This window comes from Moorena sp. SIO3A2 (assembly GCF_010672265.1).
GTDB classification, from domain to species: Bacteria; Cyanobacteriota; Cyanobacteriia; order Cyanobacteriales; family Coleofasciculaceae; genus Moorena; species Moorena producens.
Genome location: NZ_JAAHHC010000011.1, coordinates 198,631 through 256,301, shown reverse-complemented (window position 1 = coordinate 256,301; position 57,671 = coordinate 198,631). Strand labels below are relative to the sequence as shown.

Sequence of the window (57,671 nt, the reverse complement as noted above, 5' to 3'; positions counted from 1 at the left end):
GATGCCGTGCCGTGCGTCCCACATTCTCTATATCATTGTTGCGGATACATTTTTGGGCAGTGGTGGCGCGAGGGAATTCCGACTGACGTTGTCCTAGAAAAATCGGTTTAAACGGCAACATTCCCGCAATTGTCAGCAACACCGTCGGGTCTTCCGGTACTAGGGAAGCACTTGGCAATACCTGGTGTTGCCGTTGGGAGTAGAAATCGAGGAAAGTTTGCCGTATTTCGTTACCGCGCAAATAATTAGGGATATCGGGCATGGTTCTCTACAAGTCAGCTTTAGGGTATGGGCATATGGTAATTAAAACCCTATCGCTATATTTATTAATTTACCTATGATCCATTGTTACAGACCTTGGCTAGAAAGCCCACCCTTGAGAGCTGAGCATCCCATTTTGATGGTTGATGCTTGAAGGTTTGATGGTTGAAGGTTGGTAGGTTGAAGGTTGGTAGGTTGAAGGTTGGTAGGTTGGAGGTTGGTAGGTTGGAGGTTGGTAGGTTGAAGGTTGGTAGGTTGAAGGTTGGTAGGTTGGAGGTTGGTAGGTTGAAGGTTGGTAGGTTGGAGGTTGGTAGGTTGAAGGTTGGTAGGTTGGAGGTTGGTAGGTTGAAGGTTGGTAGGTTGAAGGTTGGTAGGTTGAAGGTTGGTAGGTTGGAGGTTTGATGGTTGAAGATTAGAGGCTTAACAACTGAAAGCCGGATGTATAACTAGCAATCTGTAACCTGTAACCTTCAACATCTAACCTGTAACCTTCAACATCTAACCTGTAACCTGTAACCTGTAACCTGTAACCTGTAACCTTCAACCTGTAACCTTCAACCTTTCAACCTTCCAACCTTCAACCTTCAATCTTCTTAATCTAATCGTTGCAGTTTGTAAAGACTCCTGAACTTTAACAACAAGTATTCGTAATCTCCAGAAAGTCGTGTTAGCTTTAAAGAGTGGAAGTCATCCTTCAGATAAAAACCTGAAGCCAAAAACCAAATGGGCATAGATAAGATGATTTCTAGCGGTCTATAGCCCAGCCACAGTAGGCACCAATCGAACATAGCAAAAAGTGGCGAGAAACCAACAGAAGTTGGAGGAAGCCAAACCAAAGTCCGGAAAGACACGACTGTGTGAGATTTAGTATTAGGTGTATCTGTGAAGTTTGCCAACCATAGTAGTGATTCAAAACTGGTAGTCAGAAAGTTAACTCGTTGAAAATTTGTCTTTTTCCACTCGAATGGGTCTAGTCAATCCTGGCTAGGCCCTTTGAGTATTGGGGAAATGTATTGGGGAAATCCCAGACACATTAGAAATGATTGCTGCACCCTACCATTAAAGTTAATAAAAAGTTTGCATCTAAAAAGCAATTAACACTTTACCCTGGACCCTTGGCCAATAGGCCAGGCTACGCGAACAACCTTCATACTTTTTCATCTAATCGTTGCAGTTTGTAAATACTGATTAACTTTAACAACAAGTATTCGGAATCTCCAGAAGGTCGTGTTAGCTTAAAAGAGTGGAAGTCATCCTTCAGATAAAAACCTGAAGCCAAAAACCAAATGGGCATAGATAAGATGATTTCTAGCGGTCTATAGCCCAGCCACAGTAGGCACCAATCGAACATAGCAAAAAGTGGCGAGAAACCAACAGAAGTTGGAGGAAGCCAAACCAAAGTCCGGAAAGACACGACTGTGTGAGATTTAGTATTAGGTGTATCTGTGAAGTTTGCCAACCATAGTAGTGATTCAAAACTGGTAGTCAGAAAGTTAACTCGTTGAAAATTTGTCTTTTTCCACTCGAATGGGTCTAGTCAATCCTGGCTAGGCCCTTTGAGTATTGGGGCAATGTATTGGGGAAATGTATTGGGGAAATCCCAGACACATTAGAAATGATTGCTGTACCGTACCATTAAAGTTAATCAAATGTAAGCATTCAGCCGTCAGCTATCAGCCATCAGCTTCATAGTTCGAGATTAATGATAATTTCAAGTCTGGGGAAAAGCCCTTGGCCAATGACTGATAGCTGATAAGCGACACGCTGATAGCTGACAAAGCAATTAACACTTCACCCTTGACCCTACATGCTTCATACTTTTTAATCTAATCGTTGCAGTTTGTAAAGACTGATTAACTTTAACAACAAGTATTCGGAATCTCCAGAAGGCCGTGTTAGATTTAAAGAGTGGAAGTCATCCTTCAGAGAAAAACCTGAAGCCAAAAACTAAATGGGCATAGATAAGATGATTTCTAGCGGTCTATGACCCAGCCACAGTAGGCACCAATCGAACATAGCAAAAAGTGGCGAGAAACCAACGGAGGTTGGAGTAAGCCAAACCAAAGTCCGGAAAGACACGACTGTGTGAGATTTAGTATTAGGTGTATCTGTGTAGTTTGCCAACCATAGTAGTGATTCAAAACTGGTAGTCAGAAAGTTAACTCGTTGAAAATTTGTCTTTTTCCACTCGAATGGGTCTAGTCAATCCTGGCTAGGCCCATTGAGTATTGTCGTCAATCGATCTAAGTTATTGGTAAGGATTAACATTGCTACCTTGGGCTGCGAGCTTTAAGGGCAAGCTGATTAACCGGTGTCAGAAAAACTGATGGAGTATTGACTATGGCAGTAGTACAGTTAAAAGTTCCCAGTATTGCGTGTGATGTCTGTGCCAAGACCATTACCGAAGGTATACTCCAACAGGAGCCAGATTCTAAAGTCGCAGTGGATGTAACATCAAAGACGGTTAGAGTTGAAACCGAAGCATCTGAAGAGTCAATTAGACAGATCATAACGACTGTCGGTCACAGCGTGGAGTAAGCTACCAATTGACACTCCCCGCCCTGGAAGGACGGGGATTCTTGCTTGGCCTATGGCCACGCGATCGCGTTCAACGGGGTGACTTGTAAAACCCTTGCCGGAGCCAGGAAAAATAGAGGTGGATTCGACCCAAGCGTATTTGGTCTATGACCTAGGTTTCGGTGTGCCGGAAACGAAACCTGATCAGAGGGTCGCCTTAATAAAAAAGGTTAAAACTTTTTACACAAGCGCCGACTAACTATAAAGGCGACCCTCTGATTAAGGTAACTTCTAACCCCACCGTACCTAATCTAGTTAACAAGTTAGATAAACTTTTTCTTGATCTTATGTTTTCGGAGATCTCCAAATCTAAGAATTTGATGATGCAATAAGCTGATATCTTAGCTGATTTTTTACATCATCTACTTATTTTAATATCATGTTTATCTAGAACATTAATTGTTTTTTTCGTTAGGTTTTTATCTTAACACGATGCGAAAAAACCGTCAAGTCTTAATTTAACAAAAAGCCTACCGTAAGAGTTAAGAAGCCTTAATTAATAAGTTTTAACCCTTTTGCTCATAGCCTGCTCCCAATAAATGCTTCTTAACTCTGAGGCGCGCGTCTCCTATAAGGACGGGGCGCGATTACCCAAATTTTTTGGTAAGCTAGTGTGATTTCAATGGCCCTTTATTTTCTAAAGGCTCCTAGTTGGAACGAGCCGCACTTCGACAATACATCATTAATTTATATGTAAGTATTCAGCTATCAGCGTGTCGCGTATCAGCTATCAGCGTGTCGCGTATCAGCGTGTCGCGTATCAGCTAATGCGCACGCTACTTGAGGTGCTACAGATGGTGCTTTTGAATAAGCGATGCAGAGGTGCGACCCGTGGCGAATTTAATTACGGGTCAAACGCACCATTACGGTCTTGGGGAGGCAGCGCCGCCAAAGGGGGTTCCCCCCATGACCGCGCTGCCGTGGTTTCCCCCGGAGACAAAACCTTAGATAGGGTCGCCTTTATAGTTAGCAGGTTATGCAGAAAAGGGTTAAATATTTTTTAATAAGGCGACCCTATCTTACGGTAAATTCAAACCACTCGCGCTTGGGATCAAGACAACAGGTAAGCATTGGAATAATGCTGAGTTACTTTAGCTGACGGCTGACGGCTGACGGCTGACGGCTGACGGCTGACGGCTGAATGCTTACATTTATATTGTTTTGGTTAAATAGTGCTAGTTTACTAAGTATTAGTTAACTAGGTGTTGCGCATTTAAATTGGATATTATTCAGTTATAAAAAAAGGCGTTGCTGAATTAAGAAATGAATAGGAGTAGAGTGGGCATCCTGCCCGCGCGAAAATAAGGAGGAAACTGGCAAGATGCCAGTTCTAGCCAAGATGCCAGTTCTAGCCAAGATGCCAGTTCTAGCCAAGATGCCAGTTCTAGCCAAGATGCCAGTTCTAGCCAAGATGCCAGTTCCACAAAACTCTTGAAATCATTTGATTATTAAGCAACGCCCCTTAATCAATGGAGGCGCGCTTTCCGCGTGAAGAATTAAATTACGGGGTCGCGCCTCAAGTTTTAACCATGCATCTGCATAGCCTACCAACCATAAAGGCTCCCCTGTCTAAGGCGCGCGTCTCCGGGGGAAACCCCCAGTTCCGAAGCTGCATCCCTTCTTCAGGTGCGACCCGTGGCGAATTTAATAATTAGATGCGGAAAGCGCACCTAAGTTGTTTTCCTTTTCCTCTCCCTCTGGGTCGCCCCATGTTTGACCCTAATGTAAAAAACCTACCCCTGTGAGGGGGTTAGGGGACCGGTCCCCATTACCGATTAGCCATTACCGATTAGCCATTACCCATTACCGATTACCTATCTCCAAAGTAAAAAACCTACCCTTGTCAGTCTCCCCACCCTCCCTCTAATTATGGGTATTCAACCTGACTTGATATAGAGGTTAGTGGGAATAATAATGCTCTCACTTAGTTGAACAGTTAGGTGTTTTCACCATGTTCGATAAAGATTTAGAAAAATTACCCGGATACCAGGAAATTGCTACTGCCACTTGTGATAAAAACAAGAGAGTATTAGAGGAAAGTATAAATAGAATAATCCCTGTGCTCAGCTTCTGCTGAGTAACCCCTAATTAACTATGTGCCTAAGATGTGCCTAAGATGTGCCTAAGTTGGCTTTGGATTCATCGGGGATTAAACTAATTTTTGTTGTTATTCAGGTTTATATTCAACAAAACTCGTTAAGCTAAAAACGATATAACAATTATAAACGAGTTGTGAAAATCTAGAAACCCAAAATCATGGTATTATTGGCATCCTGGCCTCTTGATAGTTCACAACCTATTTATAATTGCTATATACAGTAATCTAGTTTAGAAATGATTGTTATAAGATCACCTAATTTATCAAAAGTTCCACAGCTCGTGATTCACAATCCATATCGGGGAGGGGAATCGGCAATGGGGAATTGGTAACTGATCCAACTGTACTTGAGCTCCTAAACGATAGTCAGCAATAGGATCAATTTATCTAGTTATCTAGCATCAATCTATTCCATAGCCAATCCCATATACTAGACATCTCCAAAAATTAACCTCAAACCCTTGCACTGCCTGGGTCAAAACCGAGTTTCTGGAGATGTCTACTGGTGAATTTAGAGCAAAACGTATTAGCTAATACTTTCTTGAAGAAGTAGCAGTGTTAAGATTATTAATTCCGGGTGAATGTATTAGCTCTGTAGAGCTAACTATAAATAAAAACGATGCTTCTATAAATGCTTCTATATTAGTGGTAGGAAATAAACAGTTTATCACTACATTTGTGAAGCGGACTTGCTATATAAGGTCTAGCACTTTCGAGGTATCTTTGGAACTTGATGATGTCATACAACACATCAAGACTAGACAACCCGCTATTTTAATTTTGCAGGCAACCCAGGTGGCTAGTTTACAACTATGTCGTCAAATTAAAGAACAAAAGCTGCTCGGTTGGATATACTGCATTTTGATCAATGACTTGCCCGAAATAGCGATTACAGCAATGGGACTAGACCCAAACTGGGAGTTAAGAGAATGTGCTCAAGCCCTAGAAAACGGTGCAGATGCCTACTTACGGATCAGTTCAATCAGTAATCAAGACTCAGCCATAGCTGTAGCAGAAAATCGGTTGCTTAAGGCACAAATTCAGGCAGGGTTACGAGGAGTGCGACTATACCGGGAAGCAATGCACACTAATGATTTCCTATCAAGGATAGCATTGGTTGATCCCTTGACAGAATTGAGCAATCGTCGGGCAATGGAATCGGAGTTACCCCGACAAGTCAAAAATGCGTTTAGTCAATCAAGGCCCCTGAGTCTGATTATCCTAGATGTAGACTATTTCAAGTCCATCAACGACAACTACGGACATCCGGTAGGCGATCGCGCTCTCAAGCTACTGGCAAGTCGTCTCAAACATAACCTACGTATTCAAGATTCCCTCTTTCGTTATGGTGGAGAAGAGTTTGTGATCATTCTTAGTCACACTGACTGTGAAGAAGCCCGAGCAGTGGCTAACCGAGTGCGACATATTATTAGCGATCAACCGTTTCAGATTGATAGAAGATTGGTGCTCCCAATTACCATTAGCTTGGGTGTTGCTGCCCTTAACAATACGGACGACCATAGAGGGGAAAGCCTACTGCGATCTGCTGACCAGAACCTACGGATCGCTAAATCTAATGGTCGCAATCAGGTGTATTGTTGTTGCAATCGCTAATTTTCACGTAAATTGCTGACTCAAAACCACTGGCTTGTGGACAGTAATTTTTTTCTTGTGAATCGAAATCATGTCTTTTTCCCGTAGGTCTCCCAGTAGACGGGTGACAGTAACCCGAGTCGAACCGATAGCTTCTGCGATCGCTTGATGGGACAACTTCAGTTCAATGGTAATCCCATCCCCACAGGGTATGCCAAAGTCACGGCAGAGAATTAATAGAAAACTAACCAATCGAGACTCCATATCCCGATGAGCTAGGGTTTCGATCATCATTTCCGTCTGTAATATCCGAGACGATAGCCCCCGTAACATCAACATTGATAATTCCGGGTTTTCCTTCAGTGCTTTTTCGACCTGGTCAATCGGGGAAGAGAGTAACTCTACAGTTGTAAAGGCAACTGCATGGTAGAACCGATCAGATTGGTGACCAGTAATCAGAGACAGAACACCGAAAACCGTATTTTCTCGCAGCAGTGCTACAGTAATTTCTTCCCCTACTTCGTATACTCTAGAAAGTTTTACAGCACCTTTTAGCAAAAAGTAAACCCGTTCAGCTGGATCTCCTGGGAAGAAAATCGTCTTACCTCGCTCATAGGTTTCTACGACTGGTGGAAACGCTCCTCTACCAATCTGACGAAACACAGCCGCTAGTGGTGTATCCTGCGTCACAACCCTATCCATATCTATTTCTTTGTACAAATGCCCCTATCTATTTACATTTAAGAGACTTCCGGGGATTTTAAGCCACGGATTACCTCATTAATCTGGTATATTTAGGCTATTTTAGCGGATTTTAAACAGTTTTCTTGAGTTTGTTGTGAACTGCTACAACCGTTTCCAATTCCCCTTGCCCATCAATTTCGGCGGTGGGACCGGTGGCCAATTTAATTTGCCTAGGTCAAGGGCACCGGGCAAGTTTTGAGCTAATTTGCCAACAGGCCAACAGTATTAACTGCTAGTCTATATCTTAGCAAGCTCTTGACTTGATTTTCCCTTAACCCCGTCAGGTAGAAGCGGCAATTCGTAGCAATCATCGTGGCATAGACAAATTTATTTCCCACTACTTAATATCAATCTGAGCTAATTTTTTGTAAAAATTGCTACCAAAAACCAAAAATCTCAGGAGGTAAGCCTGAAGGTCAAAAGCAATGCAACGCTGACCTGTGGGGTTTCCCCCACAGGTCAGCGTTGCATCAAGACATGGAGCTGAAAAACTCAATGTTGCTGCATTCAGGGATATAATAGCTGGGCTGTCATACACGGCTAAGTAACCTTCAACCCTGACTCATAGCGCGACTCAACCTAAAAACCATGCTCGATCTCAACGGAAAAAATGCTTTTGTCACTGGCATCGCCAACAACCGCTCCATTGCTTGGGGGATCGCCCAACAGTTGCACAACGCGGGGGCAAATTTAGGTGTGAACTTTTTGCCTGACGAAAAAGGTCGCTATGAGAAAAAAGTTCGAGACCTGGTAGAGCCCCTCGAACCTAGCATTATCATGCCCTGTGATGTCCGAAACGATGCCCAAATTGAAGCGATTGCAGATGCGATCGCAAAACAATGGGGCAGACTGGACATCCTGATTCACTGTTTAGCCTTTGCCAATAAAGAAGATCTATCGGGAGAGTTTAGTCAGACATCCCGTGAGGGGTTTTCCCTAGCCTTAGACATTAGCACTTACTCCCTCAATCGACTAACAGCGGCTTGGAAGCACTTGATGACTGATGGCGGTAGCATTGTCACCCTCAGCTATCTGGGGGGTGTTAAAGTAATTCCCAATTATAATGTGATGGGTGTTGCTAAAGCAGCACTGGAAATGAGTGTTCGTTACCTGGCAGCAGAACTCGGACCTCAAACGATTCGGGTCAATGCTATCTCCGCAGGGCCAATCCGGACCTTAGCCTCTTCAGCAGTTGGGGGGATAATGGATATGATTCATCATGTAGAGAAAGTAGCACCACTGCGCCGCACGGTTACTCAGGAAGAAGTGGGTAAAGCAGCTGCTTTCTTGTGTAGTGATTTAGCCAGTGGCATCACTGGTCAGGTTTTATATGTAGACGCTGGTTACGAAATAATGGGCATGTAGGTGACATACTCCCACACTGACCTATCGGTTCAGTGTGGGCTTCTTACCAACTCCAGCTATTGCTTAGGATACACGGGTTACTTTATTAACGACACGGGATGCCCCGACCCGCCGGAACAATACAATAAGTTCTATTTTTAAGCACGTAGGTGGCGGTTAGCTCTTAATTTGTCTTCCCTACTATATCTAGTATAAACGATATAAACCCTGTCCGCAATTGATCTCACACTCATGCTGCCCATGTTCGTTGTGAGGCAATTGAGCGGATGAAGTTAAGTTAGACAGGAGCAAAGATGTAATGCAAGTAAGCAATAACCGGACGCAGATCGAGAGCGGACCGATAATTCTCAACACTCAAGAGTCTACGTTAAAGGCGCGAACAGCTTCAGTCAGGCGTACTACTGGGGAAACTGATGTACAAGTGTCACTGAATTTAGATGGTACAGGTATCTGCACCGCTAATACAGGCATCCCATTTTTAGACCATATGCTGCATCAAATCTCTTCCCATGGACTGATTGACTTGGAGGTGCAGGCAAAGGGAGACCTAGAAATTGATGATCACCACACTAACGAAGATGTTGGGATTACCCTAGGGCAAGCCTTGGCAAAAGCATTAAGCGATCGCAAAGGAATTTTCCGCTTCGGTAATTTCCTGGCTCCCCTCGATGAGGCATTGATTCTGGTATCTCTAGATTTTTCTGGACGTCCTCACTTAAGCTATGGCTTGGAAATTCCTACCCAGCGTGTCGGAACCTATGATACCCAACTGGTGCGAGAGTTTTTTGTTGCACTGGTTAACCATAGTCAGCTCACCCTACATATCCGCCAACTAGATGGCATCAATTCACATCATATTATTGAAGCGACATTCAAGGCATTGGCCAGAGCAATGCGCATGGCTGTGGAAATTGATCCTCGTCGTGCAGGGATGATTCCAAGCTCTAAGGGGGTTTTGTAAAAGCTATCCGGAAATCCTAAAAGTTGATAACAAACAAAAAGCCATGGGACTAAGAGTTCCACAGCTTTTAGACTGGTCTAAGGAGCATTAACTACATTTGATCTTAGAGTAAGCTAACCGTGGGCATAGTCCTCGTAACAGTTTTGGTAACGAATTGACTACTCTCGTCGCTAAATCAAATATTATAGCGAGAGATTTCTAAGAACATAAATCCTTACTGGCGCGCGCCAAATAGCCTCTACACTCTGAGATCAAATCATTGATTTTACTTGTCTTTTGGCTTACGCTTCTAGCAGCGGTGCGCTTGACCCGTAATTAAATTACGGGTCAAGGGCACCGTGAGGCTTTTCAGCTGGCGCGCAAATCGGCACTTTATAGTTGATTAATTATCTCTATCTACTAGTAAAAATTATCAATAATCGCAAGAGTTTCCGTCTCCAATTCCCCGGAGACGCGCGCCTTAGATCGGGTCGCCTGATTACAAAAGACTTAACCCTTTTATTTTATGCAAGACCTTTCGCGGAGCGGCTATGGGCGAGCATCACCCATAAAGGCGACCCGATCTTACGGTAACTTCTAACCCGCTAACCCTTACTGGCAGTGCCAGACGCTGCTTAACACGGGTATAACGGGAGTCCCCAAGGAGATTGAATGATGGTTTTGACTCAGCTATATTCCAAACGAGGATTTACCAAAGGGCACCAGGATTGTGCTAATCCTCATAGATTCAAACGACTAGTGCCCTAGTGCTGACGCTAACCAACCAATTCTAGGCAGCCAGCCCCCCAAGGTGCATCATTCAGACCTAGCCAAAGTCCAAGATTGCACCCTTGAGTTTTAGAAAAATCTGGGATTATGTGGTCTAATTTTGGTTGATTTAATTTCATTATGATTCTGGTGTTTCAGCTCAGTGGCAATGATTAGCTGATCAAGGGTGCAGTTGAGCTTTTCCATCATTAACTTAGTCTGCCAAAAGGAGAGCTTAGGCTGCATTTTACCCCTTTCCCAAATGGAAATGGTTTTTTGGGTTACTCCAAGAGCCTCAGCAAGTTCTCGCTGAGTTAAGCCAACTTGCTGGCGCAACTTTAGTAGTGTTATGTCATGATGTTCACGTAGCATTATAGTTTACTATATAATATTGTCCAACGCCATATCATCAACGGTATAAACAAACAAAAACACATAATGGCAGGTAGCCAAAAGCTGCTTTTGCTTTTTGAAACCTAATCATAACGGTTCCAAGTTATTTACCCCAGCCATCCTTAAATCTACAAATAACAGCTCAATCCGTTATACGTCATCCACATCCAGTCAAATATGGTTCCTGCTTGGCTGATGGATCGGTTGCTTTAATCCCAAAAAGCCATCACTCAACTAAAATACTTAGAGACAAAACTTAGTTGACATTTTACGGCACAACACGCTACTATAAGTATGTTGTCAAAGTTAGTCAGGTGACCAAGTATCTTAAACCTAAAGAAGCTTCTGAGTTACTAGGCGTTAACGTCAGGACTTTAGCTAGATGGGAAAAGGCCGGAATTATCCAAGCAATTAAAACACCATCAGGACAACGGAGATATGATGTAGAATCCTATACTCACTCCTTCAGTGTCAAAAAAGAAACAGTGCTTTATTGTCGAGTTTATAGTCATGCTCAGAAGCCAGATTTAAACAGGCAAGTGGCCCAATTGCAAGCTTTATACCCAGAAGCCAGAACTATTAAAGAAGTTGGTGGAGGATTAAACTTTAAGCGAAAAAAACTACTAGCACTTCTCAGTCAAATTCTTAAAGGTGAAGTCAGTCGAGTAGTTGTTGCTCATAAAGATAGGCTGGCTCGATTTGGTTTTGATTTGTTTAACTGGCTTTGTGAACAAAATAAGTGTGAGTTGATTGTTCTCAATGAAAAAGAACTTTCACCACAAGCAGAAATGGTAGAAGATATCCTGGCAATTCTTCACTGTTTTTCAAGTCGATTGTATGGACTAAGAAAATACAAGACTCTGTTGAATAATGATCCCGAATTATGCAAAGAGCCTTCAAAACCAAGTTAAAACTGAATAACAAACAGAAAACCTTAATGGCTCAACACGCCGGTTATTCAAGATGGATTTGGAATTGGGCACTTCGGATGTGGAACTCCGCTTATAAAGAGGGACTAAAACTGTCAACTAACAAGCTCAAAAAGTTTTATACCAATCACATCAAGCCTGATTATCCCTGGCAGTCTACCCTAAGTTCAAGAGTTTATCAGTTTGCTTTTCTGCACTTAGGTGAAGCATTCAAGCGCTTTTTTAAAGGTACGGCTCAACATCCTAAATTTAAGAAAAAAGGACGAAATGATCGCTTTACCATTGATAACTGCGGTAAGGTTATGGTTTTTGAAGGGAGAAGGTTAAAGCTTCCCTTTATTGGATGGGTTAGGACTTATGAAGCTTTACCTGAAATACAGACTAAACGAATAACCATCAGTCGAGTGGCGGACTCTTGGTATTTGTCTGTAGCTTATGAGTTTGACCCCGAACCTACAGTTAAAACCCGAGACTATTTAGGTGTTGATGTTGGGGTAAAAGTTCTCGCGACTTGCTCAGATGGAACTGTATTTCCTAATCCTAGAGCGTACAAAAAGGCTCAAAAGAAGATAGCATTACTTCAGCGACAATTGGCTAGAAAAGAAAAAGGCTCTAAGAATAGGGATAAGGCCAGATTGAAACTAGCCAAAACGTACCAACGAGTCACTAACATCCGGAAAGATGCCATCGATAAATTAACCTCCTGGCTTAGCAAGAACCACGCTGTCATAGGGTTAGAAGACTTGAATGTGTCCGGTATGTTGAAAAATCATAAACTAGCAGGTGCTATTGCTGATTCTGCCTTCTATGAGATTCGTCGCCAACTGGAATATAAATCCGAATGGTACGGCTGTGAATTAGTGTTTGCCGATCGGTTTTTTCCATCCTCTAAAACCTGTTCTAGTTGTGGAAACAATCAAGAAATGCCACTAACACAACGAGTTTTTAGCTGCTTCGCTTGCGGTGCCGTCAAGGACAGAGATTACAACGCAAGTGTGAATTTACAGCATTTAGCCGAGGGCTTCTTGGTGATAGCCTGTGTAAGTGAGTAGGGCCGACCCCTCACGCAACCCAAGTTTTTGGAAGAAGCAGGAAGTAAACGTTAACGTGCTGATTATACCGCGTTATATCAGTTTTACAAAGCAGCAGAATAGAGAAGACTTAGGTCAGCGGCGGTTGGATTAAACGGCGCTCACCTAAGCGCGAATTTAATTCAACGACTGTAAGCGCACCGGGTAGGTATCAGCTGACCTGCTCTGCTGATAGAATGCCACCAAAGCTATTGATTTGATTTATCTTGGCGCGTGATTAATAACAGTCGAAGTAAAGCTTAAGACATATTTCTGCTCCGAACGCGCCCCGCGTGGCCTACGGCCTTAGTCCCTACTCCCTGCTCCCTTTCAACCAAAATACTCTGTCCTCAACTATACTTCGGTTGCTGCTATATGTGAGAGTCACCAAGCTGAAAACCACGCCTCTTCAGAGCGTGGATGAAAGCTCGAGAGCGACTTTAGTCGCCGTGAAAAAAAAAGATTGTAAGCTTCCCTAATCTTCTCCTTGCCTGTGTAGAATAAAGTATTATAGAGTACAGGCTGAAAAACCGCTAGGACAGCTGGAATAGGGAACCAAGTTTGACCGCCTAGAAAGTAGTAATGCTCAGAGGGTAGGGAAAATCCTCTCTAAAAACCCAATCGTCAACCAACAATTGACGTGTGAACCTAGAACAGAAAACTTTCCAAGAAAAACCGGTGCGCTTTCCGTTGGCGAATTGAATTTGCCACAGATTGCACCGTAGTGTACGGTGGGGCACACCGAAACATGGGGAAAAGAGTCGGCACTCTCAAGAAAGTACCTGAACGCCTAAGGAGAACTGCCCTCTAGGTCTGCCGTGAATTAACTGGGTATTTGGTAGTTTTCTACCGATATTTGGTTAAGTATTGCTTCTCCCGAAGACACGACGGTTTAAGGTGGTTCGCTGATCTAGGAATCCCCACGTCTTTAGACGGGGGAGTGTCAACTTGGTTTCAAATCCTGTACTGAAATAGTCTTATGACCGCTGCAACTCCCTTAGCTAATGCTCCCGATTTATCTACCGATAACTACCTGGTGGTGGGCTTAGCCACCTGCTTTATCAAAGAAGAGGGGGAAGTTCATCAAGTTCAAATTATTGAACCCATCCCCTCAGCCTCCCTAGAAGCACTGCTTAAAAGCGTTCCTACATCTTACTCAGTGGCTTTTGGTACAACTCTAGGTCAAGTAATCTCAGGGGATAGCCTTGTCAAACCCGCTGAGTTTCCAGAGGATGCTCAGTTTTGCGATGATTTTACTAACCGAGCCCTCGCGGCTGCACGCACTTACAAGAGTTGTCCAGAAGCGATCGCTCATATTCCCCTCGGCACAACGTTTGATAACTTCAACTTTTCCACAGAACGCAAGCGGTTGCTAAATATGCAGCGAGTTGTTACTAAGGAAGATAATGTAAAACAGCATGAGTACACTCACAAGGTTCTCTAATCGTTAATCCATTAGTCCTTAGTTAATTGAAACAAGACTTAGGCTTGCACCCGTTGCTCAAGCCTAGTGTATGGGATATGGGCATTGTTGTATGGGCGCTATGGTCTTAACAATTATCCTTTGACCAATCACTAAGGACTAACGACTATTTCTCTAACAACTTCCAGCCACCATCCCAGTCATCGTTAGGAGGTTCTTGAAGAAAACGCTGACAACGGCTCAGGTGCAATACAGACGCTTGGTCATGTTTGTCATATTTTTGTAGAATGGTGCCAAACTCACCCATGGCGAGGGCGAACTGTCGCTGGAGGTAATACTGACGGCCTTTGTAGTAATGTTCAATGATTCGTGCTTTGTCCTCCGAAATCGGTTCAGATTTTAGGCCCACCAGTTCATAAATGGATACTGGCTTGGTCTTGCCCTTAACAATTACCTTGTCCAATTCCCTAGCCCAGATCTGGTCAGCACAGGCTCTGTAAGTATTTTCACTAATTAGGATGTCACAACCGTATTGCTTGCTAGCCGTTTCCAAGCGAGCACCTAAATTGACTCCATCACCAATAGAGGTAAACTCCATTCGTTTAGTCGAACCCATATTACCACTAATGACGCTATCGGAGTTGATGCCAATGCCGATCTTTAAAGGTTTTCGATTAGCTTTAACACGTTGCTGATTAAACTCTTTGAGACGTTGGCGCATCTCTAAGGCTGTTTGCACTGCTCTCCAAGCATGATCCTCTTGGGGCAAGGGCGAACCAAAAACAGCCATAATCGCATCCCCAATGTATTTGTCGAGGGTACCTTTATATTCAAAAATTGCATCCACCATCGACTCAAAATAGTCGTTTAGCATACCCACGACCTCTTCTGCCTTTAAACTTTCGCTCAAAGCAGTATAGCCACGAATATCCGAGAACAGAACTGATACCTCTTTGCGATCGCCTCCTAATTTATGGTCATCGAGCTTAAGTAATTCCTCTGCTAACTCCTGGGTCATGTAGCGATACATGGTAGTCTTGAGGCGTTTTTCATCACTAATGTCATCCATGACTACCAACGCACCATAGACATGGGTTTGATCACTGGCATCAGCAATAGAGTTAATCGAGAGATTCACACAATGCTTGGTTGATTCTAACCCCTGTGAGATCAGGGTTTGGTCGGGGTAGTACTGACGGCTGTCTTTTTCTGTCTTGGCAGTTAAAGCGTTCTGGAGCCATTGAGCAAAATTTCCCCCTTTGATGTTAATCAACTGACTAACCGATAACCCCTCCAATCTGTCTCCAGGGTAATACCCCAGCAATTTCTTGGCACTTTCATTGGTAGCGATAATCTTACCGGTTTTATCGGTGGAAATAACCCCATTACTGAGACTGCGCAGCATATCCCGCTGAATTTGTTCCTGCTGTTTGATGGTGGCAAAAAGTTTCGCTCGCTGTATGGCTACCCCAGCTTGAATATTGAAGGCTTTCATGTATTCTTCATCAATGCGATTAAAACTTGCTTGCCAGCATTCGGGAGCTTTAGGCCAATCATTCGGATTGTAGGGCTCAAAGTCACCGGTCTTTTTCTTGTTGACTAGTTGGGTGACACCTATTAACTCTTGATTGGAGTTATACACTGGCATACACAAGAGGCTACAGGTGCGATAACCAGATTCCTGATCAACTTTTTTGGAATTGTATGAATTGGGATGATCATATAGGTCAAAAGGAATATTTAGAGCTTCACCTGTTTGAGCTACCTTGCCGGCAAAGCCAACCCCCATTAGGATCCGGATTTCTTGGGAGGAACCATCCGCTTGGGGAATTTGCGCCCACAGTTCATTACGTTCTCGGTCAATGAGCCACAGGGTACTACGGTCGGCTTTCATCAGCGTTTTCGCCTCATCCATCACCCGCTTGAGGGTTTCGTCTAGATCCAAACTGCTGAGATTGAGGGATTCTGTAGCTTTGATCAGTGCTGTTGCTGCTCTTTGTCTCTGGGTAGCTCGGTACAACGACTTCGAAGATTCTAGAACCAGCCGCATCGAAGGGGCAAAATCCTTAAACAGTTTTTGATCTTCGTCAGTAAAGCCCTGTTGATCAATTTTTTCCTTTAAGGAAGCGTTCTGTCTATAGGAATTTTTGACCTTATTCAGTAATTGGACTACGGCAACTAAATCTCCCTGTCGATTCAACAGGGGCAATGCTAGCAGGGTATAGGTGCGATATCCAGTTTTTTTGTCAGACTTTTTGGCAGTGTTAGAACGAGAGTCATCATAAAAATCGTAGGGAACGTTAACCACCCGTTTGAAAGTAGCTACTTCACCAACAATGCCCTGATCAGCTGGAAATCGCAGTTCTCCTAAGGTGTTGTTTCCCTCTCCCTTTGCCACTACCGACCAAAGTTCCTTCTTGTCTTCATCCAGAAAAAATATTGTTACTCGGTCGGCATTCATTAACTCTGCCGTCTTGATAGTAATCGCAGTCAAAATCTCCTGGAGAACCTTCTCAAAATCTTGGTTTTCCAGTAGAGCTTCCAGCATCGACAGGGTTTGATTGACGATCTGGAGTGCCTTCTCTACACTTGGGACTACTTGTTTTAAACTTTTCCGGTTTAAAGGTGCCAGAAAGTTAGATATCCCTTGTCCCGCCGCAACTAGCGAACCGGCTGCTGAGGAATTTGCCTCAGATATGCTCCCCTTTTCCACCTGATTTGAATTGTGTTGATCAACAGATGCAGCTACCATAGAATTATCCTGCGCTAAAGCTTTGGTTTTGCTGAAGCGGTCTAATGATGGCGTGTTTTTGATACTTATTTACTCTTACATTGATACTTATTGACTCGTCAGAGCCAGTTAACCGAATTGATCTGAGTTTAAGGCTAATCTGTTGATTACCTAGAGAGCACCTTCTATGCTGGCCGCTGAGTAGATTTTTTCTGATTGAGAGTTAAATATGGCCTGACTGGATTATAGTGCATTCTAGATTAATTTGTCAGTAGCTTAATTAATCAATTGCGATCCAACTATTAAACTAATGCATCACAACCTCACAATTTTTAACATTTAGCTGTTTGGCCTGGCGTTGCTTAATAATGGAATGATTTTAAGAGTTTTGTAGAATAGGCATCTTGCCTGTTCGGCGATCTTTTGGGGCGGGCAGGATGCCCACTAATCTCCTATTCATTCAAAGACTGACGCAACGCCTTTGGCCTTAGTCCTGTCTTCCCACTGTGCATGTCTTACGCCAGCTAGCAGCTTGGGACAACAAGGAAGCCGCAAAATTCATAGCGTCTTGAGCCGACTGTCCACCAGCTAACTGAGCGATTTCTTCCTGCCGCTTTTGGGGATGATTCAGGAGACTAATCCTTACTACAGTTCGAAGCTCGGGCATTCCAGATTCCGGGATTTGGGTAACTACTTGAGTCCTGCCAGAGCGGTTAACTTGAGGGGAAGATGGTTGTTTCAAAATGCTAGAAATCGGTTGAGCAATCACCTGTTTATCCACCCTAAAATGTTGGTCTGCCATCGCAGCAATTAACGGTTGGTGAGTCACACAAAGAACTTGGTGGCGTTGACTGAGTTGGTAGAGTCGTTCTGCGATCGCTCCTGCTACCCGACCAGACACCCCAGCATCAATTTCATCAAAAATTAAGGTTGTTCCTGGCTGGTTACTGCTGGAAAAACAGGCTTTCAGTGCCAGTAAAAATCGACTCATTTCTCCACCGGAAGCCGTCTTAGCAAGAGGTTGCAAGGGTTCTCCGGGGTTGGGAGAGAAGTAAAAGGTGACTTGATCAGCACCAGCTGCCGTGGGGACAATGGGGCTGATTTCCACTGTAAACTTTACCTTCTCCATAGCCAAGGGCTTTAACTGGTTAACCAGCTGTTTTTCCAGTTCTGACCCAGCCCTATAGCGCAATTTGGTCAGTTGATCACATTCATCGGTCACGTTTTCCTGACTCAATGCGTAATTTCTCTCTAATTGTTCTAGAGATGCACCTTCACTGCCTAATTCTTCCAGTTCTGCCTGTAGGCTCTCATAGTGAGCGATTGCCTCAGCAAGGGTTGGTCCATATTTGCGGCAAATTTGTTTAAGAACCCCAATTCTTTCCTCCACCACTTGGAGACGTTCCGGATCAGTCTCTAGTCCATCTCCATAGGCATTAATCTGATGGGCAGCTTCCACCACTTGAGCCAATGCTCCACTGACTAAGTCTAGTAGAGGTTGCAATTGACTATCATAGTCTACCATATCCTGTAAGGTACTTTCCGCTTGACCCAATAAGTCAGCACTAGCTAAAGTCCCCTGATCATTATGGTAAAGTGCTTGATAGACTTGGTAACTCCTCTGTTGGAGTTCCACAACATGGTTCAGACGCTGGTGTTCACGTTCAAGCTGTTCAAGTTCGTCAGGAGCGCTAAGGTTGGCAGCACTGAGGTCTTGAATTTGATACTCTAACCAGTCCAGACGTTGTAGGCGTTCTTGCTGAGACTTTTGCTGTGTCTCTAGAGCTTTCTTGGCCTCTTGACAAGCTATATACGCAGATCCAACTCGATCTCGCTGTTGGATCACAAGGGAACCGCCGTAAAGGTCGAGTAGCCCTCGTTGGCGTGCTGGCATAATTAGCTGTATGGTTTGACCCTGAGCAGTAATTTCTACCAAGCGCTCACGCAGTCCCTCCATCAGTTGCCGATTAACTATCGTGCCATTGACCCGAGAACGCGATCGCATGCCTTTTTCTGTTGCGGTAATCTCTCGGCTACAGACTAAATCGGCTTGATCAAGTAAGTCAATTTCTTGCTCACTCAACCAGGCAATCAAGGGGTTATCTACCGAGAAGGTGGCTTCTAGCAAAGCCCGTTTAGTCCCTGTGCGAATCAGCCGATTGGTTACTTTTCCCCCCAGGGCAATATCAATGGCATCCAAAATAATGGACTTACCCGCACCGGTTTCCCCAGTCAACACATTTAGGCCAGCACCGAATTCCACTTCTAGGTGGTCAATTAAGGCAAAGTTGTGAATTCGCAAATAAACTAACATTGAGCAAAATTCACTGTTGGGAAAATTGTGATAGTAAACACATTTTGTAACAATTTAGAAAAAGTCACACCCTAATACCCAATTGAAGTCTAAGGGTTAACTCTAGTAATCGTTGACCGTTCACCATTCAGTTTATCGTCAAGTGTCCACTAAAAATCAGTATTCCTTTAAGCAGTCAGCCGTCAGCCGTCAGCCGTCAGCTTATTTTATTCAAAGGTGCGCTCTTACCATTAAGAATTAAATTTGCCACGGGTTGCACCTAAAAGCACCGATTGCGCTACGGGCACGCTGCGCGAACAGTAGCGTGGCCTTTGGCTAATAGCTAATGGCTAGCTGATGGCTGATAGCTGATGGCTTACGTATTCTTACCCAGGAATGGGTTATTCCACCATTTTGGTATGAAGATTGCCGAACCTTTATTAAGTTTTAATGATATCCCCCTTTTGTTACAATAGTTTACAGAATCGCTTCTGTTTGTCCGTCGGAAATATCTTCTTATGAATCCTAAAACAGTTTCCCCAACTTCTGTTCAAGCACTAGACTCACAGGCTGATGCGGACAAGTCAGTGGTACCAGTGTCGGGAACTCAGATCACAGTTGAGGAAGAGTTGAGCTCGACAACGGGATCCTCTGTCTTGGAAACAGACAAACCACGCTACGACCCGTCAGCGATCGCAGCCCAGTACCAGAACGCATACCTGTCAGTTCTAGGGCGGTCTTTTACCATCATTTCGTCATTTATATCGTTTGCTCTAGGTCTGTGGTGGGATCGGTTTCGGGGTCGGGATGTTACCGAGAACCAGCGCAGAGCGATTCAGCTGCGGGAAATTTTAACCGACCTAGGACCAGCCTACATTAAAATCGGACAAGCTCTTTCCACACGACCGGATTTAGTCCCACAAGTTTTCTTGGATGAGTTGACGCTGCTACAAGACCAACTCCCAGCCTTTGAGAATGAGGTGGCTTATAAATTTATTGAGGAAGAATTAGGCGATCGCCCGGAAAATATTTTCGCTGAACTGACTGAAAAGCCTGTGGCAGCGGCTTCCTTAGGACAGGTCTATAAGGGCAAACTCAAAACTGGGGAAACTGTTGCGGTCAAGGTACAGCGACCAGGATTGGCAAATAAAATTACCCTAGATATTTACATTCTACGCCGTCTGGCACAGTGGGTACAAAGCAATGTCAAGCGGGTGCGCAGTGACTTGGTTGCCATCATGGATGAGTTTGGTGCCCGGATCTTTGAAGAGATGGACTATCAGCATGAAGGGCGCAATGCTGAACGCTTTGCCAAGCTTTACGGCAAACTACCGGAAATTTATGTTCCCCGAATTTACTGGGACTACACCGGGCGTCGTGTCCTGACTATGGAATGGGTAACGGGTAGTAAGCTGACGGATATGGAGACAATCAAGGCTAAAGGCATTGATGCCAAGCACTTGATTGAAGTTGGGGTAAACTGTTCCTTGCGACAGCTACTGGAATACGGATTCTTTCACGCTGACCCTCACCCTGGAAACCTGTTAGCCACTTCTGACGGCAAGCTGGCTTATATTGACTTTGGGATGATGAGCCAAGTCAAGAAGTATCAGCGCTATGGTTTGATTGAAGCTGTTGTCCATCTGGTCAATCGTGACTTCCCTGGTTTGGCGAAGGACTACGTGAAGCTGGAGTTTCTCACCCCAGATACAGACCTGACACCGATTATTCCTGCCCTAGGCAAGGTTTTTAACAACGCCTTGGGAGCCAGTGTGGCAGAACTCAACTTTAAGAGTATCACTGACCAGTTATCAGCTTTGATGTATGAGTATCCCTTCCGGGTACCCGCTTACTACGCCCTGATTATTCGCTCCCTAGTCACCTTAGAAGGGATTGCCATGAATGTTGAGCCAGATTTCAAAGTACTCAGTAAAGCCTATCCTTATGTAGCCAAGCGCTTATTGACAGATCCATCACCGGAATTACGGGCATCCTTGAAGGATTTACTGTTTAAGGATGGCGGTTTCCGTTGGAACCGTCTGGAAAACCTGTTGCGCAATGCTGGAAATTCTCCAGATTATGATATCAACCAAGTCTTAGATCAGACCCTAGACTTTATTTTTTCAGATCGAGGAGCTTTCATCCGGGAGCAGTTGGTCAATGAAATTGTCAAGGCGATCGATAGCTTTGGAAGACGGACATTGGATAACGTCAGTTATGCCTTGCAGGAACGTCTAGGCTTAGAAATAAATAATAAAGATAATCAAGACAAGAAGCCAGAAGATCAACCCGAAACTACTGAGAATATCCAGCGGATTTGGAAAATTTTACAAGACACTCCTGGTTTTGACCTAATGCAATTGTTGCCAGTTATTCCTCAAATGTTGATCAAACAGGAGACCCAGGAAATGGGACAAAAAATTGCTGGTGGTTTAGCACAGCGAGTAATTGCTCGGATGATTCGGGATGCTTTACTCCAGGATAATCCTGACAATGGCACCGCTAACGGTCATGGCCAGGGCTCAAACCCTAACTTAGTTTTGCCCCCTGCTGCTGCGATGCGATAGATTATAGAAATTTTATTTGGAAATGCGGTTAGAGGTTGAAGGTTGAAGGTTAGAGGTTGAAGGTTGAAGGTTGAAGGTTGAAGGTTAGAGGTTGAAGGTTGAAGGTTGAAGGTTGAAGGTTACAGGTTACAGGTGACGCAGTTGAAGCTTACAGGTTACAGGTTACAGGTTACAGGTTACAGGTTACAGGTTACAGGTTATTAAACTTCCAAACTTTCAACCATCCAACCTTCAACCTGACAACCAAACAACCTGACAACCTTGGCCAAAAGGCCACGCGATCGCTGAAAGCGGGACTTTGTCCATCGCGTTCAACCAAACAACCTTGGCCTTTTGGCCTTTTGGCCACGCTACGCGAACGGCCACGCTACGCGAACAACCAAACAACCTTGGCCTTTTGGCCTTTTGGCCACGCTACGCGAACGGCCACGCTACGCGAACAACCATTCAACCTAAATCTGCCCAACAAATCCGGAATCTAACAAATTCAAGACGTAGGTTACAGTATGACTAAGAGGGATTAATCTAGTTTAAACCTATGTCTAAACTACAAGAAGCATTGGAATTCATCGAGAAAATTGAACGTGATAACCCTGGTAAATCGGCTTATGAAATTGTTAATCATTTGCGTGGGTACACTAAGAAGGCATATACTAGTAGATTATGGAGTACAGCTACGGGGTATCACCAAGAGTATATTCGAGATGAATTTGAAGGAAAACTCAATATCAATGAATTGGTATTAAGTGGTGAAATTACCGACTTTGGTCATTTTATCGGTTCCCTTTCTGATCAAATTGATCAGCCTGGATTCCAATGGTCAGATTTTACTAGCTGGACTGGTGACCATACCTCATGGGCTGGAGATATTGGTTCGGCGATTGTGGCCTATCGAGACCCCAATGACAACATAGATGTTAACAGTGTCGAGGAAGCTTTGGATAGGTTAGCCAGAGATTCTGATTATACTGCGGATATTGCAGCTTACGTAGTAGGAGAAATGATTAACTCTCGTAAGCAATCTTCCATTACTCAGGCGATTTATCAGTATAATTCTAAGTCCTACTCAGAAAATGTTAGGACGTTTATTAAAAAGCGTTTTGGCGCAGTTATTCAAGAAGATAAACTTAAGAATCCAGCTGGACTTGATTCAAAAATGCGTAGCGCTATTTCTACTTATATCCAGTTTTCTTCAGCCTATGAGTCGTTAAAGTCTATCAAGGATTTAGCTAAATTACCTCTAAATTTAGGTTCAGAAGATAACTCTATACCTAATAGTGTTGATATTTTTAAAGGTTCTCAACATTTTATCAAGCATATAGTCAAGTATGGCAACTTAGATGGTTTACTATTTAAGCCATACCAAATACCTGGGATGTCCTGGCTAGGAACCGTAAACTATGAAGTTAGAGTACCGGGCTGACTTAACTAGTTCATTAGTGTTAAATCGGGAATCGGGAATCGGGAATCGGGAATCGGGAATCGGGAATCGGTAATCGGGAATCGGTAATCGGTAATCGGTAATCGGTAATCGGTAATCGGTAAGAAGTAGTTTTGGGAGCTTAAGAGTATCTTTAAATATATCTTTTATCATAGTTTTATATCATGTTCGGATAATTATTTATAAAACACCATTATCCTTGAAACCTTACTCCTTTACTTCTGCCTAACCCCTCCTGGGAGGGGTTAGGGGTGGGTGCCTTCTGCCCTCTGCCTTGCTTTCCCCAAAGTATAAGTATTCAACCGGACATGATATTACTGAATCGTAAATACTTCTACGGTAAAACTGGTAAAGCCCGATCGATCATAGTGGCGAGTGCCTCGTTGCAATAAAGTCTGGTTAACCAGCCAATCCACTGCCACAAAAAACGCTTTTCCACTCTCTACCTGTGCCGGACAACTGATTGCAATACGGTTGGTAAAGTGTAACCTCAGGTAATCTTCAGCTAAATCGTCTAACGGTTGCCATGAGGTTACTACTGGGCCTGAAATTTGCCAGTCCGGGGTTATTGTTTGCACTGTTCCTTGCCAGTCGCTACTAATTTCATGGGCGGGAGGTAGAGCAGGCACATTCACGAAATGTCCTAGGTGTTCCGGAAAGACAGTAAAGCGTTTTAAGCTGCCACTTTCATCGTATTTGGCAATCGCAGTAGCACGACTATTTTCATATCTTAAACATATATCGGAAAAAAACGTGGAGCCGGATTTTACTGTGGTTGAACCCCAGGAAAAGCCATTGTCTAAAAACAAGCCGGTTGTGATAGGTTGCTTGTAGGGTTTAAAGGTTTTTGTCTCCGTCTTGCCATTAGCATAAGTATAGTGATTTTGGTGATGTATTTCACGACAATCTGCTGTGGGACGAAAGCTTCTAATACAGCGCCAAGATTCTATGACGTCTCCTGTGGTTGAGTATCTAGTCCAAATCCCATAGAAGTCTCCTGAATAATATCGACAGAACTTCTTCCAATTTTGGAGTTTTCGATCCATAGGTTTATTCTGTTATATATAGCAGTTTGAAATTGGTTGAGGTACAAATTTATGGTTTTTAGGGAGTAGGGAGCAGGGAGCAGGGAGCAGGCAAGAGGCAAGAGGCAAGAGGCAAGAGGCAAGAGGCAAAAGGTAAGAAGCAAGACTGAAAAAATTATGTGTACCTCATATCTATAATAAAGGCTGTATCATCACTACTTATATAGTTGTTATATAGTTTAATTTTGGCTATCAATCAAAACTGTTATTTTACTTATTTTATATTCGACTTTAACACCAAAAATCGGTAGTATAGGTTTTTATATGTTACATTATTAATGTGTTAGGTAATGTCTGTATAATTACCCTTAATCAAACTATGCCCCATCTCCCCATCTCTGATTAATTACTCTTTAAGGTTAAACCGGATAACTCACCGGATGAATTATAGTCAACTAGCAGTTGTTGTCTAATATTAGGATTAACTTGCCAATCTCCAATCACAACGAAAGACATTTCTGGTTTTAGTTTGGGGGGATAACTTAATGATATCCCATCTGGATAATAAAAGGTTTGATAGTCTGGATATTCCCAAGCTAAATGAGTTGGTGTTGGCTGAGATAGTTGAGTGACTGGGGTAAGGGTAATTGCTAATCCTTCTTCCCCATTAAGGATATCTCGATCGGGGATTAAATATGGGTTAAGTGTCCAATGATCACAGGGCTTTTGCAAATCCTCCTCTCGGACACTGACTGTTTTAGTTAATTCCCCATCTGAGTTATACATTACTAGCAGACTATGACGTAATTCTTGATATCTAAACCAGAACTCTACTGCAAATAACTCTCCTGGTTCAAATCGATTTACCGTCCAAATAGCCGAGCCTTGATCAAACATATACATAAAGGATGCTTGATCGGTTTGTTCAGCTAAACCATTGATTAAACTATTGGGAGTATTCTGGTAAACCTTCTCCTCTTCAGTTCCATTGTCATACATATATACGTTAGTTTGGTTAATGTGAGTTTGTTCAGAATCACTAATAGAGCATCGACTACCGACAAAGGATTCCATCACTTCACCTTCAGGGGAATAAATTGTCCAAGACCCATACCAATTATGTAAATGATGGGTCATAAAATTAGTCCAGTTATGCTGCTTTAACTGTTCAAATGTCTGATTCATAGCTATTGTGTAAAGTATTGTTACAAAAACAAAAGGGAACAGGGAACAGCGGATCTGGGAACAGCGGATCTGGGAGCAAAAATTATCACAATTTATTTAGGATCCCTAGATATCCGGTTTTTATACTGTTTTATTAAATTGCTTCTATAATGGTTGGTAATTTGAAGGGCTACTGGCTTAACTCTGGAGAAATTAGCGTAGGGTAAACGGTAATTATAAAAGAGTTATGGATAATTGTGGGAACCTTTACCAATTAATAATTAGCAATTCCAAATAAGCAATTACTAACTACAAATTACCAATAAATAACTGTGTTCGATCAGGTAGATAGGGATCAGGTCAAATTTTTAGAACCTATGAACTATAGCAATTCTCTATGCCATGAGGTTGAGAAGCGTACCTCATAAATCCTATAAACGCTATATGTACGATCACAGCAAGCTAAAACCCATGAGAGGGCTATAGCTTTTTTATAAATGCTCTGCATAAGTGATAGCTCCCGATAGATAGTCCTTTTTAGCACACTTTATTTCTCTGAAGGAGAAACTTGTTATGACAGCTGGGATGAATTCCGATCCCCCCAGAGGTCAAAACCTCGCCAGCACCATCGTGCTGGTAGTGGCTTGGCTTTTGGGTAATATCTGGGCACTGCAATGGCTATTTGAGTCATTTAAGTATGCATCACTGCTAAATCTGATGCTAATCGGTGTTGTGATCATGGCTTGTTTGGTACAGCTATGGCGCGATCGCTTAATTATAACTGTGTCAGCAACTCCCACCTTAAGACTCTATCCGCTGTTGCTAATGTTAGGGTCTGGGATTAGTGCGATCGCATTCAGGTGGTTGGTGTATATCCCACAACTCAATTTACTCAAGAAGCCTTGGGGTCATCGGTGGTAAGTGTGGCGGATGGCTATCAAAACATCCGGGAACGTGAGAACCCTGTGTCTAATGACCGGGGATGAAACGGACGCGACGGGGTTCACCCCGCCGTGTCCCTCTTAAGCTTTGTCTATCTCACTCCTGATCCAGCGCTCAAGAAACTCCCCCACACTACTTCCAGAGTCTTTGGCTGAAAGCTGTAACCACTTCCAGGCGGTATCGGTCAAAAAGACGCCGTGCTGCTTTTTTAGTTCATCGTAATAGACTGGTATTCCTCTCATTCGTTTTTTAGTTTTTCGATCTTCAGTACTTGACATTGTCTAGAACCCTAAAGTATACTAATAATAATCTAGCAAGACAAGGAGTTGATGTCATATATATAGGACGATTCCAGTAAAGGCGACTTTTTCAGATGAAGAGAAAGGTTTTTGGTTGTTTCAATGCCGACAAGCAAACAGCTTAATAAATTGCGCTATTTATTATGTAAAAAACAAGCATTATGATTGGTTGCGCGAACAACCTGAAGCCTACAACACTTATTGGCGTGACGACACCCTCAAGTTTGGCTGGAAGACTTATAAATGTGCGGTAAGATATCCTGAATTAGACAAAGCTCTCAAGATGAGTCCACACTATAAGGCTATGGCTGCTCAGTCAGCTCAACAGACCTTAAAGTCAGTGGGAGAGTCTTTAACTGGTTACAACCAATTAGTTAGTAAATACTACAAAGGAGAAGTTGATAGGCCAAGGCTTCCTAGGTATCGCAAAAAAGGAGGATTGGCTGCTGTTACTTTTCCTAGACAGGCTCTTACCTACAAACAAGGCTTGTTCTACCCATCGGTTAGCAAAGAATCTAAACCCGAATTAATTTGTGACGTAGTCTTAGATCCACCAGCCTTTGTTGACCCAGATTGGGTTAAAGAGGTAACCGTTCGACCATATTTAGGGCAGCTATGGATCAATTGGGTTATAGACGATGAGAAGCAACCAGTAGAAAACAACCCAAATCTTGATTATTCTCAAGCATGGAGCTTCGATCATGGTGGGGATAATTGGCTAACCGGCGTCTCAACTCATGGGAAGAGTTTAATCATTGACGGTCGAAAGCTGAAGTCAATGAACCAGGGTTATGCTCGCCTGGTCGCAAAGTATAAAACAGGAAAACCTGAGTTCTATTGGGATAGCAAGCTTGATCGGGTGCAGCGGAAACGAAATAACCAAATGCGGGATGCAGTCAACAAAACCGCTCGCTTTATTATTAACCGCTGCCTCAGCGATCGCATTGGAAATATTGTGATTGGATGGAATGAGCGGCAAAAAGATTCGATCAATATGGGTCGCAGAGGTAATCAAAACTTTGTGGCAATCCCCACGAAGAGGTTGATTCAAAGACTGAAACAAATGTGCCCTGAATATGGCATTAAGTTGACAGTAACCGAAGAGTCTTATACGAGTAAGGCGTCGTACTTAGACGAAGATCCATTACCTAAGCACGGTGAAAAACCCAGTGGATGGCAACCTTCGGGAAAAAGAGTAAGACGTGGACTCTACAAGACTGCAAAAGGATACCTAGTTAACGCAGACTGCAACGGCGCAGGAAATATTACTAGGAAAGTAGCCAAACAGTTAGGTCTCGATCTAACCAAGATGGGTAGGGGAGCTTTGACACTCCCACATCGTTATGACATTTTTAAGTATCTTAAAAAATCATACCGAATGAGCTGTGTTCGCGAAGCGTCGCCTTTGGCCGTAGGCCACGCTGCGCGAACGGCGATAGTCGCACGGGAAAACCGCTGCGACTTCACAACCTCATAGAATCCCCCGTGTTTCAACCGGGGGAGATGTCAAGACATTGTCAGTCCCTATTCATCCATGATTGTGCTGGTGAATGATGAGCAACGAAGGATGCTCAAAGAAGCAGAAGCGTCGAGCGATCGCTTTGACCGAGAGGTGGAAACTGGGGAAGAACAGTTGAATCAGCCGTCTAATCCCTTTACTGTTTCCGGTGTTCCTGAACCAGAGGTATGGATGTTGATTTTGATCAGTGCGATCGCACTTTTGATTATTAGCAAACGACAAAAAATTACCGTTGACGGTTAACGCTCAATAGTTGTCAATTATTTCATCAATTAGCAAGTGGCGTAGGGTGTGTTAGGGGCGGGATCGGCCTGATTTTATCGGTTCCCAGTGTTAAAAAACCGAGCCCCGTAACGCACCACCCCCTCTTTGCCCTTTTTACTTTTTCAGACAACACGAGCCAAAATCTCTTCTTGATGCAGTCGCTCATGGGGGAAACCCCCAAGACCGCGCTGCATCGCTCCAGCAACTCGCTCCCCTGATTCCAACGCTGATTCCATTCCAGGAGATGCGATCGCAGTATGTTCCCCAGCAAAGTGAATTCGATTCCAGGGTTTAGCCATCTTGTCCTGAAATCCGCGAATTTGTCCGGGGGCAAAGTGAGCATAAGCTCCCTGAGCATAAGGATCACTACCCCAGGAAACCACACGGGCTATCTCCACATTACTTTCAGTAGCAGGGCGAATTCGCTTCAGTTCAGCCTTGACACGACCACCAATGCGATCGCGTGCTTCCAATACCGTTACCGAAATCCCCTTTGCCTCTAATAGCAACGCGCTATATAAACCGGAAAGACCAGCACCGATCACCACTACTGAGGTGGGCTTAATCGAAGCAGATGCAGCAATCTGTTTAGATGCTCGTCCTACCACGAGGGTGGCTAGGGCAGACTGAGCCATCCGACCCAGGAATTTACGGCGATTAAGACCTCTAGTAGTCATTAGTTTGTAGTGATTATTGCATTATTTGATTATTTTAATATTTCATTTTATTGTGTACTATTACAATCCTCTCAAATAGTTTAATTTTTATGTACTTGCCATGGTAACAAGAAGACAATTTAGCAAAATTGTTGAGGAATTCTAATCAATTGAACTGAGATACTTCAATGAGTAATAGTCAGTCCACAGGATTGCCTCTTTGGGTGCAGCAAAGAGATACAGTTATCGCCAATGATGCTGGGGTTGAATGGCGAGAGGGCAAACGCCCTGATTATGCCCAAACTAATCAATTTCTTAAGAAAGGGAGTAAATTTAATCATCCAGAGGGGTCTTTGGAAGCGATCGCTCAAAACTTAGTCAGAACCTTCGAGATGGAAGCCTCCTATAAAGCTAATCCTGAACAGTGGTTGTCTATTGTTGCCGACCAGTTTCGGATGAGCACTAACGGTGGACCAAAGTACAATGCCCAGACTGTTGCTGATATCGGAACATACAACGTATTTCTTGGGGATACGGAACACTATCGCTCCACAGAAGAAACCTTTGAATCATCCATAGAAATTTTCCATAAGGCTTTTCCTAATGGCTTTCTCTGGGAACTGATGGAAGTGCTTTCCGCACCTCCTAATGTCACCTTTAAGTGGCGGCATTGGGGGACGTTTAGCGGTTCCTTTAAAGGCCATGAACCCACAGGAGAAACTATAGAAGTTTTTGGCATCAGTATTGCTCGGGTTACTGAAGACTTGAAGATTGTCTCCTTGGAGCATTTCTTCGATAACAGTTTGTTTCTCAAGCAATTAACATCAGGCTGTCCCTTCCACTCTTAAAATTTAAATAATTCGTAAGCATTCAGCTAATGCGCTACGCCCACCCTTGGCCTGTGGCCACGCTGCTTGAGGTGCGAACAGCTTTCAGCTTTCAGCTTATGGGCGTAGCGTGGGCTTTGGCCAAGGGCTTTTTCCCAGACTTTCAATTCGATAAAATCTCACCTGAGTTCGACGTAACCCTGGAAGCCTTAATCTACCGTAGTTGCTCAAAGCCTGTATCCCCCATTGTTGCCTCAAGGGTTCCCGAAGCCTAGCCTGCTTAGGGCTAATCGCTTATACTCAGATCTTGCACCAAGTTTAAAATTTACCTGTCAAGTTAGGGAACAGGGAACAGCGGATCTGGGAACAGTGATAAGATTTGACTATTTCAGTGCTGAAATTGATTGTTATCACTTCCGTTATTAAGTTTTTTTGTACTGGTGCAAGATCTCAGTTATATGGAAATCAGGTTAGGTAGATTATCCCCCATCACCCGATCACCCCATTACCTGATTACCCCATCTATTCAGGTCTGTGATTGCTGTACACTGGCAAAAAAGAAGTCTTGAAGCAGGTTTGAGGACTTCTTTTGGAGGCTGAAAGTCCCTCTCTTAGGAGGTTTTGTAAATAAAATTAACTTTTACGAAAAAAAAATAGTAGGCTTCTTGTATAATTCTCGACATAGAGGTATGTAACTATTTATAGATACCTACTTACCATCTCTCTCTGAAAATTCAGGAGTAAGTTTCATGGTTGTATTAATAGGCGGTCCAGGTAACGATACCTTGATGGGCGGGGCTGGTGATGACACCCTCAGGGGGAATGCTGGCAATGATAGCCTGGTTGGCGGGGCTGGTGATGATAGCCTGGTTGGCGGAGCTGGTAAAGATACCCTGATTGGCGGAGCTGGTAAAGATACCCTGATGGGCGGAGCTGGTGATGACACCCTCAGGGGGAATGCTGGCAATGATAGCCTGGTTGGCGGGGCTGGTGATGATAGCCTGGTTGGCGGAGCTGGTAAAGATACCCTGATTGGCGGAGCTGGTAAAGATACCCTGATGGGCGGAGCTGGTGATGACACCCTCAGGGGGAATGCTGGCAATGATAGCCTGGTTGGCGGGGCTGGTGAAGATAGCCTGGTTGGCGGAGCTGGTGATGATAGTCTGCTTGGCGGAGCTGGTAAAGATACCCTGATTGGCGGAGCTGGTAAAGATACCCTGATTGGCGGTGTAGGTAACGACTCTCTGTCTGGGGGTGTAGGTAACGACTCTCTGTCTGGGGGCTTAGGTAATGATACCATCGTAGGTGTAAATCCCAGCAGTAACAATCCAGGTGTTAATGAAATTGATACCTTAACCGGAGGAGCTGGTGCTGATACATTTGCGATTGGAAATAGCAATAATCCTTACTATGTCGGGGGGGGAGGACCTGCGGGTCTCAATGACTACGCTCTAATTACAGATTTCCAATCTGGTACGGATAAAATTCAACTCAAGCAAGGCATCAACTATACCTTTGGTTCCAACTTTATCGCTCTCGATTCTGGTTCGGGCTTTGATGTTATTGCTATAGTTTCTCCTGGCTATGACCAAGGGGATCTGATATTTGTATAACGACTAGTACACCGTCTCGGAAATAACTGACTAGTTAAAATCTCCTTGATCTGGCCCGTTTCCCCCTTTTCTTCCTCTCCGTTAAACTGAGATCTCGAACCATTGTGATTAATCGTTTGGTGGGCAGTGCTTACTTTGGCTATGGCCAGCTTGGTGAATCTTTCTGGTGCACTGCCCACCCTACATCAACCTGAGTACTCGAACCATTGTGATTAATCGTTTGGTGGGCAGTGCTTACTTTGGCTATGGCCAGCTTGGTGAATCTTTCTGGTGCACTGCCCACCCTACATCAACCTAAATGGGACAGTGATTAATCCTAGGGTGGGCAGTGCCTAGGAACGGGCAAAGCCCAGCTTGGTGAATCTGTCTGGTGCACTGCCCACCCTACATGAACCTAAATGGGACAGGGGATGTGGGTGAATGGGTACGCTAAATCCCCAATTGTCTGATTCACTTGTCTGATTCAGACGCTACCCCAAGTTATGACTTTTGTCAATAACTTGGGGTAATTTTTGTTTCTAAAATAGAATTTATCAATTCGGTGAGATACTTGCGTATAGGCGGTTTCGACGTCTAATTAGTACATATGTACATAGTAAGTTAACTTCTAGAGAAAAAAAAATAGTAGGCTTCTTGCATAATTACCCAAACATAGGTGGATAGCTCTTATAGATACCTATTACAACCTAGACAAAATTCAGGAGCAACTTTCATGAATACATTAATCGGCGGTCCAGGTAATGACTTTCTAGCAGGAGACAACAATGACGATAACCTGATCGGGGGTGCTGGCAATGATACCTTACTAGGTTTGGGTGGCAATGACCTTCTTGATGGGGGTGATGGCAATGACATCCTGGCAGGGGCTGCTGGGGAAGATTTACTTGATGGCAGAGCTGGTAATGATTTATTAAGCGGTGGTGATGGTATTGATCTTCTAGATGGTGGTGAAGGCAATGATACCCTGATTGGCGATCGCGGTGATGACAATATCAATGGCGGAGATGGTGATGACCGAATGATTTGGAATGACGGTGATGGCAGCGATATCATGGAAGGGGGTGCTGGCTTTGATGTAGTAGAAGTGAATGGCGCAGATGGTGCCGGAGATAACTTTGCCCTCAACCCCAATGGCCCCAGGGTACGCTTTGAGCGGTTGAATCTCGGTCTGTTCAACCTGAATGTCAATGATGTAGAACAGTTTGAGATCAATGGTCTTGGGGGTGATGACACCTTAACTGTTAATGACTTGTCCGGTACTGATGTACAGCTGGTAGTCTTTAACGGCGGTGATGGTAATGACCTTCTCGATGGAACCAATGCTGTGTTACCTTTGCTTGGTATTGGAGGTAATGGCAATGACACCCTGATTGGCGGGGCTGGCGATGACAACCTCAGGGGTGATGCTGGCAATGATAGCCTGGTTGGCGGAGCTGGTGATGATAACCTAATTGGAGATGCTGGCGATGACACTCTGATTGGAGGTGATGGCGATGACAATCTGGTTGGTGGAGATGGTAATGATGTCCTAATCAGTGGCAACGGTATTACTACCTTTACTTTTGACAGTGGAGTAGCTTTCAATTCAAGCGATTTGGGTCTCGATAGCATTACTAACTTTATCGGAGGTCAAGACAAAATTAGTCTGGAACAGGACACCTTCACTGCGCTCACTGGTACCTCCAGTGGGGGCTTAGATAGCAGTGAATGGGCGGTTGTATCTGATAATAGCCAGGTAGAAAGTAGTGGTGCTTTGATTGTCTACAACAGCGAAACCGGCGGTCTATTCTACAACCAGAATGGCAGTGCAGGTGGTCTGGGAAGCGGAGCTCAGTTTGCTACAATCGACACCAGCACCTCGGTAGATTTCACAGACTTTGAGGTATTTTAAGTTAATTAAAAGTTAACTTATCTAGCATTTATCAATTCGGTGAGGTACATTTTGGATTTTAGGGACTGAGGCCGTGGGCCACGCGGGGCGCTTTCGGAGCAGGGACTTCGGAGCAGGGAGTAGGGAGTAGGGAACAAATCCTGTGTACCTCACTGGTGATGAGAATTGCTATAGTCGTTTTTTGTTGAAGGTTGACAGTCAACCTTCAACCTTCAACCTTCAACCTTCAACCTTCAACCTAACCTAGACCGAACCCCTACGGCAAACAACCTTCATGCTGATTAATCACCGTCCTAAGTACAGGAATTATGGTAAAAAATGTTCGATTACTGTGGGAAATTTTTTCTATTAGTGAACGCCTTTCCAAGGACTGTAAAACTGAAATAAGTTGTGAATTATAGTCTAAGGTAATACTATGGCGCAATTGTTTAATATAAATGGGAGTAGGATTTCTAGCTAGATAGGCAATCACCTTCTTCTCTGACTCATCTAACCGATTCAATTGCTCGATTAACATTGCTCTCATTGGCTCAGGAACAATCATTTCCTCCCAACTTAAAAATTCCGATACACTACCAAAAAAAAAGTCTTTAATCGTTGTCACAGCCAGCTTTAACCCTAAGGGATTGCCTCGATAACGTTTAATGAGTTCCGTGTCTTGCTCTTGTTCAGACAAACCATTAGCTGCTAATAGTTTCCGAGCATCTTCTGTTGGTAAACCGTTTAGGGTTAATGAACGAGTGGAATAGTTTTTTTTCTCAAGTAACTCCATTTGTAGCGGTGGTTCCCAACTGATTAGGAGCAAACAACTTTGGTGTCTTTCTTGTGCTACTCGTCTAAAAAGTTGACCATAATCCTCATATCCGGCTTGATACTGTCCAACTAAAGTGCCACGGCTTAAAATCTGTTCAGCATCATCGAGTACTACCAGACAGCGATGCTCTCGTAAACACTCTAGAAAGTGAGACATGAGCAGGTTGATGTCTTCTGGTAACTCCGATGACTGGTGGTGAGACAGGAATGGAATCAGTTGTGCCAGCAGTTGCTTCAGGGGTTGGGCAGAGGATAGCGATCGCCAAATAATATAATCAAACTCCTCCTGAATCTCTCGTGCTAGCTTGACAGCTAACGATGTTTTGCCAACGCCTACTATCCCAAGTATTGCTACCAATTGGCTTCCCTTGAGACTAATCCATTGCTTAAGGGTGTTCAGTTCCCTAGTGCGTCCATAGAATGCAGAAATCTGTGGTGCTTCACCCCAATCTTGGGACTGCTGGGGAGTTTTGTATCCAGCGGCTTCCAGCCATATAGAGATATCTCTCCAACTTTTTAGGGTGTTCGATTTCCGATTAGTTAAGCTTTCTACATACCGATACAAACCTTTAGTGAGTTGAACGCTAAGTGAGCCACAACTCCAATGGAGAGCAGCAGCAATTTTTTTAGGAGGATAGCCGCACAGCAAACCTCTTAAGCATGCTTTTTCCACTGGGGTCAATTTGATTTCCCTATTTGTAGCAATGTTTTTTTTATGAGCTAGTTCTGTATACAACTTTTCTAAATTCCACAGCTTGGCTGCTTTGATAAACAGTTCATCTTCAAATCGATTGGTGTTAGATTTCATAGTAGGGAATCCTAATCAAGCTCACGAAATAGCTACCTATCAACTAATAAATTAACTAATCAATAAGGTAGCTATTGGGAGCGTTTACTAGATATATTTGCAAAACGTAGATGTCCCCGATGCTGATAACTATACTGTTTGAAAAAATCAGTTTTTGTTACATCTCTACGTAAGCAAATTACCCTGATTACTGTCCCTAAATTGGGTGCATCTCATATTTGTAAAAAAGTTGGGTAGGGTGCGTGATAAGACGGGCTCGCCCTCATTTTATCGGTAGCCAGTGTTGGGAAAGTCCGTCCCGTAACGCACCACTAGATCAAACAGCAAAAATGAGATGCACCCCCTAAATTTGTAAGGCTAAATTGTTTTTTTTAAGCTAAGTTAATCTTACCATTTTATACATAGGTAATTATCAGGTCAATTGGGATAATTTAGGTTGAATTTAATTTAATTCCTAAACTAAACACCCCCGATAACCGATTGACTGATAACTCTAGTTTACTTTATTTGAGAAAATTTGACAGTACCCGTTATGGGTACCATAGCAGTTCTCAATTGGGTGAGGTACCTAGCCCTTGGGGTTTTAGGGAGTCGGGAGTCGGGAGCGGTGCGACCCGTGGCGAATTTAATTCGCCTACGGAAAGCGCACCGAGGGAGTCGGGAGTCGGGGTAAGAAAATTAAATCTACCTCATCAGTAGGATTAACGCTATATATTTGTAAGCATTCAGCTATCAGCTAATGCGCTACGCGCACGCTACGCGAACAGCTCTCAGCTTTGAGCTTTGAGCTTTTAAATAAAACAAGTAAGCATTCGTTTAATCTTTGTTACGTCAGCTGTTCGCGTAGCGTGGGCTTTTAGCCCACGGCTGACGGCTGACGGCTGAATGCTTACATATATTTTTTTTGGGTAGAGCTGGTGCTGCTAAGTAACAAGTCACAATAAACAATTATTAATTGTTTATTAATAATTAATTAATAACTATAGCGATTCTCATATTAATTAGCTACACACACCTATTTTTTACGTGTTCCTTTTCCTGTTCCCAGATCCGCTGTTCCTAGATCCGCTGTTCCCCTTGCTATTGTGTACTTCACCTATTTGATCAAGGCTATACTCCTTGACCTAATCCTAAAACCTAATCAAGTCCTAATCACCATTAGGTATTTTATAGCTGCTGCGATCGCTAAGGTAGATTCATACCAAAAAAAAGAGTAAATTAACCATGGCTACGTTAGTAAATGAAACTCAGAAATTATCCAACTTAATTCCGGAATCAGAACTAAATTTAATCAAGTCACTGCCAAAATCTATTCAGGATCAGGTAGTTCCTAGCCCCGATTTATCTAAGTCTGCTGGTACACCGATTCAGTTAAATTTGACCCAGATACAACAGTTAGTTCCCAATGAGTCAGGCGTACAAAGCTTATCCTCGAAATCTATAATCTCAGGGCCTTTTAACTTTATTATTGGTACTCCCAATCCTGACTTTTTAGTGGGTACTAACAACAACGATTTAATCCTAGGACGTGGCGGAAATGACGTCATTTTAGCACTAGGTGGCAATGACCTTGTGTTTGGTGAAGGGGGAAATGACATTGTTATCGCTGGCTCAGGTAACGATTTTGTATCTGGCGGCTCAGGTAACGACTTTGTGTTTGGCAGTTCTGGTAATGATATCTTGGATGGTGGCTCTGGTAATGACTCCCTATTCGGGGGAACTGGCAAAAACCATTTCATTGGCAGTAGTGGTAATGATGTCCTGGATGGAGAGGAAGGCAATGATACCGTCGATTACACTGGTCTGGGTCGAGCCATTACTCTTTTACCCACGGGAATCGTTAACAAAAGTGGTCTTGGTCAGGATACACTGATCCGAGTGGAGACGATTATTGGGGATGCCGGTCAAGCTAATACGATTGATGCCTCTTCTGCTGGTACTGGTGCGTCTGTGAACGTAAATCTGCAACAGAACAGTTTACAGATTAATGTTGTTAATGGTCCCGTTCTTAATCGCACTGTCCAAAACTTTGTGAATGTCAAAGGTGCTGGTCGCAACGATACCATTATTGGTGATAACAACAGTAATCAACTTACTGGTGGTGCCGGAAGTGACAATATTACTGGTGGCGGTGGTAATGATACCATCGTAGGTGTTGATCCCAACAGTAAACAGCCAGGTATTAATGAAATTGATATCTTAACCGGAGGAGCTGGTGCTGATAAATTTGTGATGGGAGATAGCAAGAATCCTTACTATGTCGGTGGTGGAGGATTTTTGGGTCTGAATGATTACGCTCTACTTAAGGATTTCCAATCCGGTACGGATAAAATTCAACTCAAGTCAGGGCTCAACTATACCTTTGCATCAAACTTTATCGCTGTCAATCAAGGCTTCTCTTCTTCTGATAAAAGTCTTGCTTCAGTGGAACAGATTGCTAATGATATTGCTGGAGGTAAGAGTTTAGGTGTTGAATCTCAGCTGACCATAGGGGATAGTAGTTTGGACTCTGTTGAGAAGATCGCGCCTAATTTCGGCTTTGACATTATTGCGATTGTGTCTGGTGGCTATAACCAAGGGGATTTGACCTTTGTATAACGATTAGTTTGGTGGGCAGTGCCTACCAATGCGATCGCTAGCTTGGTGAATCGGTATGGTTCACTGCGGACCCGACATCAACTGTGATTAATCGTTTGGTGGGCAGTGCTTAGCAATGCGATCGCTAGCTTGGTGAATCGGTCTGGTTCACTGCGGACCCGACATCAACTGTGATTAATCGTTTGGTGGGCAGTGCTTAGCAATGCGATCGCTGGCTTGGTGAATCGGTCTGGTTCACTGCGGACCCGACATCAACTGTGATTAATCGTTTGGTGGGCAGTGCTTAGCAATGCGATCGCTGGCTTGGTGAATCGGTCTGGTTCACTGCCCACCCTACATCTACATCAACTGTGATTAATCGTTTGGTGGGCAGTGCTTAGCAATGCGATCGCTGGCTTGGTGAATCGGTTTGGTTCACTGCCCACCCGACATCAACTGTGATTAATCCGTTGGTGGGCAGTGCTTAGCATTGCGCTATGGCTTGGTGAATCGGTCTGGTTCACTGCCCACCCTACATCTACATCAATTGTGATTAATCCGTTGGTGGGCAGTGCCTAGCAATGGGCTTTGGCTTGGTGAATCGGTCTGGTTCACTGCCCACCCGACATCAACTGTGATTAATCGTTTGGTGGGCAGTGCCTAGCAATGGGCTTGGGCTTGGTGAATTGGTCTGGTTCACTGCCCACCCTACAGACTGATTTAATTACCCCAAGTTATGACTTTTGTCAATAACTTGGGGTAATTTTTATTTCTCAAATAAAATTTTTAAATTTGCTGAAATCCTTGCTTATACGCTGTTTCGCCGTTTTTGTAGTACATAAGTACCATAAAATTCCCTTCTAGAAAAAAAAATATTACGCTTTTTGCATAATTATCCAAATCCAGGTGGATAGCTTTTATAGATACCTAATTAAAATCTTGAAAAAAACAGGAGTAAATTTACCATGGCTACGTTCATAGATACAATTGAGAACTTACCATCCGGCCTAATTCCAGAATCCGAACTAGAGTCAATCAACTCACTGCCACAATCTATCCTGAATCAGGAAGTTCCTAGCCCCATTTTACCTCCTAACAATCCTACTCTGACTCAGTTAAGTGTTAATCAAATACAACAGTTAGTTTCCGATGATTCAGACTTACAGACTTTATCATCGACAACTAAAATCTCAGGGCCTTTTCAGTTGATTTTTGGTACTCCCAATCCTGACTTTTTATTGGGTACTAGCAACAACGATTTAATCCTGGGACTTGAGGGAGATGACATCATTATAGGACTTGAGGGCAATGACCTTCTCTTTGGTCAAGAGGGAAATGACATTCTTATCGGCGGCTCAGGTAACGATTTTCTGTTTGGGGGCTCAGGTAATGATGTTCTCTCTGGCGACTCAGGTCACGATTGTCTGTTTGGGGGCTCAGGTGAAGACACTCTGTTTGGGGGCTCAGGTAACGACTCTCTGTTTGGGGGCTTAGGTAACGACTCCCTGTCTGGGGGCTTAGATAATGACACTCTTCTGGGTGGCTCAGGTAATGACTCCCTGTCTGGGGACTCAGGTAACGACTCTCTTCGAGGTGGCTTAGGTAATGACTCTCTGTTTGGTGGCTCTGGTAATGATACCATCGTAGGTGTCGATCCCACCAGTAGCAATCCAGGTGTTAATGAAATTGATATCTTAACCGGAGGAGCTGGTGCTGATACATTTGTGCTTGGAGATAGCAGCAATGCTTACTATGTTGGGCAAGGATGGTTTGGTTTCAATGATTACGCTGTAATTACGGATTTCGAATCTGGTACGGATACAATTCAACTCCATGGAGCAATCGGCGACTATATCTTTGGGGCTAACTTTATCTCTATGAATACTCCTTCCCTGGAGGTTATTGCTATAGTTACTGATACCTATACAACAGCCGATCTGATCTTTGTATAACGACTAGTACACGGTGGGGGAAACAACTGACTAGTTAAAATCTCCTTGATTTGATTAGTTTCCTGTTCTGTGTTTTCATCCTAAGGTGGGCAGTGCCTAGGCCGTGTTTTCAAAGTTTTCCGCAAGATTTAGATCCCCCCCAACCCCCCGCGCGGAAGGGGGGAGCCATTCTCAAAGTCCCCCTTTTTTAAGGGGGATTTAGGGGGATCTCCGAGTTTGAAAACACGCCCTAGTAATGCTATGGCTTGGTGAATTGGTCTGGTTCACTGCCCACCCTACATCAATTGTGATTAATCGTTTGGTGGGCAGTGGCTAGCCATGGGCTATGGCTTGGTGAATCGGTCTGGTTCACTGCCCACCCTACATCAACTATGCCAGGATTTTCTGAAGAAATTTCATAGTGATTAAATAGGTTGGCTTCACACCTGTTGTTCCCAATCCCCCGGAAGCTAAGGTGCTGCCAGTCAACAAGGGGTTATCAGAAGCATAGTAAGCATAACGCAGCTTTACCTTATCATCAATACTTTTACGGATCATAGAAGCAGCTTGAATTGCCTTTTGTAAGTGTGCTCCTTCCATCTCCAAGCCAATCACATTCCAAGATGAACTTTTGAAGTAAGCTAAAATATCAGAGTTTTGCAAAGAGGTTCCCATTACTGTCACCAACGCTCCTTCATAAATGGGAATTCCATCATCTTTAAAATCCTCACTCTTTAGCTCATTAACAAAAGGATAATTATCCGCTGTCCCCTCAAAAATGTGTGCCGTTGGTAGCATTAAATCTCCCTTTTCTCCCACCAATATTCCCGCTTTTCCCATTACCGAAATCGACTTCACATTAAGTTTTTTGGAGTGCCCGCTGGTTTGATAAGGTTTGAGTAATTCATCCATAATCTCAAACGCTTGTTCCCCAAAGGCATAATCCATTACCAAGATAACTGGCTTTTCTTGTTCAATTATGTTAGGATTAATTGGTAATTCAGGGGAAAGCAAAGGGAGGGGTAACATAGCAGTATCAAAAATTTGCACGTGGATATTTGTCCCAGCTCGATCGGCCAGATAAAACATCCCGTTTTGCAAGGCAAACTCCCTAACCTCTTGGTTTAGGTGGGCGTTTTCTGGCAAACTTAACTCACGGGCAATTTCCTCAATTTTTTTGTCCTGTCCCAAGGTTGGTTTCAGTGCTGATGGCGCAAATAAGCAATTCATCACGCTATGCAAATTCGCACTAATAATATGGAGTGGGCGCTCCCATAAATTGTTTTCTAACAGAAAGCCTTTAACATCACTGGCCCACTGCGCCCCGTGGATATGATGTCCAATCCGCTCCCGGAGTGTGGAACTGAAAGTAATTTTGCGATCGCGTTGGGATTGGACTTCTTCCATCGCCACTCGACCCAGCCAATAAATAATATCAAATAGACCATTATTATCAGATCTTCCCTGAGCAAGGCGATGGTAAGCGTGTTTGGTTTCTTCAAACGTGCGTCCTAAAAGAGTACTTAAGTAAGAAAAAGCTCGATGCTGGACTTCCAGGTCTTCTGACACCAACGACTTAGGATTATCCGGGGATTGTTGACCTGTAACCATTTCTTCGAGCTTTATCCACTCTCGTGTTGGTTGACCTTCCTCCAGAGCATGGTCTCTAATTTTATTAGCTTCGATATAAATAAAAGTCAGATGGGTAAGAATGTCATAAATCTCGCTACGCCCTCGGGTAATTTCGATCAGCATCGTTTCTTCATCAATGCGGTAGCAATTACGGCGACGTTTAGCAGGAACAATTGTCTCAAATCCTGATTGACTATACCCTTCTGCCGCCACCAGTTTCACAAAACGACACATTTCCATGCCGCAGGGTAAGCGATCGATAACATAAACTAGACCATTCAATTCCACTTTCTGTGGGTCAGCAATGGAGCCATAAATTTCTGGTTGCAAAGTCAGCAACGCTTGCCTCAACGCTGCACCAGAAGCACCCCCCGGCTTGTAGTATCCTCGGATAAATAGATGTCGCATGATCACATAAATCCGTTCGATAGCAGCCCGAGATTCTTGAGCGCGAGTTCTTGGCGGAACCGGAATAGTCATACAGAGGCTCTGTTACGATTGCTAGGAATGATATCAAGTATAGTTGGGTCAATTACCCATTACCCATTACCCATTACCCATTACTTAATGAATTGCTGTCTGTTCGTGCTGCTTCAAATCCTGCACCTGTTGTTCCAAAGTAGCAATGCGGTCTATCAATGTCCGAATTAGCTTGGCCTCTACATCGGGCAGTTTGTCCTGTGCCAGGATAGCAAAAGAGTACTTCTAGCCAATTTCGGGCAGCGGGGTCTCTTGTGAAAATAACGTCGATATCTGCCCAAAGGGTTTGCCACCAACCAAAAGCCAGGGAGGAAGTAGTAGACCTAGAAGAAGCATCAGATGGTGCAGCGGGGTTTGTTGGTACATCAACGGTTTGGGATTTGCTACTGATGTCTTGGCTTCTAGTAAACGTAATAGGTTGTAGCATTGACATGTCTCCTGAATGACTATGACTTCCTGAGCTTTTGAGAATTATTTCGGGATTTAAGCAGGTGCATCTCATTAAAGCTGTTTTACTCGGTGGTGCGTTACGGGCAGCAACCTAACCGTGGTTACCGAGAAAATCCTCGGCCCCCCTAACGCACCCTACGCAAAATTTTCAAATATGAGATGCACCCATTGAACCAGGGGTGATTGGATCAAATCACGGTATTTTTTGACCATTTAGTCAAAAAATGACCAAAAAAAATTTTGCTACCTCTGAACCGATTATTCGAGTACAGACAAAGCTACCTCCAGAATGTCATCTAGATAAGAACAACTTGGATGTATTTTACCTCGGACATTGAATCCCAATATAACATGATGTAGAAAGCGAGCGAGTTGACGTGGATTAGCCTCCCTTGGCAACTCCTGAGCGGCTACAGCCCTCTCTAATGCCCGCTCCAAGGCTTTGTCCACCTGCCGGGTTAGGCACTGAACCATCTTAGCCACTGCTGGGTCATGGGGAGCCAACTCCATCATGGTATTGGCCATCATACACCCACGATATTTGGGACAGATAGCCTCAGAAGCCAACCCTCTGATTAGATTACGGATGTTTTCTAAGGGAGAGCCCGGTTCATTCAACCGTTGCTCAATGCAGCAGACTACGGTTTGTCCATAGTGCTGTACTGCCTCCAAAAACAGAGAATGTTTACTACCAAAGGTGTTGTACAGGCTTTGGCGTTGGATGCCCATGTGCTTGAGCAGGTCATTGAGCCCGGTAGCATTGTAGCCTTTAGACCAGAACAAGTCCATAGCTTTTTCTAGGGCTTCTTCCCGGTCGAACTCTAGCTTTCTTCCAACCATAGTTTTAGGTTAGCACAATTTTGACTATTGGGACTTAGACAAAAATCAAGCCCAAATATACCCCAAAGTGGCTTGATAAGAGGCAAATACCTCCTGATGGTAGGTAAGCCAATTAAAGAACCGGAAAGACATTGCAGTACGATTTGCATCCATTGCTTCTGTAAAGGTGTTCATTCGCGTAGGGTGGCCTTTGGCCAAGGTTTATTAGCCCATTGCCTTCTTAACCCCCCAGTAATTTGATGCCAAATGATAAAATTATAAGCACAATAAACTAAAAGAAAATGCCTTAGTAAACTGCGTTTATTCCTCACTTGATATTTTCGTAAACCTAACCAGCCTTTAGCTTCACGATAGAAGACTTCAATCCAATTCCTTTGAGAATAAGTTTGAACTATCCACTCTGGGTTTACTATTGATGACTCTACGTTAGTCATAAAGTAGTCGATATCTGGGCGTTGCTGATTCTGGGTATGGTTTTGCCCCCCTAGCCCCCCAATTTTGCGGTGCGACCCGTGGCGAATTTAATTCGCCGACGGAAAGCGCACCGGTGGGGGAATAAGACTTTCTTGCGTCCCCCAGCGAGGGATTGCTCGCTGGGGGACCCACGGGGGCTTGACCAAAACCAGATGATCGCGTATTCATTCCTTGATTCAGCAACGCCGATATCTGAGGCTCCTGGTGCTGAGTTGGCATTCATGACGATAGCAAAACTCTTTTCTCCTTCATTAGCTGAGATTTTCCCGGTGAAGGTAGCTACCCAAAGGGTTTTCGGCTTTTTTAGATTGAGTTTAACCGGAGTTAAGTCCTCTTTTGATAGGGACGCGCGCTAACTCGTCTAATCGAATTTATTGTTCTGTTTCTGTCCTTGACTCGGTTTTTATTATTACTTTGAGGCGCGACCCAAGGGCAGTTTACCTGCCCATTGGAACGCGCGCCTCTTCGGTTTTTGGCCAACCCTACTAAGAGGTTGTCTGAGAAGTCTCATTTGCTACATCAAAGCCCCCTAAATCCCCCAATTTTGGGGGACTTTTAGCCGCAAATTGATTCTTGTTCCCCCCAGAATTGGGGGGCTAGGGGGGCAAAATTCAGTATCAAAAAACTTGGGAGATATCCTCTAAATAGTTCAATCGTCTTTTTTCCAATTCTTTCACTAATGTTGAGTTATTCCCATACCCAGTATCAGTTAGTACCACTCCCGGTTTATATCCTCTGCTTAGACTTCTATCTACTAACTCTCAAGCGAGTTCAGGTTTATTTTTAAATTATTCGTCTTTTTTTCCTGAGGGCAATGAATTAGCGTGTTGGGACAACTCTATGTCTAATGGTAGGCTTTTTTTCGTCATACAGATGAGTGTAACCCATGACTATTCCATTGTCTGTTTTGCCAATTTCACCAATATACTGTCGGACAACGACCTTAGTAAAGTTACCACTTTTTCTATGCCCCGAATCATCAATAATTAAGTTTAATCCTCGTCTGATTTTTGTTTGGGAACACTTATGCATAATTTGTAACCGACGTTCATTCACCTCCTGGTATGACCGAAGACCCTGAGGGCGCAAGCCCCTGGATTCTATCCCGGAGACGAAACCTTAGGAGAGTGGAGCCTTTATGGTTGGCAGGCTATGCATAAAAAGGTTAAAACTTATTGATTAGCGATGCAGCNCTCCTGTTCTGACGACTCCCGATTCCCGATTCCCGATTCCCGACTCCCGATTCCCGATTCCCGACTCCCGATTCCCGATTCCCGATTCCCGACTCCCGATTCCCGATTCCCGACTCCCGATTCCCGATTCCCGACTCCCGATTCCCGATTCCCGATTCCCGATTCCCGACTCCCTCAAAATTTTTTTACAAAACTTTTCAAAATATGCTATAATATAATATTTTTTGTGCTACAATAAAATTGCCCACTTTAAAATTAACGGCAAGAGCCAGCCTACGGATATTCCTCAGGCCAAGGCTGGCTCTGGCTCCCACTTAAAGGAGATACACTCATTATGTACTATGGTCGAAGCCTATACCCATGGGTACTGGTGAGGCTATTGCCACCCATGCCACCAGTCGTTTTCGCTCGGTTTGACAAACTTTGTGATGCTAAAAGCTATGTGCAGGCTCTGAAGCGGCTCATGCCTGATGCTAAGTTCGTTATTTTTTTGGATATCAGTCTGCCGATGGATCAATAAGAATAGGGAGTTAAGGAATCAATAGGAGTAGAGTGGGCATCCTGCCCGCTCGAAAATATATTGAAACTGGCAAGATGCCAGTTCTACGCAAGATGCCCGTTCTAGGCAAGATGCCAGTTCTAGGCAAGATGCCAGTTCTACGCAAGATGCCAGTTCCACGCAAGATGCCCGTTCTACGCAAGATGCCGGTTCCACAAAACTTTTAAAATCATTCCATTATTCACCCCCACACTAGGTTGTGGCAAAGTGCTCCCGCAGCAAATCGTGGATGAATCGATAGCGTCCACCCACTTGCTTGATCAGGCGGCGTTCTGTGGCATAGCTCAGGAAATCAGCGTAATTCCAGGGGATTGAACCACTGCGCCAGAGAATGAGGCGGAGGACGAAGTGCTGAATGACGGGTTTGCCAGGAACTAAAAAGCAAAAGAACATTGCCATCCCAGAAGCACCAATTAACGGTCTGATTGGTTCAACATTCTCTGCCGGAACTAGATTAAGTGATACAGACAGCAAGAAAGTTCCAGCAAAAATAATTAAACTAAGAATAACGGTATTTTTAGCAGATTCTTTAATACCCTGATTGGGTTTTTTTCTGTTTTTTATTTCTTCTCCAGTCAGCTCAAAACTCAGCCCATCAAACAGCACTACCATCATAAAAAGTGACAGCCCAATAATCAGCCCAACAATCAGCCCAACAATCAGCCCAGCAATCAGCAAAGCAATCAGCCATTTAATCAGCCCAGTTATTCCATTAATCACCCCTATATTCAGCCATTCATTTATTGCCAAAACAAGCCCAATAATCTGCCCAATAAACTGCCCAAAAATCAGACATTCAATCATTAGCTTCTGTTTTCCTTCTTTCCATGAAAATTTTATAGTTTCAAAAAGATTTATATTCTTCATGTCATCAGGATCATTAATTACCCCAGATTTTAGCGTAATATGCACAAATTCTATCACAAAAAGCAACCAAAAAAACAGCCCAAGAATAAGGCACACAATCAGATTAATAATCAGATTAATAATCATATTACCGTCACCAATCAGCCCATAGATCAGCCCATTGATCAGCCCAATTCCCAGCGATAAAATCAGCAATGTAATCAGCTTATACAACCACTTTTTTATGGGAGTATTCAACATATCGGGCTGCATCTTTTCAATCAAAAACTCGGTTTGTTGTCGCTCCTTCAATTGTTTAGCAAGCCAGCCTAACCAGCGCCTTGTTTCCTCTTCCGAATAACCTCGACGGTCATGGTTTTCCTCTAGTTTACGGTCAATGTAAGCCTCAAATAACTTTTGACGGCATTCGTTCTGATAGTCTTCCTTTGCTTGAGCATCCTTAAAATATTTCTTTACTGGCTTCAACAAATCTCTATCCCGATAAGCAACGGGAATTAAATGTAATAATAAGGGCATTCTTGCTAACTCTAGCAACCCATCTGAATCTTGCTGAATTCCTTGCCAGAGGCGACCCTTGAACCCGTTTAAATAATTTTCTATCTGCTGATCCGTCAAAGGTTGCAAACAGACTTCTCCGCGCATATCCAGAATTTGCTTATCGGCTTCGTACTCTTCTTTACGACAGCAAACCACAATTTGAGGAACGTGTTTGACAAACTGATTTAATTGCTGAACACATAACTTCTGTCGCTCTAAACCCAACTCATCCAAACCATCCAGAAGAGGTAACAACTGACCGGTGGTAATCCACTCTTGAGTAATGGCTTCGGGGAGATTATAACGAAACTTTAAATAAGCTGCTAACCATTCAGCAATGGGCTGGTTGTTATCTTTCCAATCAGAAAGTTCAGCTATAATTGGAATAGGTTGGTCTGGCTGCTGCTGAGCACGTGTAATTAAATCCTTGGCCAAATCCAACAGCATGGTGGTTTTTCCAGAACCAGGCGCACCAAGAATCAACAGTTTCCCGTCAATATGGTTTTGGTTAAATACCTCAATAAGCCTTTGACCTGGTTCAGACTCCGTAGTTACTCGCCAAAACTTGGGCAACCTTTTCAACCTTGGAGGAGAATTGCTAGGATTAACGGTAATTTTTTCTGGACGACCCACTTGCTCCCTGTGGTCTGCCATTACCAACTTAATCAAGTTGTCATTGTGCAGGGAGTCATCAAGGCGCATGTTAACCTCAGCTGCCATTGCTCCCAGCAAGTCCTTCCGCCATCGCTGTAAATTTGCCTTTGGAATTTTTCTAGATATTGTAGTTTTTAACAAATACCCAATTGTCGGTAGGGCAAATAAGTAACCAATACCTAAAATCCAGTAGACTTGTTGGAACCACTCGCTATTCTGTTGTGCGGATGGTTTAAAAACTAAATGTCCTCCTGCAAGAACTAAGACTCCATAAATTGTGCATAGAGCAATTACTATTATTCTCCGAAGGCGAGTATTTTGCTGGTCAAAGCGATTGATCAAAAGTGCGCCAAGAGAGGGAAGTAGTGCTAGTTCTACAACGAGTAGTATTTGAAGGACATTGGGATTGGTCAGAAGTTCAGCAAGGTTCATGTCTGAAGCGACCTCTGTTTTATCACTCTCTGAGATTTTAACCAATTAGCATCGAGAGAGCCAATAATATAGCAATTATATATGCCATGAAGTCCAAAGAGATCCCCCTAAATCCCCCTTATCAAGGGGGACTTTGAGGTTGAGAAGCGTACCTCATAAATCCTAGAAACGCTATATCAAGTCTGCTTGAATATCCATAATTAAGCAGAGGGTGGGGAGATGGGGAGATGGGGAGATTTTTATTAAGGATAATTATCCTGACTTGATATAAAAAATTAAATAGTCTAGGCAGTTTGATAAAACAGTGCAGTGAGCCAAGTGTAGTAAGTGGGGGGAGTGCGATCGCTTTCTAGATATAGATGGTCCGTTACATTTCACCGCGAAGCATCCTAAAAGTGCGATCGCACTTGGGGGGATTCCATAAAAGTCTGCCGATGGATCAATAAGAATAGGGAGTGTGGGAAGTGTGGTAAGTGTGGTGAGATCGGGGCGATCGATGTACTTATAGCAGAAGTCAGAAGTCAAACTCTTGCGCTTACTTAGGTTTGGACTTTTGTCATGTCCTAACTGCTCTGTCTTGATGCAGTCGCTCATGGGGGAAACCCCCAAGACCGCGCTGCATCGCTGGCGACTGCTATAATTACAAAGGTGACATGGTTCCACACTCTCAACACTAGGTTGTGGCAAAGTGCTCTCGCAGCAAATCGTGGATGAATCGATAGCGTCCACCGACTTGCTTGATCAAGCGGCGTTCTGTGGCATAGCTCAGGAAATGGGCGTAATCCCAGGGGATTGAACCACTGCGCCAGAGAATGAGGCGGAGGACGAAATGCTGAATGACAGGTCTGCCAGCATATGAAAAGCCAATTAACATTGCCATCCCAGAAGCACCAATTAACATGCTGAGTAGTTTAACATTCTCTCCTGATACTAGATCAGGTAATACAAACAACAAGAAAGTTCCAGGGAAACTAATTATACTAAGAATAACGGTATTTTTAGCGGATTCTTTAATCCTCTGATTGGGTTTATTTCTGGTTTTTACTTCTTCTCCACTCAGACCTCTAATCAGCCCATAAAGCAGCCCTATAATTAGCCCTCTAATCAGCCCAACACTCAACCCAACACTCAGCCCATAAATTAGCCCAACACTCAGCCCATAAATCAGCCCATAAATCAGCTCTTCAATTATTTTTTTTCTGTCTTTCCATGAAAGTGTAATAGTTTTAGAAAGATCTACTTTATTAAAAAATCGCCCATAAATTACCCCATAAAATAGCCCAAGACTCAGATCAAAAATCATTGAAAAAATCAGCCCATAAACCAGCCCAAGACTCAGCTGATACAAACCCTTTTTTCGGGATTTATTCAACATATCAGGCTGCATTTTTTCAATCCAAAACTCCGTTTGTTTTTCCTCCTTCAATCCTTTAGCAAGCCAGCCTAACCAGCGCCTTGTTTCCTCTTCTGAATAACCTCGACGGTTATGGGATTCCTTTAGTTTACGGTCAATGTAATCCTGAAATAACTTTTGACGGCATTGGTTCTGATAGTCTTCCTTTGCTTTAGGATCCTTAAGCTCTCTCTCTACTGGCTTCAACCCATCGGGATAAGCAACGGGAATCAAGTGCAATAGCAAGGGCATTCTGGCTAACTCTAGCAATCCCTCTGAATCTTGCTGAATTCCTGGCCAGAGTTGCTGACAGTTTAACCCCTTTAAATAAGCTTCAATCTGCTGATCGCTCAAAGGTTGCAAACAGACTGCTCCCCGCATCTCCAGAATTTGCTCACCGGCTTTGTATTCTTCTTCACGACAGCAGACCACAATTTGAGGAACATCTTTGAGAAACTGATTTAATTGCTGAATACATAACCTTTGCCGCTCTAAACCCAACTCATCCAAACCATCCAGAAGAGGTAACAACTTACCGGTGGTAATCCACTCCTGAGTAATCTCTTTGCGGAGATTATAACGAAAATTTAAATTAGCCACCAACCATTCAGCAATTGGCTGCTTATTATCTTTCCAATCAGAAAGTTCAGCAATAATTGGAATTGGTTGGTTTTCCTGCTGCTGGGCACGTGTAATTAAATCCTTGGCCAAATCCAACAGCATGGTGGTTTTTCCAGAACCAGGCGCACCAAGAATCAACAGTTTCCCGGCAATATCTTCTTGGTTAAATACCTCAATAACCTTTTGACCTGGTTCAGACTCTGTAGTTACTCGACGAAACTTGAGCAACTGTTTCCACCATGGAGGAGAATTGCTAGGATTCACAGTAATTTTTTCTGGACGACCCACTTGCTCTCTCTTGTCTGCCATTACCAACTGAATCAAGTGGTGATTGTGCAGGGAGTCATCAAGGCGCATGTTAACTTCAGCTGCCATTGCTCCGAGCAAATCCCTGCGCCATCGCTGTAACTTTGCCTGTGGAATCTGTCTAGAGATTTGAGTTTGCTTTCCTGGCCTAGTTGTCAGCAAATACCAAATTGTAGGTAAGACGAAGAGGTAACCAATACCTAAAATCCAGTAGACTTCTTGGAACCACTGGGTATCCTGTTCTGCTGATTTTTGAGAAACTAAATTTTCTGCTTGATGAGCTAAGAATACATAAACTATTACGCATACAGCAATTACTAGAATTTTGCGAAAGAGAGTTTTTGGCTGCTCAAAGCGATTGTTCAAAAGTCCGAGAATACAGATAAGTAGTCCTAGTAGTAACTGGAGTAGTCTTTGAAGGACGTTGGGATTGGTCAGATATTCAGCAAGGTTCATCTCTGAAACAACCTCTGTTTTATGAATCTATGAAATTTTAACGAATTGCTATCGATATAGCCAAGTAAAAATCAAATAGTGCGATCGCTTTCTAGCTATAGATGGTGCGTTACATTTCACCGCGAAGCACCCTACGCACTCACGCCAACAGCTATCAGCTATCACCATCATCGAGCAATTGTTGATGATTTTCTAGTTCCAAGATGTCTTCTCGATTGACAACTTCATCACTAATTTCAAGGATAGAATCTGCTGAGGAAAGCTTGTTGTTGAGCAGATTTTTAATTTCTGTTTCACCCATAGACATTCCTTCCTCAAAGAACCGTTGACTGCTATTGGTACTATCAACAAAGAAGCCACGTGACTGTTGGGGCAATTTGAAGTCAGAGGGCAATGACTGAGCCTGGACATTAGAGACGATGCCAGCAGTTAAGGCTAGGGCTGTCAAGGCTAGGCTTGTCTGTTTCCCAAACCTAGGAAGGATCTTAGTTAGGGTCGGTTTCATGATGTGACATTAATTTTGTGCACCTACTTAAAAATCCAAGTATTTGGCTAGCCATTCCGGAATCTAGTTATAAAAATACAAATTCAAGTAGGGTGGGCAAAGTTCTCTGATTAAAGTAGGGTGGGCAAAGTAAGATTATCTATAAGAGTAATTTGAACGCAACGGTTTTTGCCCACCCTACAACTACAACTAGTAGGGTGGGCAAAGTAAGATTATCTAGAAGACTCAAAAGAACGAAACGGTTTTTGCCCACCCTACAACTACAACTAGTAGGGTGGGCAAAGTAAGATTATCTAGAAGACTCAAAAGAACGCAACGGTTTTTGCCCACCCTACAACTACAACTAGTAGGGTGGGCAAAGTAAGATTATCTAGAAGACTCAAAAGAACGAAACGGTTTTTGCCCACCCTACAACTACAACTAGTAGGGTGGGCAAAGTAAGATTATCTAGAAGACTCAAAAGAACGCAACGGTTTTTGCCCACCCTACAACTACAACTAGTAGGGTGGGCAAAGTAAGATTATCTAGAAGACTCAAAAGAACGAAACGGTTTTTGCCCACCCTACAACTACAACTAGTAGGGTGGGCAAAGTAAGATTATCTAGAAGACTCAAAAGAACGCAACGGTTTTTGCCCACCCTACAACTACAACTAGTAGGGTGGGCAAAGTAAGATTATCTAGAAGACTCAAAAGAACGAAACGGTTTTTGCCCACCCTACAACTACAACTAGTAGGGTGGGCAAAGTAAGATTATCTAGAAGACTCAAAAGAACGAAACGGTTTTTGCCCACCCTACAACTACAACTACTAGGGTGGGCAAAGTAAGATTATCTATAAGAGTAATTTGAACGCAACGGTTTTTGCCCACCCTAGAACTACAACTACTAGGGTGGGCAAAGTAAGATTATCTAGAAGACTCAAAAGAACGAAACGGTTTTTGCCCACCCTACAACTACAACTAGTAGGGTGGGCAAAGTTCTCCTAGAAGACTCAAAAGAACGAAACGGTTTTTGCCCACCCTACAACTACAACTAGTAGGGTGGGCAAAGTAAGATTATCTAGAAGACTCAAAAGAACGAAACGGTTTTTGCCCACCCTACAACTACAACTAGTAGGGTGGGCAAAGTAAGATTATCTAGAAGACTCAAAAGAACGAAACGGTTTTTGCCCACCCTACAGGCTTAAATAGACTCCAAGTATTTTGCTAGCAATTCCGGAATATAGTCATAGCCATCTACGCCAATGACAGGAATAATTTTTGACCGTTGCTGTGCCAAAAGGGTTTGGAAGCCTTCTTGCCCCATTTGTCCTTGCAAAATACTTAACAAACCGGCTGGTTTGCGCCAATCTTCAGACCCAATTTGCTCTAATAGATAGGCTCCTAAACTAGCGGTGTAAATCACTTTCTGCCAATCTTGCTGGCTGTAGCAAGCTTGGGCTAGGTAGGCCAAATTCACGCCTTGTAAGTACAAATCCCCAGAAAATTGGGCGGCTTGCCAGCCTTGTTCTAAAAATGCGATCGCTTTTTGATACTGCTCAACTACGACATGGGCAATTCCCAAACTACTGAAACACAAGGCTTTACTTTGCCCGACCCCATAACTCCCTGCTGGAGAATCCCCTAATCGTTCTAACAATAATCGACCTTGTTCTAGATAGTTAATGGCACTTTCATACACCTCTAGTTCTGCTTGTTGGCTATCCTGAGCTTGAAACACTTCACTGTAGCCGAAATTCACTAAAGCATTAGCTTCCCCTAACCGGTCTCCAGCTTGACGAGCCAGTATTAATGCTCGTTGACTATAGTTAATGGCATCAGCATAATTCTCTTGCTCGACACAAATCCGACTGAGGTGATTGAAATTAGCAATTTCACACAATCTATCCCCAGCCTCACGGGCAATATCTAAGGCTTGCTGATGGAAGTTATTGGCTCGATCATAGGCTCCTTGAGACCAAAGGGAATAACCCAACAAGGTTAGAATCCGGGCTTTCTCCTCGGTTCGGTCTACTTGCCGCAGGGGTTCATCTAGGTAATTCAGGGCATCTTGGAGATAGTTGCCGCTAAAGTTAGCAAACACACCACCGTAGAGGGGGAAGTAGTCCCGTTGGGCAAAGGTGCGCAGAATTTGCAGACAAACCTGAAAACAGCCATTTGCGATCGCGTAGCGGCTCGTACCGAGCATCGCATTGCCGTTGCTACTACTTGCTGTCTGGTTCAAAACATTAGCTAACCTAGACCAAATGACAGCAAATATGATAAAGGTAGAAATCGATAACTTTGCTCCCATCTTGGAGTCATATACCATTTTATCGAACCAATTCACCAGTCCTCGCTGCAAGCACTGGAGAATCACAGCCAATTCCACCCAAGCCTCTAGTTCCAAACTGGGCTGAGTATCTGCCCATTCATGGAAGGATTGATTTAGCGCTAGAGTTTGAAATAAAGACTGGGGTAACGGGCTATCGACCTTTTTCCCCCACAGCCCCCAAGGGCCACGCTGTTCCGGAGTACCCTCAAATCCCAGTGAGCCTCGACTTTGGTCATAAATCCAACTGACTAGATAATCTTCCAAGCGTTGCCAAGATGCCAAACCCGCCGTAATCCCAGCCGCCAGTTGTCCAAGGTCTCTAGCAGTATCAGATTCAGAAGCTTGTTGTGCCTGTTGCTTTAGGGGTTTAGCCAGGCTCGCCAGTTGTTGTAAAGTTAGCGGTGGTTGTTGATTGGGGTCAATCACTCGCAATAAAGCCGTAAAGCGCTCAGCCGGTTCAGCAGTAGTAATGGATTGAATAGCGCTAGTGATAGTTTCAGAAACTCGGTTTTCTTCCTGCCACTGTTCCCATTCACCACGAATCGTATTAAGCGCCCTGAGTTTCCGAATTGCTTTGGCTTGCTTCAACTCACTTTTAGGATTATCTATTTCTGCCTGAGTCATATCGAAGCGCTGATCAAGGCAACGTTCAAAAATTTCCCCGGTGCCAACCTGAACACCCGCCACCAACATCTGATAGACCTGGGATTTAGAACGGATCTTCCCCTTCAGGGTAGTTTTGACAATGTCATCGATTAATTCAAAATAGCGATCGCCCAATCCCATCTCGTTAGACATAAACCTTTTGCCTGATTAGTGCCGACTTTCCTCAAAAATAGCTCAAAATCAGAATAGACTTCTGGCAAGTCTAGTTAACCGTCAACTTGACATCCTCCCGCCGCTAAATCTGGCGATTATAGCGGGGGATTCCTAAGACTCACGACTTAGGTTTCTGCTTCCTTCTCCCTTTTTGGGAGTTTTTCGCACCCGCCTTCCGAGACTTACTCTGTTCAGGTCTTATGGTCGCTCCACAGACTGACACGGCAAGCCCTGCCGCCAAAATATTAATTGATGCGTTAATATCGCGATCGTGGTGAGTGTTACACAATGGACAATCCCACTCTCGGATGCTTAGAGGTAAAGATTCGACGCGATTGAGGCATACAGAACACAACTTACTACTGGGAAACCATCTGTCAATAGAAACAGCTTTACGGTTGTACCACTCTGACTTGTACTTGACCTGACGGATTATTTCTGCCCAATTTGCATCACTGATTACCTGAGCTAGTTTGTGATTTTTGACCATGTTTTTTACAGCTAAGTCCTCAAACGCAATCAATTGGTTTTCTGAGACCAGTTGAGTAGTTAGCTTGTGAGTAAAATCTCTTCTAGCGTCTTTGATTTTTGCGTGTACCCTGGCAACCTTTAACCTGGCTTTGTTACGATTGTTAGATCCCTTCTGTTTTCGCGACAAAGCTTTTTGGTATTTAGCCAGTTTTTTCTTTAGCTTTTTGAAATGCTTGGGGTTGGCAATTTTATCCCCGTCACTGGTTGTAATTAGACTGGTAATTCCTAGATCAAAGCCAACTCGTTTATCCGTTGGGGGCAAACTCAAGTCTCTATGGTCATGAAACCTGATTGAGATATGCCAACGATTGGACGGATCTAAACTAATTGTAACGGTACTTGGATTGCAGTTTGCAGGTAACTGACGACTCCACCGAATAGGCAAAGGTTCTTTGCATTTAGCCAAATAGATCTGGCCATCCTTCCATTTAAATGCAGATTTGGTGAATTCTGCACTACCACCATTCCGCTTTTTCTTGAAGTTTGGATATTTAGTGCAACCCGCAAAGAAGTTCGTAAAAGCAGTTTGAAGGTGTCTTAATCCCTGTTGAAGTGGAACACAACTGACTTCATTTAAAAATAATAAGTCATCCTGTTTTTTCCACTCTGTCAACATTGAGGAAGTTTCTTTATAGCTGATCCGTTTTTGGTGTTCATACCATCCTTTCGTCCTAGCGTCTAAAGCTTTGTTGTAAACAAGCCTTACACAACCTAGAGTTCTCCTCAACAGATTCTCCTGTTCAGGGGTTGGGTAAAAACGGTAACGGTAAGCTTTTTCATTCATGCTCACATTTTAAGCTGTTCCGTGTGAAATGTCAAGTGGACACAATTCCTGAGGGGCTGTGTGCGGAACCTGCGTCCGCACTTTATAAGCCCCGTCTCCCGCTAACCCTTCGGGTATAACGGGAGTCTCCTTGCTCTTAAGGATGATTCGGCAATGTTACAGTAAACAAAGTCCCCTTACCCAACTCAGACTTAACTTTGATCGTTCCTTGATGAGCTTCGAGAATTCGTTTGGAAAGATATAGTCCTAAACCACTACCTGAGCGTTTGTGGCTACCCTGGCGAAACCGTTCAAACAACTGTTTTTGGTCTTCTGGGGATATACCAAAACCAGTATCTTCCACCTCAATCACCACCCACGTCTGATGCCCTTCACTAGTGTTGGGACTATTCCTCAGACGAACCGTCACAGAACCATTGTCAGTGAATTTAATGGCATTTCCTACCAAATTGGTGAACAATCGGTGCAATTCTAAGCGATCGCTCATCACTATGGAGTTAAGCTGATTCGCGCTCTGATAGTCCAAAGACAGTTTTTTATCACGAGCTAGGGCAGACAGTTCTTGGATGACTTCCTCAATAACCTGTTGTACAGGAATGGCAGAGAAAGACAAATACTTCCGACCGGCTTCATAGCGATAGACTTCTAGTAACGTATTCACCATAGTCAGCAAATTGTGGTTACTGCGAGTCATGGTGACTATGGCTTCCAGGACTGGAGGGGGAATTTCTCCCAAAGCTCCCTGCTGCATCAGGTTTAGGATGCGATCTGCTGCTACTAAAGGGGTGCGCAAGTCATGGGTAAGCCGAGAGACAAAATCTTCTCGTTGCCGAGCAATTTCGTCCCGTTCATCCACACTATGTTTGAGGCGCAAAAGCGATCGCACTCTGGCCAGCAATTCATCTACTTCTACTGGTTTACGAATAAAATCATCCGCCCCCATATCCAGTCCTTTGACCACACTGGGATGATCATAAGCGGTGATCAACAAAATTGGTATAAACGGTAACTTGGGATTGGAGCGGATGCGCTTGGTTACTTCAAAGCCATCCATTTCTGGCATCATCACATCCAATAGCACCAATTCCGGCGGAGATATCTCTATTTGCTCTAGGGCAACCCGACCATTCTCGGCCAAACTCGTCTCGTACCCCTCTTCTTCTAAAAGCGTCTGCAGTAGAAACAAGTTGTCAGGGGAATCATCGACAGCCAAAATCTGATCTTTTTTGGAAGGGCGGGTTAGAGGTAAAGCATTCATTGAATCTTTTGTTGGTAAGTCAGAAGTGGAAACCCCTGTCATTGATGTATGGGGAGCGGGCTAATTAGTGGGTCGGCAAACCATTGCACACAGCCCCTCAGCAACTTCCCCCTTACACAAACAGCAGCCTGAGTTCGCTTCATTATGGCAAATTGGGCTTTACAGGCAAAGAAAAAATTGCCAATAGCCAAGGTCGTTGAAACCCTTAGGGATTAAAGGCTTAGTCCAATTGTTAATTTTCCTTGTTTCTCACCGCCACTATGCAGCGCGTTTCAATTTTTGTAAACTGGAAGGAATGGTTTGAGTTAGATCATAATTTTTTGTAAATTATTCTGGTAACCTATGTGCGACTATGGTAATATCAGCAGCTTATAAAGCTACATTTGCTGCACCAGTCAAAGCTCCTGAACGCTCTGGTCAAGTTACCCGAAAGCCTTATCCCAAATATAAGGTAATTGTGTTAGACGATGATTTTAACACGTTTCAGCATGTTCACGACTGTCTGGTCAAGTATATCCCTGGGATGACAAATGATCACGCCTGGGAGCTCACCCATCAAGTTCACAACGAAGGTCAAGCCATTGTTTGGGTCGGTCCCCAGGAACAAGCGGAACTCTACCACCAACAGCTTTCTCGTGCTGGCTTAACCATGGCTCCCTTGGAGGCTACATAGTATTATGAGCCAACCCAAAGACGGCAGACTGGTTTGGAATCACTCTACCCACATTCAGGGTCTCATTCCAGTTCTCCAACGACTCACCGATTACCCAGGTATTCAAACCATTACCCCTGCTGTCCTTGGGCGGGCAAGAAGTCACTGTCCTAAATTACAGTTAAAAGTATCAGTGCCAATTCGTGGGGGATTCAAGGTGATTGCTAGGTCTGGTAAAAGCTTTCAAGAGGTGTTCATCCTCACCAACTTGAGTAAAGTGGAATTAGAAAAAGCGATCGCTCAATCACTAAAACGATAAGTAGATAGAATTTAGAATTTAGAATTTAGAATTTAGAATTTAGTTGTAGGGTGGGCATTGCTTGAAATCAACCC

The 57,671-nt window shown here is 43.7% G+C and carries 47 protein-coding genes and 3 pseudogenes (1 of these 50 running past the window's edge); 24 read left to right on the top strand and 26 right to left on the bottom strand.

The annotated features are described in order from the left end of the window. Window positions 1–262 carry the beginning of an alanine--tRNA ligase gene (alaS, locus tag F6K64_RS14975; RefSeq protein ID WP_287265708.1) on the bottom strand. Its footprint begins 2,369 nt before the window's first position, so the window shows 262 of its 2,631 coding nt (coding positions 1–262); the start codon lies at window positions 260–262; its stop codon lies beyond the left edge, outside the window. Window positions 263–426: 164 nt separating this feature from the next. On the opposite strand from alaS, the gene F6K64_RS14970 reads away from it, so the two are divergent. From F6K64_RS14970 to F6K64_RS14960, 3 genes are all read left to right on the top strand, one after another. After that, window positions 427–663 carry a hypothetical protein gene (locus F6K64_RS14970; protein ID WP_287265707.1) on the top strand — a complete coding sequence of 79 codons (237 nt, stop codon included), beginning with the start codon at window positions 427–429 and terminating at the stop codon, window positions 661–663. Window positions 664–2,601: 1,938 nt separating this feature from the next. Then, entirely contained in the window at window positions 2,602–2,799 is a 198-nt protein-coding gene (locus F6K64_RS14965; protein WP_008181598.1) for a heavy-metal-associated domain-containing protein, read from the top strand. A gap of 806 nt (window positions 2,800–3,605) precedes the next feature. Then, a complete protein-coding gene (locus F6K64_RS14960) occupies window positions 3,606–3,842 on the top strand; it encodes a hypothetical protein (protein ID WP_287265706.1) in 237 nt (78 codons plus the stop codon). Window positions 3,843–4,094: 252 nt separating this feature from the next. On the opposite strand, the gene F6K64_RS14955 is transcribed toward F6K64_RS14960, so the two are convergent. Further along, the gene (locus tag F6K64_RS14955) at window positions 4,095–4,262 is read right to left on the bottom strand and encodes a hypothetical protein (protein WP_154659719.1); all 168 of its coding nucleotides are present in this window, start codon (window positions 4,260–4,262) and stop codon (window positions 4,095–4,097) included. 1,229 nt (window positions 4,263–5,491) lie between these two features. Between F6K64_RS14955 and F6K64_RS14950 the strand changes: the two genes are divergently transcribed. Next, the gene (locus F6K64_RS14950; protein ID WP_229414399.1) at window positions 5,492–6,550 is read left to right on the top strand and encodes a GGDEF domain-containing protein; all 1,059 of its coding nucleotides are present in this window, start codon (window positions 5,492–5,494) and stop codon (window positions 6,548–6,550) included. Between the two features lie 3 nt (window positions 6,551–6,553). Here the strand turns inward: F6K64_RS14950 and ntcA are convergent, their stop codons facing one another. Next, complete coding sequence (ntcA, locus tag F6K64_RS14945; protein ID WP_008181591.1) at window positions 6,554–7,231, bottom strand: global nitrogen regulator NtcA; 678 nt, start codon at window positions 7,229–7,231, stop codon at window positions 6,554–6,556. A 630-nt stretch (window positions 7,232–7,861) separates the two neighbouring features. Between ntcA and fabI the strand changes: the two genes are divergently transcribed. Together fabI and hisB are read left to right on the top strand one after the other, a co-directional pair. Beyond that, window positions 7,862–8,638, top strand: coding sequence for an enoyl-ACP reductase FabI (gene fabI, locus F6K64_RS14940; protein WP_008181587.1), 777 nt, complete (start codon window positions 7,862–7,864; stop codon window positions 8,636–8,638). Between the two features lie 298 nt (window positions 8,639–8,936). Next, window positions 8,937–9,599, top strand: coding sequence for an imidazoleglycerol-phosphate dehydratase HisB (gene hisB / locus F6K64_RS14935; RefSeq protein ID WP_287265705.1), 663 nt, complete (start codon window positions 8,937–8,939; stop codon window positions 9,597–9,599). 837 nt (window positions 9,600–10,436) lie between these two features. On the opposite strand, the gene F6K64_RS14930 is transcribed toward hisB, so the two are convergent. Further along, a complete protein-coding gene (locus F6K64_RS14930; RefSeq protein ID WP_008181583.1) occupies window positions 10,437–10,718 on the bottom strand; it encodes a helix-turn-helix domain-containing protein in 282 nt (93 codons plus the stop codon). A 335-nt stretch (window positions 10,719–11,053) separates the two neighbouring features. Between F6K64_RS14930 and F6K64_RS14925 the strand changes: the two genes are divergently transcribed. The 3 genes from F6K64_RS14925 to F6K64_RS14915 all read left to right on the top strand — a co-directional run bounded on the left by F6K64_RS14925 (window position 11,054) and on the right by F6K64_RS14915 (window position 14,182). After that, window positions 11,054–11,650, top strand: coding sequence for an IS607 family transposase (locus tag F6K64_RS14925; RefSeq protein ID WP_044492524.1), 597 nt, complete (start codon window positions 11,054–11,056; stop codon window positions 11,648–11,650). Further along, window positions 11,623–12,720 (top strand): RNA-guided endonuclease InsQ/TnpB family protein, encoded by a 1,098-nt coding sequence (locus F6K64_RS14920; RefSeq protein ID WP_008181581.1) that lies wholly within the window; start codon window positions 11,623–11,625, stop codon window positions 12,718–12,720. The genes F6K64_RS14925 and F6K64_RS14920 overlap by 28 nt, the downstream gene beginning before the upstream one ends. Before the next feature lie 997 nt (window positions 12,721–13,717). Further along, window positions 13,718–14,182 carry a hypothetical protein gene (locus tag F6K64_RS14915; RefSeq protein WP_008181580.1) on the top strand — a complete coding sequence of 155 codons (465 nt, stop codon included), beginning with the start codon at window positions 13,718–13,720 and terminating at the stop codon, window positions 14,180–14,182. Between the two features lie 145 nt (window positions 14,183–14,327). On the opposite strand, the gene F6K64_RS14910 is transcribed toward F6K64_RS14915, so the two are convergent. Continuing rightward, entirely contained in the window at window positions 14,328–16,913 is a 2,586-nt protein-coding gene (locus F6K64_RS14910) for a GAF domain-containing protein (protein ID WP_008181579.1), read from the bottom strand. Window positions 16,914–17,379: 466 nt separating this feature from the next. After that, a complete protein-coding gene (gene recN, locus F6K64_RS14905; RefSeq protein WP_287252817.1) occupies window positions 17,380–19,206 on the bottom strand; it encodes a DNA repair protein RecN in 1,827 nt (608 codons plus the stop codon). Window positions 19,207–19,703: 497 nt separating this feature from the next. On the opposite strand from recN, the gene F6K64_RS14900 reads away from it, so the two are divergent. The 3 genes from F6K64_RS14900 (at window position 19,704) to F6K64_RS14890 (ending at window position 23,175) form a co-directional block, all read left to right on the top strand. Continuing rightward, window positions 19,704–21,752 (top strand): ABC1 kinase family protein, encoded by a 2,049-nt coding sequence (locus tag F6K64_RS14900; protein ID WP_287265704.1) that lies wholly within the window; start codon window positions 19,704–19,706, stop codon window positions 21,750–21,752. Window positions 21,753–22,077: 325 nt separating this feature from the next. Beyond that, window positions 22,078–22,266 (top strand): hypothetical protein, encoded by a 189-nt coding sequence (locus F6K64_RS14895; RefSeq protein ID WP_131826882.1) that lies wholly within the window; start codon window positions 22,078–22,080, stop codon window positions 22,264–22,266. Window positions 22,267–22,290: 24 nt separating this feature from the next. Further along, window positions 22,291–23,175, top strand: a complete 885-nt coding sequence (locus F6K64_RS14890; protein WP_008181576.1) for a hypothetical protein — start codon at window positions 22,291–22,293, stop codon at window positions 23,173–23,175. Here F6K64_RS14890 and F6K64_RS14885 read toward each other — a convergent pair. The 3 genes from F6K64_RS14885 to F6K64_RS14875 all read right to left on the bottom strand — a co-directional run bounded on the left by F6K64_RS14885 (window position 23,137) and on the right by F6K64_RS14875 (window position 25,403). Then, complete coding sequence (locus tag F6K64_RS14885) at window positions 23,137–23,346, bottom strand: hypothetical protein (protein ID WP_154659718.1); 210 nt, start codon at window positions 23,344–23,346, stop codon at window positions 23,137–23,139. The two genes, F6K64_RS14890 and F6K64_RS14885, sit on opposite strands and share 39 nt — an antisense overlap. Before the next feature lie 161 nt (window positions 23,347–23,507). Further along, window positions 23,508–24,239 (bottom strand): DUF3598 family protein, encoded by a 732-nt coding sequence (locus F6K64_RS14880; protein WP_008181574.1) that lies wholly within the window; start codon window positions 24,237–24,239, stop codon window positions 23,508–23,510. Window positions 24,240–24,620: 381 nt separating this feature from the next. Continuing rightward, window positions 24,621–25,403, bottom strand: a complete 783-nt coding sequence (locus F6K64_RS14875) for a DUF3598 family protein (protein WP_008181571.1) — start codon at window positions 25,401–25,403, stop codon at window positions 24,621–24,623. Between the two features lie 552 nt (window positions 25,404–25,955). Between F6K64_RS14875 and F6K64_RS14870 the strand changes: the two genes are divergently transcribed. Further along, window positions 25,956–26,303, top strand: a complete 348-nt coding sequence (locus F6K64_RS14870; RefSeq protein WP_008181569.1) for a hypothetical protein — start codon at window positions 25,956–25,958, stop codon at window positions 26,301–26,303. 101 nt (window positions 26,304–26,404) lie between these two features. Here the strand turns inward: F6K64_RS14870 and F6K64_RS14865 are convergent, their stop codons facing one another. After that, complete coding sequence (locus F6K64_RS14865; RefSeq protein ID WP_008181567.1) at window positions 26,405–26,602, bottom strand: hypothetical protein; 198 nt, start codon at window positions 26,600–26,602, stop codon at window positions 26,405–26,407. A gap of 58 nt (window positions 26,603–26,660) precedes the next feature. On the opposite strand from F6K64_RS14865, the gene F6K64_RS14860 reads away from it, so the two are divergent. Further along, window positions 26,661–28,100, top strand: a complete 1,440-nt coding sequence (locus F6K64_RS14860) for an RNA-guided endonuclease InsQ/TnpB family protein (protein ID WP_229414406.1) — start codon at window positions 26,661–26,663, stop codon at window positions 28,098–28,100. Window positions 28,101–28,157: 57 nt separating this feature from the next. Then, the gene (locus F6K64_RS14855; RefSeq protein ID WP_008181562.1) at window positions 28,158–28,385 is read left to right on the top strand and encodes a PEP-CTERM sorting domain-containing protein; all 228 of its coding nucleotides are present in this window, start codon (window positions 28,158–28,160) and stop codon (window positions 28,383–28,385) included. Between the two features lie 143 nt (window positions 28,386–28,528). Here the strand turns inward: F6K64_RS14855 and F6K64_RS14850 are convergent, their stop codons facing one another. Beyond that, complete coding sequence (locus F6K64_RS14850) at window positions 28,529–29,083, bottom strand: FAD-dependent oxidoreductase (protein ID WP_044492507.1); 555 nt, start codon at window positions 29,081–29,083, stop codon at window positions 28,529–28,531. Window positions 29,084–29,250: 167 nt separating this feature from the next. Between F6K64_RS14850 and F6K64_RS14845 the strand changes: the two genes are divergently transcribed. The 4 genes from F6K64_RS14845 (at window position 29,251) to F6K64_RS14830 (ending at window position 33,393) form a co-directional block, all read left to right on the top strand. Beyond that, window positions 29,251–29,910: an ester cyclase gene (locus tag F6K64_RS14845; protein WP_008181559.1), complete on the top strand. Its 660-nt coding sequence runs from the start codon at window positions 29,251–29,253 to the stop codon at window positions 29,908–29,910. A gap of 29 nt (window positions 29,911–29,939) precedes the next feature. After that, window positions 29,940–30,164 (top strand): hypothetical protein, encoded by a 225-nt coding sequence (locus tag F6K64_RS14840; RefSeq protein WP_008181557.1) that lies wholly within the window; start codon window positions 29,940–29,942, stop codon window positions 30,162–30,164. A 474-nt stretch (window positions 30,165–30,638) separates the two neighbouring features. Then, a complete protein-coding gene (locus F6K64_RS14835; protein ID WP_287265702.1) occupies window positions 30,639–31,502 on the top strand; it encodes a calcium-binding protein in 864 nt (287 codons plus the stop codon). Window positions 31,503–32,214: 712 nt separating this feature from the next. Beyond that, window positions 32,215–33,393 carry a calcium-binding protein gene (locus F6K64_RS14830; RefSeq protein WP_287263338.1) on the top strand — a complete coding sequence of 393 codons (1,179 nt, stop codon included), beginning with the start codon at window positions 32,215–32,217 and terminating at the stop codon, window positions 33,391–33,393. Between the two features lie 256 nt (window positions 33,394–33,649). Here F6K64_RS14830 and F6K64_RS14825 read toward each other — a convergent pair whose 3' ends face one another. After that, window positions 33,650–35,014 carry an NB-ARC domain-containing protein gene (locus F6K64_RS14825; RefSeq protein WP_071103112.1) on the bottom strand — a complete coding sequence of 455 codons (1,365 nt, stop codon included), beginning with the start codon at window positions 35,012–35,014 and terminating at the stop codon, window positions 33,650–33,652. 1,224 nt (window positions 35,015–36,238) lie between these two features. Here F6K64_RS14825 and F6K64_RS14820 point away from each other — a divergent pair. Next, a complete protein-coding gene (locus F6K64_RS14820; protein ID WP_071103113.1) occupies window positions 36,239–37,612 on the top strand; it encodes a calcium-binding protein in 1,374 nt (457 codons plus the stop codon). 944 nt (window positions 37,613–38,556) lie between these two features. Then, window positions 38,557–39,543, top strand: coding sequence for a calcium-binding protein (locus F6K64_RS14815; protein WP_287263335.1), 987 nt, complete (start codon window positions 38,557–38,559; stop codon window positions 39,541–39,543). Between the two features lie 369 nt (window positions 39,544–39,912). Here the strand turns inward: F6K64_RS14815 and F6K64_RS14810 are convergent, their stop codons facing one another. The 6 genes and pseudogenes from F6K64_RS14810 to F6K64_RS14785 form a co-directional block, all read right to left on the bottom strand. Beyond that, a complete protein-coding gene (locus F6K64_RS14810; RefSeq protein WP_287265699.1) occupies window positions 39,913–41,634 on the bottom strand; it encodes a DUF6909 family protein in 1,722 nt (573 codons plus the stop codon). Between the two features lie 202 nt (window positions 41,635–41,836). After that, window positions 41,837–41,941, bottom strand: a pseudogene (locus tag F6K64_RS38905) (serine O-acetyltransferase); the annotation flags it as partial. A gap of 401 nt (window positions 41,942–42,342) precedes the next feature. Next, a complete protein-coding gene (locus F6K64_RS14800; RefSeq protein WP_008183453.1) occupies window positions 42,343–42,924 on the bottom strand; it encodes a TetR/AcrR family transcriptional regulator in 582 nt (193 codons plus the stop codon). 45 nt (window positions 42,925–42,969) lie between these two features. Continuing rightward, window positions 42,970–43,382: pseudogene (locus F6K64_RS14795) on the bottom strand (transposase); the annotation flags it as partial. Window positions 43,383–43,408: 26 nt separating this feature from the next. Continuing rightward, on the bottom strand, window positions 43,409–43,621 hold the full coding sequence (locus F6K64_RS14790) for a hypothetical protein (protein ID WP_287251826.1): 213 nt from the start codon (window positions 43,619–43,621) through the stop codon (window positions 43,409–43,411). Between the two features lie 403 nt (window positions 43,622–44,024). Next, a pseudogene (locus F6K64_RS14785) lies at window positions 44,025–44,466 on the bottom strand (transposase); the annotation flags it as partial. 459 nt (window positions 44,467–44,925) lie between these two features. On the opposite strand from F6K64_RS14785, the gene F6K64_RS14780 reads away from it, so the two are divergent. Then, the gene (locus tag F6K64_RS14780; RefSeq protein WP_287265697.1) at window positions 44,926–45,111 is read left to right on the top strand and encodes a hypothetical protein; all 186 of its coding nucleotides are present in this window, start codon (window positions 44,926–44,928) and stop codon (window positions 45,109–45,111) included. 18 nt (window positions 45,112–45,129) lie between these two features. Here the strand turns inward: F6K64_RS14780 and F6K64_RS14775 are convergent, their stop codons facing one another. From F6K64_RS14775 to F6K64_RS14740, 8 genes are all read right to left on the bottom strand, one after another. Further along, on the bottom strand, window positions 45,130–45,306 hold the full coding sequence (locus tag F6K64_RS14775; protein WP_287265696.1) for a hypothetical protein: 177 nt from the start codon (window positions 45,304–45,306) through the stop codon (window positions 45,130–45,132). Between the two features lie 36 nt (window positions 45,307–45,342). Beyond that, complete coding sequence (locus F6K64_RS14770) at window positions 45,343–47,685, bottom strand: NACHT domain-containing protein (protein WP_287265695.1); 2,343 nt, start codon at window positions 47,683–47,685, stop codon at window positions 45,343–45,345. Window positions 47,686–47,892: 207 nt separating this feature from the next. Next, window positions 47,893–48,234 carry a hypothetical protein gene (locus F6K64_RS14765; RefSeq protein WP_287265694.1) on the bottom strand — a complete coding sequence of 114 codons (342 nt, stop codon included), beginning with the start codon at window positions 48,232–48,234 and terminating at the stop codon, window positions 47,893–47,895. A gap of 79 nt (window positions 48,235–48,313) precedes the next feature. Then, window positions 48,314–50,416, bottom strand: a complete 2,103-nt coding sequence (locus F6K64_RS14760; protein ID WP_287265693.1) for an NACHT domain-containing protein — start codon at window positions 50,414–50,416, stop codon at window positions 48,314–48,316. Between the two features lie 154 nt (window positions 50,417–50,570). Further along, the gene (locus tag F6K64_RS14755) at window positions 50,571–50,921 is read right to left on the bottom strand and encodes a hypothetical protein (protein WP_287265691.1); all 351 of its coding nucleotides are present in this window, start codon (window positions 50,919–50,921) and stop codon (window positions 50,571–50,573) included. A gap of 1,182 nt (window positions 50,922–52,103) precedes the next feature. Beyond that, the gene (locus F6K64_RS14750; protein WP_287265689.1) at window positions 52,104–54,032 is read right to left on the bottom strand and encodes a tetratricopeptide repeat protein; all 1,929 of its coding nucleotides are present in this window, start codon (window positions 54,030–54,032) and stop codon (window positions 52,104–52,106) included. A 139-nt stretch (window positions 54,033–54,171) separates the two neighbouring features. After that, window positions 54,172–55,368, bottom strand: coding sequence for an RNA-guided endonuclease InsQ/TnpB family protein (locus tag F6K64_RS14745; RefSeq protein ID WP_071105613.1), 1,197 nt, complete (start codon window positions 55,366–55,368; stop codon window positions 54,172–54,174). Between the two features lie 136 nt (window positions 55,369–55,504). Then, window positions 55,505–56,626: a sensor histidine kinase gene (locus F6K64_RS14740; RefSeq protein WP_287265687.1), complete on the bottom strand. Its 1,122-nt coding sequence runs from the start codon at window positions 56,624–56,626 to the stop codon at window positions 55,505–55,507. Between the two features lie 352 nt (window positions 56,627–56,978). Between F6K64_RS14740 and clpS the strand changes: the two genes are divergently transcribed. Continuing rightward, window positions 56,979–57,299, top strand: coding sequence for an ATP-dependent Clp protease adapter ClpS (clpS, locus tag F6K64_RS14735; RefSeq protein ID WP_071105615.1), 321 nt, complete (start codon window positions 56,979–56,981; stop codon window positions 57,297–57,299). A 4-nt stretch (window positions 57,300–57,303) separates the two neighbouring features. Beyond that, window positions 57,304–57,597, top strand: coding sequence for a DUF2103 domain-containing protein (locus F6K64_RS14730; protein WP_008186027.1), 294 nt, complete (start codon window positions 57,304–57,306; stop codon window positions 57,595–57,597). The last annotated feature ends 74 nt before the right edge of the window (window positions 57,598–57,671 follow it).

What these genes read in the sequence shown, in the direction of transcription:
- F6K64_RS14965 (WP_008181598.1), top strand. Translation starts at nt 2,602, where the DNA reads ATGGCAGTAGTACAGTTAAAAGTTCCCAGTATTGCGTGTGATGTCTGT.
- F6K64_RS14960 (WP_287265706.1), top strand. Translation starts at nt 3,606, where the DNA reads ATGCGCACGCTACTTGAGGTGCTACAGATGGTGCTTTTGAATAAGCGA.
- ntcA (WP_008181591.1), bottom strand. Translation starts at nt 7,231, where the DNA reads ATGGATAGGGTTGTGACGCAGGATACACCACTAGCGGCTGTGTTTCGT.
- fabI (WP_008181587.1), top strand. Translation starts at nt 7,862, where the DNA reads ATGCTCGATCTCAACGGAAAAAATGCTTTTGTCACTGGCATCGCCAAC.
- hisB (WP_287265705.1), top strand. Translation starts at nt 8,937, where the DNA reads ATGCAAGTAAGCAATAACCGGACGCAGATCGAGAGCGGACCGATAATT.
- F6K64_RS14930 (WP_008181583.1), bottom strand. Translation starts at nt 10,718, where the DNA reads ATGCTACGTGAACATCATGACATAACACTACTAAAGTTGCGCCAGCAA.
- F6K64_RS14920 (WP_008181581.1), top strand. Translation starts at nt 11,623, where the DNA reads ATGCAAAGAGCCTTCAAAACCAAGTTAAAACTGAATAACAAACAGAAA.
- F6K64_RS14915 (WP_008181580.1), top strand. Translation starts at nt 13,718, where the DNA reads ATGACCGCTGCAACTCCCTTAGCTAATGCTCCCGATTTATCTACCGAT.
- F6K64_RS14910 (WP_008181579.1), bottom strand. Translation starts at nt 16,913, where the DNA reads ATGGTAGCTGCATCTGTTGATCAACACAATTCAAATCAGGTGGAAAAG.
- recN (WP_287252817.1), bottom strand. Translation starts at nt 19,206, where the DNA reads ATGTTAGTTTATTTGCGAATTCACAACTTTGCCTTAATTGACCACCTA.
- F6K64_RS14900 (WP_287265704.1), top strand. Translation starts at nt 19,704, where the DNA reads ATGAATCCTAAAACAGTTTCCCCAACTTCTGTTCAAGCACTAGACTCA.
- F6K64_RS14890 (WP_008181576.1), top strand. Translation starts at nt 22,291, where the DNA reads ATGTCTAAACTACAAGAAGCATTGGAATTCATCGAGAAAATTGAACGT.
- F6K64_RS14885 (WP_154659718.1), bottom strand. Translation starts at nt 23,346, where the DNA reads ATGATAAAAGATATATTTAAAGATACTCTTAAGCTCCCAAAACTACTT.
- F6K64_RS14880 (WP_008181574.1), bottom strand. Translation starts at nt 24,239, where the DNA reads ATGGATCGAAAACTCCAAAATTGGAAGAAGTTCTGTCGATATTATTCA.
- F6K64_RS14875 (WP_008181571.1), bottom strand. Translation starts at nt 25,403, where the DNA reads ATGAATCAGACATTTGAACAGTTAAAGCAGCATAACTGGACTAATTTT.
- F6K64_RS14870 (WP_008181569.1), top strand. Translation starts at nt 25,956, where the DNA reads ATGACAGCTGGGATGAATTCCGATCCCCCCAGAGGTCAAAACCTCGCC.
- F6K64_RS14865 (WP_008181567.1), bottom strand. Translation starts at nt 26,602, where the DNA reads ATGTCAAGTACTGAAGATCGAAAAACTAAAAAACGAATGAGAGGAATA.
- F6K64_RS14855 (WP_008181562.1), top strand. Translation starts at nt 28,158, where the DNA reads ATGATTGTGCTGGTGAATGATGAGCAACGAAGGATGCTCAAAGAAGCA.
- F6K64_RS14850 (WP_044492507.1), bottom strand. Translation starts at nt 29,083, where the DNA reads ATGACTACTAGAGGTCTTAATCGCCGTAAATTCCTGGGTCGGATGGCT.
- F6K64_RS14845 (WP_008181559.1), top strand. Translation starts at nt 29,251, where the DNA reads ATGAGTAATAGTCAGTCCACAGGATTGCCTCTTTGGGTGCAGCAAAGA.
- F6K64_RS14840 (WP_008181557.1), top strand. Translation starts at nt 29,940, where the DNA reads ATGCGCTACGCCCACCCTTGGCCTGTGGCCACGCTGCTTGAGGTGCGA.
- F6K64_RS14835 (WP_287265702.1), top strand. Translation starts at nt 30,639, where the DNA reads ATGGTTGTATTAATAGGCGGTCCAGGTAACGATACCTTGATGGGCGGG.
- F6K64_RS14830 (WP_287263338.1), top strand. Translation starts at nt 32,215, where the DNA reads ATGAATACATTAATCGGCGGTCCAGGTAATGACTTTCTAGCAGGAGAC.
- F6K64_RS14825 (WP_071103112.1), bottom strand. Translation starts at nt 35,014, where the DNA reads ATGAAATCTAACACCAATCGATTTGAAGATGAACTGTTTATCAAAGCA.
- F6K64_RS14820 (WP_071103113.1), top strand. Translation starts at nt 36,239, where the DNA reads ATGGCTACGTTAGTAAATGAAACTCAGAAATTATCCAACTTAATTCCG.
- F6K64_RS14815 (WP_287263335.1), top strand. Translation starts at nt 38,557, where the DNA reads ATGGCTACGTTCATAGATACAATTGAGAACTTACCATCCGGCCTAATT.
- F6K64_RS14810 (WP_287265699.1), bottom strand. Translation starts at nt 41,634, where the DNA reads ATGACTATTCCGGTTCCGCCAAGAACTCGCGCTCAAGAATCTCGGGCT.
- F6K64_RS14800 (WP_008183453.1), bottom strand. Translation starts at nt 42,924, where the DNA reads ATGGTTGGAAGAAAGCTAGAGTTCGACCGGGAAGAAGCCCTAGAAAAA.
- F6K64_RS14790 (WP_287251826.1), bottom strand. Translation starts at nt 43,621, where the DNA reads ATGAATGCCAACTCAGCACCAGGAGCCTCAGATATCGGCGTTGCTGAA.
- F6K64_RS14780 (WP_287265697.1), top strand. Translation starts at nt 44,926, where the DNA reads ATGTACTATGGTCGAAGCCTATACCCATGGGTACTGGTGAGGCTATTG.
- F6K64_RS14765 (WP_287265694.1), bottom strand. Translation starts at nt 48,234, where the DNA reads ATGAGCGACTGCATCAAGACAGAGCAGTTAGGACATGACAAAAGTCCA.
- F6K64_RS14760 (WP_287265693.1), bottom strand. Translation starts at nt 50,416, where the DNA reads ATGAACCTTGCTGAATATCTGACCAATCCCAACGTCCTTCAAAGACTA.
- F6K64_RS14755 (WP_287265691.1), bottom strand. Translation starts at nt 50,921, where the DNA reads ATGAAACCGACCCTAACTAAGATCCTTCCTAGGTTTGGGAAACAGACA.
- F6K64_RS14750 (WP_287265689.1), bottom strand. Translation starts at nt 54,032, where the DNA reads ATGTCTAACGAGATGGGATTGGGCGATCGCTATTTTGAATTAATCGAT.
- F6K64_RS14745 (WP_071105613.1), bottom strand. Translation starts at nt 55,368, where the DNA reads ATGAATGAAAAAGCTTACCGTTACCGTTTTTACCCAACCCCTGAACAG.
- F6K64_RS14740 (WP_287265687.1), bottom strand. Translation starts at nt 56,626, where the DNA reads ATGAATGCTTTACCTCTAACCCGCCCTTCCAAAAAAGATCAGATTTTG.
- clpS (WP_071105615.1), top strand. Translation starts at nt 56,979, where the DNA reads ATGGTAATATCAGCAGCTTATAAAGCTACATTTGCTGCACCAGTCAAA.
- F6K64_RS14730 (WP_008186027.1), top strand. Translation starts at nt 57,304, where the DNA reads ATGAGCCAACCCAAAGACGGCAGACTGGTTTGGAATCACTCTACCCAC.